We start from the raw sequence: 56,373 nt of genomic DNA, 5'->3' as shown, positions 1-56,373 counted from the left end.
CGGCTATGGTCTGGCCCCGGCCTACGTCCCCAGCCAGACCGCGCAGCGCTTCCGCTGATCCGCCCACGCCACTGACAGTCGCGCCGGCCCGGACGGGCGTGCGCTGAGGGGAGTACCGAATGATCAAGCGTTGGGCGGCACTGGCCGCGCTGGGGGCTGCCGCCGTGCTGGCCACCCCCTTGGCGCAGGCCGGCGGGATCGAAGTGCGGCGCGCGGGTTATGCCCTGCAGGCCGAGCAACAGGGCGATGGCGCCACCGTGGTGGTGTTCGAGTCCGGTTTCGGCCAGGGCGCGGGCGTGTGGAAGGACGTGATCGCCGACCTGGGCGCCGACTGCCGCTGCATCGCCTATGCCCGGGCGGGCCTGGGCCGGTCGGGCAGCGACGGCAAGCCCAAGACGATCGAAGCGCACCTGCAGGATTTGGGCGCGGTGATCGACACGCTGGCACCGGGCCGCAAGGTCGTGCTGGTGGGCCACTCCTACGGCGGCCTGCTGGCCACCGAGTTCGCACGCCGCCATCCTCAGCGCGTACAGGCCCTGGTCCTGGTGGACCCGGCCACCCTGCAGCAGCGACATGCCTTCATGGCGGCCGACCGCGAGCGGGTGAAGGCCGACGACCAGGCGATGCTGTCGATGCTGCCGCCGTCCCTGCGTGGCGACTACACGCTGCTGATCGAGCAACTGGACAGCGCGGACACCGCCACGCCGCGCACCATGCCCGACCTGCCGGTCGCCTTGCTGACCGCCACCCAGGTCGCCGACGAGCCGTTCGTGTTCGAGGAAACCGCGCAGGGCAAATCGTTGTGGAAGGCCCAGCACGCGGCGCTGTTCGCCGGCTTCTCTCACGGCACGCACCGCTACTTCGCCACCGGGCACAACCTCCACCGCGAAAACCCGAAGGCCGTGGCGGACGCGATCCGCGAGGTCTCCGGCGCGGCCGCAGCGGGCGGCCAGCCTTAGGCCCGCCGCCGGGGCGGGGCCGCCCAATCGAGGGCGGTCCCCCCTGCCGAAGGTCAGGCTTGGGCCCGCTGGGGCCGGCCCCATCTGGGTTCAGTCAGCCGGCGCTCAGCGCCCGGGGAGCGGCGGCCAGGCCGGCGCCGGATTCACCCTCGGCATACGCCGGCTGTGCTGTCATAAGCGATTGATCTGCAATGAATATTCTGAGTGCCCCCTCGGGGCGGCGCAGGCACCGCGCCGGCCCGGGGGACGTTCTACCGGTGCAACACTGCGGAACTTCCGGGGTCTTTAGCAGTCATAGACCCCGACTGCTAAGATGACCCCCATGAGCCAAATCTCCGCTTCCAACGCCCTCGTTTCCAACAGCCTGCCGGTTCCCAGCGCGCTGGGTTCGCTGGACGCCTACATCGGCGCGGTGCACCGCATTCCGGTGCTCACCGCCGAGGACGAACAGGCCCTGGCCCGCCGCTACCGCGATGGCGAGGACCTCGACGCCGCGCGCGAGCTGGTCCATTCCCATCTGCGCTTCGTGGTCCACGTGGCGCGCGGCTACAACGGCTATGGCCTGCAGATCGGCGACCTGATCCAGGAAGGCAATATCGGCCTGATGAAGGCGGTCAAGCGCTTCGACCCGGAACAGGGCGTGCGCCTGGTCTCCTTCGCGGTGCACTGGATCCGCGCCGAGATGCACGAGTTCATCCTCAAGAACTGGCGCATCGTGAAGGTCGCCACGACCAAGGCCCAGCGCAAGCTGTTCTTCAATCTGCGCAAGTCCAAGACCCGCCTGGGCTGGATGAACGCCGAGGAAGTGCGCCTGGTCGCCCAGGACCTCAACGTGTCCGAGCGCGAAGTGCTGGAGATGGAATCGCGCCTGTCCGGCCGCGACATCGGTTTCGATGCGCCGGCCGACGAGGACGACGACCACGCTCCGCCGTCGCCGGCCGCCTACCTGCGCGCGCACGACGAAGACCCCTCGCAGAGCTACGAGCGCGAGGACGAGGAAGACAATCAGCTCGCCCTGCTGCGCGAAGGCATGGCCGGCCTGGACCAGCGTTCGCGCGACATCGTCAAGCGCCGCTGGCTGGACGCCGACAGCAAGGTCACGCTGCAGGAACTGGCCGACGAGTACGGCGTCAGCGCCGAGCGCATCCGCCAGATCGAGGCCAACGCGCTGAAGAAGATGCGCGCGCTGTTCGCGGCCTGATCCGCGAGCGCGCAGCCTAAGCACGACGGCCCGGGAAACCGGGCCGTTTTGTTTGGCCGCTTGCTAGCATCGGCCGCAGGCGCGCCATCGGCGCGCGCGAGGACCTGCGATGCGGCGAGCGGCGAAATGGCTGACCTGTGCGCTGTTGCTGGCGCTGGCGACGGTGGCCGGGCTGGTGGTGTTCGGCGGCTGGAAGCTCAAGGACGGCAGCGGCAACGTGGCCCTGGGCTGGGATGCGGACGCGCAGCGCCTGCAGTGGATGCAGCGCCCGGCGCTCGATCAGGATGGTCCGCACGTGTTCGTCGACGGCAGCGGTTACCGCGTGGTCGCGACCCGGCGCGACGGCGCGCAATGGCGCGTGCACGAACGCCGGCTGCCGTTGCAGCCCGCGCCCACGCTGACGGTGGAGGTCGGCGATCCGGTGCGTACGCGCTTCGAAGTGACGCTGCGGCCCACGCCGGCGGCCGAGGACGGCGACACTCCCGCGCAGCCGGCCAGGCTGCTGGTGCTGTCGGACATGGAGGGCGAGTTCGACCGCTACACCGCGCTGCTGCGCGCGCAGGGCGTGGTCGACGAAAAGCTGCACTGGCGCTACGGCGACGGCCACATCGCCCTGGTCGGCGACTTCGTCGACCGCGGCCGCGACATGCTGCCGCTGTTGTGGCTGATCTACCGCCTGGACGACGAAGCGCGCCGCGCGGGCGGCCGCGTGCATTACGTGCTGGGCAACCACGAACAGCTCGGCCTGTCCGGGCGCATGAAGTACTGGCCGCGCCACCTGGTGGCCACGCAAGCCGCGCTGGGCGAGCAGGCGCTGTTCGGCGAACGTTCGGTGCTGGGCGCGTGGCTGCGCAGCAAGCCGGTGATCGCGCGCGTCGGCGACACCTTGCTGGTGCACGGCGGGATCAGTGCGGCGTTCCTGGATCGCGACCTGGACGTGGCCGCCGCCAACGCGGTCGCGCGCCCGCACTACGGCACCCCGCTGGACGAGATGCCCGAGGCGGCCGCGGCCGTGCTCGGCCGCAGCGGCGTCACCTGGTACCGCGGCATGGCTTTGCCCGACGATCCCAAATACGCGCGCGACGCCGATCCGTCCGCGCACCTGGACCGCGCGCTGCAGCGCTACGGCGTGCGCCGCATCGCCATCGGCCACACCATCGTGCCCAACGTGCGCCTGCAACAGAACGGGCGCGTGCTGGCCCTGGATCTGGACATGCACGCGCCCGATGCGGTGGCGCAGGCCGCCTTGTACGAAGACGGCCGCTGGTGGCGGGTGGACGCGAACGGCGCGCGCGCGCCGCTGCGTTGAAACGCTACGGCGGCGATTCGTCGTCGCCCAGGATGATGCGCGCGTGGCGCTGGTAGCTCCAGTACGCCCAGGCCCAGTTGACCAGCACGATCACCCGGTTGCGGAAGCCGATCAGGAAGAACACGTGCGCGGCCAGCCAGAACCACCAGGCCAGCACGCCCGATAGCTTGAAGCCGTGCACGTCCACCACCGCGGCCATGCGGCCGATGGTGGCCAGGTTGCCGTAGTCCTTGTAACGGAACGCGGGCGCGGACTGACCGGCCAGACGCGCGCGGATCGCGCGCGCCACGTGCGCGCCCATCTGCTTGGCCGCGGGTGCGACGCCGGGCACCGGCTTGCCGTCCTGCTGCACGCTGGCCAGGTCGCCGGCGACGAAGATGCGCGGATGGCCCGGCACGCTGAGGTCGGGCTGCACCTGGATGCGGCCGGCGCGGTCGCGCGGGGCGTCCAGCAACGCGCCGAGCTTGGACGCCGCCACGCCGGCGGCCCAGACCACGGTGCGCGCGGGCACGAAGGCCTCGCCCAAGGTGTAGCCGCGTTCGTCGATGGCGCTGACCGGGGTACCGGTGACCACTTCCACGCCCAGTTTCTGCAGCTGCGCGCGCGCCTTCTCCGACAACTCCTCGGGGAAGCTCGACAACACCCGCGGCCCGGCTTCGATCAGCCGCACCTTGGCCTGTGCCGGGTCGATGCGGCGGAACTCGCGGCGCAGGGTCTTGCGCGCGATCTCGGCCAGGGTGCCGGCCAGTTCGACGCCGGTGGGGCCGCCGCCGACCACGGCGAAGCTGAGCCAGGCCGCGCGTTCGGCCTCGTCGTCGGCCGCTTCGGCGCGTTCGAACGCCAGCAGCAGGCGCCGGCGGATGTGCAGCGCGTCGTCCAGGTTCTTCAGGCCGGGCGCGTCGTCGGCCCAGTCGTCGTGGCCGAAGTAGGCATGGCTGGCGCCGCTGGCCAGCAGCAGGTAGTCGTAGCCGATGCGTTCGCCGTCGCCGAGCCGGACTTCGCGCGCGGCCGGGTCCAGGCCGGTCACTTCGCCCAGCCGCACCTCGACGTTGCGCTGGCTGCGCAGGATGTGGCGCAGCGGCGCGGCGATGTCCGGCGCCGACAGGCCGGCGGTGGCCACCTGGTAGAGCAGCGGCTGGAACAGGTGGTGGTTGCGGCGGTCGATCAGGGTGATGCGCACGCCGGCCGAGGCCAGCGCGCGCGTGGCCCACAGGCCGCCGAAGCCGCCGCCGACGATGACGATGTGCGGGATGTGCGGGTTCGGTTCGCGGCTGCCGTCGCCCGCTCGTGGAGGTTCGTGATTCATGCGCGCGCCCTCAGCTTTCCAGGCGCTGGCGCAGCCGTTCTTCCAGCGTGTGCTGGTCGGCGGCGAAACGGCGGATGCCGTCGGCGAGCTTGTCGGTGGCCATCGCGTCCTGGTTGTGCAGCCAGCGGAACTCGGCCTCGCTCAGGCGCGGGCCGGGCTCCACGCGCAGGCCGTCGTCGACCAGCGCGCGCGGCACCTCGCCCTGGCGTGCGTCCAGCTCGCCCAGCAGTTCCGGCGAGATGGTCAGGCGGTCGCAGCCGGCCAGCGCCAGCACCTGGCCGACGTTGCGGAAGCTCGCGCCCATGACCACGGTCCGGTAGCCGCAGGTCTTGTAGTAGCGCCAGATGCTCTGCACCGACTGCACGCCGGGGTCGTCCTGCGGGTCGGCAGGCGCGCTCATGCCGTTGGCCAGGTGCCAGTCCAGGATGCGGCCGACGAAGGGCGAGATCAGGTACACGCCGGCCTCGGCGCAGGCCACGGCCTGGGCGAAGGAGAACAGCAGGGTCAGGTTGCAGTGGATGCCTTCGCGCTCGAGTTGCTCGGCCGCGCGGATGCCTTCCCAGGTCGAGGCGATCTTGATCAGCAGGCGCTCGCGGCCGATGCCGGCGTCGGCGTACAGCTGCACCAGGCGGCGCGCCTTGGCCAGGGTGGCTTCGGTGTCGAAGCTCAGGCGCGCGTCCACTTCGGTGGAGACGCGGCCGGGGATGAGCTTGAGGATCTCGCCGCCGATGGCCACGGCCAGGCGGTCGCCGGCGTCGGTCACGCGCTCCTGGACGCTCACGCCCTGGGCCTGGGCCACGGCCGCGTCCAGCAAGGGCGCGTAGGCCGGCAGGGCCGCGGCTTTCAGCAGCAGCGAGGGATTGGTGGTGGCGTCCTGCGGGCGGAAGCGCGCGATCGCCTCGATGTCGCCGGTGTCGGCGACCACGGCGGACAGCGCCCGCAGGTGTTCGAGTTGGCTGGTCATGGGGGTTTCATCTTCTGTCGTTGGTATCGGCGCCATTGTCTCGCATCGCGCCGGGCCGGTGGATGAAGCCGGCCTATCTTCTGCCACGCGCCACGCGCGCGGTTGCGCTAGGCTGGCCGCGACAGGGCCGGCCCGGCCCGGGAGCGCGCGCATGGCCGCCACCGCCACCGTAGAAGAAAAGCGCATCGCCCTGCTGATCGACGCCGACAACGCGCCGGCGGCGAAGATCGAGGTGATCCTGGCCGAGGTGGCACGCTACGGCGTGGCCAACGTGCGCCGCGCCTACGGCAACTGGAAGAGCCAGAGCCTGAAGGGCTGGGAGGCGGTGCTGCACGAGTACGCGATCCGGCCGATCCAGCAGTTCGCCTACAGCAAGGGCAAGAACGCCTCGGACATGGCCATGGTCATCGACGCGATGGACCTGCTGTACGCGCGCAACCTGGACGGCTTCGCGATCGTGTCCTCCGACGCGGATTTCACCCCGCTGGTGATGCGCCTGCTCACCGACGGGGTCAAGGTCTACGGTTTCGGCGAGCAGAAGACGCCCGAGCCCTTCGTCAACGCCTGCTCCAAGTTCACCTACATCGAGGCGCTGGGCCAGCCGGCCGGCGCCGACGTACCGGCCGAAGAGCGCGCGAGCACGCCGCCGCGCAGCGCCCAGGACCTGGGCGAGGACCAGCGCATGCTGCGCATGCTGCGGCGCGCGGTGGACGCGGTCAGCGGCGACGACGGCTGGTCGCACCTGGGCGCGGTGGGCCATCAGATCGGCAACCAGGCTTCGTTCGATTCGCGCAACTACGGCTACCGCAAGCTCAGCGATCTGATCGAGGCCACCGGCCTGTTCGACGTGCGCCGCGACAACCAGATCGTGTGGATTCGCGAGCGGCCGCAGCAAAGCGCCAAACCGAAGGTCAAAGCCAAGAGCAAGTGACGCGGCCGCGATGCGGGCGCGATCGGGGGAAGGGGACGCCAGGATGGGGACGGCATGAACAGCGTGGCGATGGCGACGGTGGCGACGGCCTTGCCCACGCGCCGCGAGGCCTGGGTGTTCGCGTGCAAGGCCTGGGGCCTGCGCGTGCTGCGCGCGCTGCGCGACGCGGCCGATGCGCAGCGTCCGCGTCGGCATGCGCGCGCGCAGTCGCTGGCGCATGCACCGGTGCTGGCCGAATTCGAAAGCCCGCTGTGGCCGCGCGACGAGGCCGACCCGCTGCTGGTCGCCGGCAAGCTGCAGAACCTGCGCCTGGCCTTGAAGCGGCTGGACGGCATCGAAGTGGCGGCGGGCGCCCGCTTCGGTTTCTGGAAACAGGTCGGCCGCGCGACCCGGCGCCGCGGCTACGCGGTGGGCCGCGAACTGCGCGAAGGCTGCCTGATTCCGGCCGTGGGCGGCGGCCTGTGCCAGCTCAGCAACGCGCTCTACGACGGCGCGGTGCGCGCCGGGTTGACGGTGCTGGAGCGGCACCGGCATTCGCGCGTGCTGCCCGGCTCGCTGGCCGAGCAGGACCGCGACGCGACCGTGTTCTGGAACTATCTGGACCTGCGCTTCAGCGCCCCGTTCGCGTGGCGGCTGGAAGCGGAGATGGACGCGCAGCGCCTGCGCCTGCGCATCCGCGGCCATCGCGATGCGGCCGCGCAGGCCTGGCCGATGGCGGTGGCGCCGCGGCGCCCGCCCACGCCCGGCAACGACTGCGGCAGCTGCGGCCAGCACGAATGCCATCGCCATACCGGTGCCAGCGGCGGCGGCCTGCGCCGCTTGTGGTGGATGGAAGAGGCTTGGCCCGAATTTCGCGCTGCATTAGCCGAGCAGCGCAGCGAGGACGACCGCGTGTTCGGCCCGGGCGGCCGGCGCTTCCCCGCGCAGGCGCCTTGGCGGCGCGTGACCCAGTCGCTGGCCTGGCGCTACGGGCGCTGGCGCGGGCAGGCGCTGCCGCAAGTGCGCCTGGCGCAGCAGCGCGCGCACGCACGCGACCTGGCCCGGCAGCTGCGTCCGCAGGACCTGGACCTGGTGCTGCCGCAAAGCCTGCTGCCGTTCCTGTGGCGCGAGGGCGAGCTGGCCGGCCGCCGCTACGCGGTGCTGATGACCGCGCTGCCGATGCGCGCGCTGCAGGACGAACTGGACGCAGCGGTGCGCCGGCATCCGCAGGTGCGTTCGCTGCGCGACTTCCGCGCCGACCCGGCGTTGATCGACGACGAGTGGCAGGCGCTGCAGGCGGCCGAGTCCTGGTGGAGCCCGCATGCGCAGTTGCTGGCCCTGGCCGGCGCGCGCGCTCGGGCCCTGCCGTGGGCGCTACCCGAGGCGGTGCCGGCGGCCGAACGCATCGCCGCAGGTGCGCGTGCGCGCGTGTTCTTCCCCGCTTCGCCCTTGGCGCGCAAAGGCATCCTGGAGTTGCTGCAGGCCTTGCACGGGGAAGATGTCGAGATCCTGCTGCCGCCGGGCGACAGCGAGCGCGCGCTGGATGCGGGCCGCGCCACGCTGCGGCGCGTGGTGTCGTATCGGCTAGGGCTGCTGGAAGCCGATGCGGTGGTGTTGCCGGCCTGGGTCGAACACCAGCCGCGCGCACTGCTGGGCGCGATCGCCGCGGGTATGCCGGTGGTGGCCACGCCGGCCTGCGGCTTGCCGGACTCGCTGCCCTGGACGCCGGTGGCGGCCGGCGACGTGGCGGGCTTGCGCGCCGCAGTGCTGGCTGCGCTGCAGCAGCGGTCCCAACCCGTCATTCCGGCGTAAGCCGGAACCCATTTTGCTGCTGGTTCTTGGCCCAGACGGGAAAGCGCTACAAGCAAGATCGAAATGGGTTCCGGCTTACGCCGGAATGACGGATCGGAAGGGCGCTGGAACAACGAAGGCCGCGAACAGCCCCTGGCCGAGCCGCAATACGGCGGCGCACGCGCGCAGGCCGTGCCCGTGCCGCAGGCCGGGCGTTACACTGCCGCCGTCGCCGCAGGTTCGCGGCGGCGGGGGAATGCATGCAGCCGCAGCCGATCGAGCTCAATCCGGTGCTGATCGTCGAAGACGACGCGAGCGCGCGTGCGCGCCTGATCCGGCTGATGCGCGAGCTGACCGGCGAGCACGCGCGCATCGATGCGGTCGCCGACCTGGCGGCCGCACGCGAACACCTGCAGCGCCACGACTGCGCCCTGGCCCTGGTCGACGTACAGCTGCCAGACGGCAGCGGTGTGGACCTGATCGCCTGGATCGCGCAACGCTGGCCCGACAAACCCGTAGTGATCGTCTCGGCCTATGCCGAGGAAGCGACCATCCTGGCCGCGGTGCACGCCGGCGCGATCGGCTACCTGCTCAAGGACCGCGACGACGAGGAACTGCGGCTGTCGCTGAAGAGCCTGCAGCGCGGCGGCGCGCCGATCGATCCGCTGATCGCGCGGCGCATCCTGGCGCTGCTGCCGGCCGCGCCGCCGCCGGCGCCTCAGGCCGAACCGGCGGCGCAGCTGTCCGAGCGCGAGCGCGAAATCCTGGCCCTGGTCGCGCAGGGCTTCAGCAATCGCGAGATCGCCGATCTGGTGGCGCTGTCCAAGCTCACCATCGAATGCCACACCAAGAACATCTACCGCAAGCTGGCGGTGGGCTCGCGCACCGCCGCGGTGTTCGAGGCACGCGCGCTGGGACTGCTGAGCTGAAGCCGAATCGTGCCGGCGCGGGATGGCTGCGCGCCGGCTTGCGGTGGTGGCTGCCCGCGTTGCTGGCCTGCGCCTTCGCCGGCGTCGCGTACGCCGCCGTTGAACCCGGCGTCACCGTGCTGGATCGCGGCGAAGCCGTTCGCTCGGACTGGAGCGCCGCCGCGCCGCCGGCCGCGGGCTGGGTGCCGGTGCAACTGCTGGATCTGTGGCACAAGCGCTGGCCCGAGCACGACGGCGTGGTCTGGTACCGCCTGCATTGGCAACAGCAGGACCCGCAGACACCGACCGCGTTGCTGGCCGACTACATGAGCCTGAGCGGCGCGATCTATGTCAACGGCGAAGCGGTCGCGCGCGACCCCAGCCTGGTCGAACCGCTGTCGCGCACCTGGAACTCGCCGCATTACGCCTTGCTGCCGGCTTCGCTGCTGCGCGCGGGCGAGAACACCGTGTGGCTGCGCGTGTCCGGTCTGACCGCCTACCAGCCCGGCGCCGGCCCGGTGCGCGTGGGCGATCCGCAGGCGCTGCAACAGCGCTACCGCAGCGAGCGCTTCCAGCGCTACGACATCAAGCTCATCAACCTGGCCATGGCGGTGGTGCTGGGCGGCGTGTTCCTGCTGATGTGGCTGCTGCGGCGCAAGGACAGCGTGTACGGCTGGTTCGCGCTGACCGAACTGGCCGGTTCGCTGTACGGCTACAACCACATCGCCACCGGCATCCGGCCCTTGCCCAGCACCGATGCCTGGCAGGCGTTCAACGCCGCCTTCTACGTCTGCGCGGGCGCCAGTTACGCGCTGTTCCTGCTGCGCTACTGCGAACGCAGCTACCCGCGTCTGGAACGCGTGCTGGCGGCGTTGTGCGTGCTGGCCCTGCTGTCGGCGGCGCTGCTGCCGGCATGGACCGGGCCGCACCGCAATCTGTGGTTCGCCGTCGGCGGGCTGTGCTACTACGTCGCCATCGGCTGGTTCCTGGTCCAGGCCTGGCGCAGCCGCCGCCCCGATGCGCTGGTGCTGGCCGCCTGTCTGCTGCTGCCGGTACTGGTGTCGTTCCGCGACTTCGCCCTGTTTTTCGGCTGGATCGGCGGCACCACGTACTGGTTGAGCCTGACGTCGTTGCTGACCCTGATCGGCATCGGCTTCGTACTGTCCTATCGCTTCGTCGCGGCGATGCGGCGGGTAGAGGGCTTCAACCTCGAGCTCAAGCGCGAGGTGGACGCCGCCACCACGGAACTGGCGCAGACGCTGGCGCGCCAGCACGCGCTGGAGCTCGCGCATAGCCGGGCCGGCGAGCGCCTGCAGCTGGTGCGCGACCTGCACGACGGTTTCGGCGGCACCCTGGTCGGCGCCATCGCCCAACTGGAGGCGACGCCGGCCGACGCGTCCAAGGCGCAGCTGATCGCCACGCTGAAAGAACTGCGCGACGACCTGCGCCTGGTCATCGACAGCACCGCGCGCGAACACGCCGACCTGTCTGCGCAGCTGGCGCCGCTGCGGCACCGGCTGGGGCGGCTGCTGGAAACGGCCGACATCGACAGCCGCTGGCAACTGCAGAACCTGGATGGCATCGAACTCGACAGCGCGCGCAGCTTGGACTTGCTGCGGCTGCTGCAGGAGGCGCTGACCAACGTCTACAAGCACAGCCGCGCGCGGCGCGTGGACGTGGCGCTGCGCCGCGCGGGCGGGCATCTGCAGCTGAGCATCGACGACGATGGCCACGGCATCGGCGCGGCCGCGAAGGCCGACGGCGGCGCGGGCCTGGCCAGCATGCGTTCGCGCGCGCAGCGCTTGGGCGGCGAACTGCGGATCGAGTCGGGCGAGTCGGGGACGGCGCTGCGCCTGGAGTTTCCTTTGGCGGGTTGAGCGGCGTGATGCGCCGCGCCAGCGGCAAAGAGCAAATCCCCCTCAATCCCCCTCAGCAAAGGGGGAGGTAAAAGCCGCCGCCGCGCCGTCGCCTCAATACAAATCCGCCGGATCCACATCCAACGACCAGCGCACCTTGCGTGCCTCGGGCAGCGCGTGGATCGCGGGCAGCGCACGGTCCAGCGCGGCGTGCAGCGCGCGCCGCTCCGGCGCCGACAGGATCAGCTGCGCGCGCTGGTAACCGGCGCGGCGCGGCATCGGCGCGGGCACCGGGCCGTTGAGTTCCAGGCTGGCGTCGCCGACCTCGGCCAGGGCCGCGCGCGCGGCGCGCAGGAAGGCTTCGGCGGCCTCGGTTTGCTTGGCCTCGGCGCGCAGCAGCGCCATGTGCGCGTAGGGCGGAAAGCCGGCCAGTTCGCGTTGCGCGAGTTCGGCCTCGGCGAAGGCCGCGTAACCGCCGGCGAGCAGGGTGCTCAGCAGCGGATGCTCGGGATGGTGGGTCTGCAGCAGCACTTCGCCGGCCTTGTCGGCGCGGCCGGCGCGGCCGGCGACCTGGATCAGCAACTGGGCGAGCTTTTCCGGCGCGCGGAAGTCGGCGCTGAACAAGCCTTCGTCGATGCCGACCACCGCGACCAAGGTCAGATTGGGCAGGTCGTGGCCCTTGGCCAGCATCTGCGTGCCGACCAGGATGCCGGGCGCCTGGCCGAACTGGGCCAGATGCTGTTCCAGCGCGTCGCGGCGCTGGGTGGTGCCGCGGTCGATGCGCAGCACCGGCCATTGGCCGAAGCGCGCGGCCAGCGCTTCCTCGATGCGCTCGGTGCCCGCGCCCTGCGATTGCAGCGCCAGGCCGCCGCAGTCGGGGCAGGCGTTGGGCGCGGGCCGGCGCGCGCCGCAGTGGTGGCACTGCAGGCGGCGGCCGCCGCCGTGCACGGTCATGGGCGTGGGCTGGGTGGGCGTGCTGCAGCGGTGGCAGTGCGCGCTCCAGCCGCAGTCGTGGCAGATCAGCACCGGCGCGTAGCCGCGGCGGTTCTTGAACACCAGCACCTGGCCGCCGGCGTCGAGCGCGCGGCCCACGCTGTCGATCAGTTCCGGCGACAGGCCGGCGTCGAGCGGGCGCTTGCGCACGTCGACCACGCGCACCCGCGGCGGCCGCGCGGCGCCCGCGCGCTGTTGCAGGCGCAGGTGCGCGTAGCGGCCGGCCTGGGCGTTGCGCAGCGACTCCAGCGACGGCGTGGCGCTGCCCAGCAGCACCGGCACGTCCAGCGCCTTGCCGCGCACCAGGGCGAAGTCGCGGGCGTGGTAGCGGATGCCGTCGAGCTGCTTGAAGCTGGCGTCGTGTTCTTCGTCGATCACGATCAGGCCGGCCTGCGGCATCGGCAGGAACACCGCCGAACGCGTGCCCACGATCACCCGGGCCTCGCCGCGCAGGCAGGCGGCCCAGGTGCGCGCGCGCTCGCCGTCGGCCAGGCCGGAGTGCAGCGCGTGCACCGGCACGCCCAGGCGCGCGCGGAAGCGTGCCAGGGTCTGCGGGGTCAGGCCGATCTCGGGCACCAGCACCAGCGCCTGGCGGCCGCGCGCCAGGCAGTCGGCGATCGCGGCCAGGTAGACCTCGGTCTTGCCGCTGCCGGTGACGCCGTCCAGCAGCATGGGCGCGAAGCCCTCGCGCGCGGCCAGGATCGCGTCCACCGCGGCCTGCTGTTCGGCGTTCAGCGCCGGACCGGGTTGCGGCGCCGCGGCGATGGCGGCGGCGGGCACCGCCACGCGCTCGGCCAGGCCGCGCTTGGCCAGCGCGCGCGCGGCGGCGCGCCAGTCCGGATCGTGCAGGTCCAGCGCGTCCTCGTCGGCGGCGCCGGCGTGCAGGCGCTCGGCCAGGCGCTGCGGGCGGCCCGCGCGCAGGCCCTCGCGCGCGGTCCGGCCGGCTTCGGTCAGGCGCCAGGCCCAGGCGTGGGTGTCGGCCAGGGGCTCGCCGTGGCGCAGCGGCGCGGGGAGGGCGGTGGCGAACACCTCGCCCAGCGGCGCGTGGGTGTAGCGGGCGAGCCAGCGCAGCGACTCCAGCAGCTCGCCGTGGAACAGCGGCTCAGGGTCCAGCCGCGCCAGCGCCGGCTTGGCCGCGGGCGCGTCGGGGTCGGCCGGGCCGGTGTCGGCGACCACGCCGACCAGTTCGCGCTGGCCGAACGGCACCCGCACCCGCGTGCCCACGTCGTCGGCGCCGGCGGCGGCATCGCCGGCGGGGCGGTAATCGAACAAACGCGGCAGCGGCAGCGGCAGGGCGACCCGCCACAGCGGCGCAGAGGACTGGGCGGTGCCGTCGGACATGGCGGCCAGTTTAACGAGCCACCCATCGCACCGGTTGCGATGCAGTTGCGGGCCATTGCTGCCGCCGCACCGACAAAACCGACGCAAGTCGCGGTCCTTAAAGAAAATTCACCCTTATCCACACGAGCTGTGGATAAATCTGTGCATGCCGGGTCGGCAGCACGGCGCGATGACGCAGGAATAAGCCCTGCAGCCAGGTTGGTGAAAAAATCGCCAACATCGATATTTTCAACGGAATCAAGCACTTGATCGTGAAACATCGCTGTAATGCGGGCATTCTGGGGGCTCTCCCCTATGCTCATGACGGTTCGGTTACTGCTGTGCACAACCCTTTTTTTCGTGGAAGCCGCGCCCCGCTTCGCGGAGCACGGTTTACGATCTTGTCAAGCGCTTTTGTGCGACGGGCGCCTCGTTATGATGCCGGCATGGTGACCCCCCTGCGATGAGCCCCGCGACGACGGGCTCGGCGCCCCTTTCCCCCGCTCCGCCGGCGCTGTCGGCCTTCCTGCGCGGCGTCGAACGCCGCGGCGCGGTGCTGGCCGAATTGCAGGCCGGCGACGCCGCCGCCGGCGATGCGGCACTGGCGGCGGCCATGCATGCGTTCCGCCAAGGCGTGGAGGCCACGCCCATGGCGCAGTGGCCGCAGCGCTTCTGGGCGCTACTGCTGGCCCAGCCCGGGCTGCAGCAGCGCGTGCGCGTGGCCCTGCCGCTGGACGCCACCGACCGCCTGGGCGAGCTCGGCCAGGGCCCGCGTGCGGCCCTGCTGCTGCGCCTGGCCGCGGGCCTGTCCGAAGCCGACGCGGCCGCCGCCCTGGGGGTGACGCCGCCGACCTACCAGTTGGCCCTGCAGCGCGCGCTGCCGCACCACGCCGACGGCCGCGCGGACCCGGCCGCCTGGCAGCAACTGCGCGAGCAGATCCATCGCCGGATCAAGACCCTGCCGCCCGAACGCCTGACCCGGCTGGGCGCGGCGCGCGAGGCGGCGCTGACCGGCACTGGCCCCGCCGACGCTGCGGGCGCCCAACGCGCCGACCCTGCGCCGCGCCGCCGCCCGCGCTGGCTGCTGCCGCTGCTGTGGGCGCTGCTGGCGCTGTGCGCGCTGGCCTTCGCCGCGACCTGGTGGTGGCCCTTGGGCGCCGTTGCCGACTGGCTGGGCGGCGCGCCCGTGCAGGTGGAGCCGCTGGCGCCGGCGGCCGCGCCGGCCGTGCGCTACGGCCACGAGGCCGGCTTGATCGGCGACCGCGACTTCGCGCTGATCGCCGACCCGGATGGCCTGGCGGCCGCACGCGAGCTGGACTTCCACAGCTGGCTGGCGGCGCACGACCGCGTCGGCGGCGCGCCGCTGCCGGGCGAGACGCCGGCCGAGACCGACACACCCGCGCCGCCCACGGGCGAGCCCGACAGCGCCTCCGAATCCGAAGCCGAGAGCGGCCATGCGCCGGGTTGAGCGCGCGCGCGTATGGTGGGCCGCCTGCGCCGCCGCGCTGATCGGCGTGGCGGGCGCGCAGGCGCTGCCGGAGGAATACCAGGACCTGGCCTCGCGGCTGCCGCCGGACGCGCTGGCTCAGTTGCGCGCCAACGCCCAGGTCTGGGCCGGCTGGAGCGCCGAACAGCGCAGCGCGCACGCGACCCAGGCCGCGCGCTGGCATGCGCTGGCCCCGGCCGAGCGCGCTGCGCAGCGCGAGCGCTACGCCGCCTGGCGCGCGCTGCCGCCGGTCGAGCGCGGCGAGATTCAGGCCGCGGTCGCGCGCTATGCCGCGCTGCCGGCCGAGCAGCAGCAGGCGCTGCGCGCGCGTTTCGATGCGCTCGACGGCAGCCTGCGCCGCGGCTGGCTGCTGGGCCCCACGCTGGGCGCGGACTACCCCGGCTTGCAGCCGTTGCTGGCGCAGCTGCCCGAGACCGAGCACGCGCCGATGCTGACGCTGTTGCGCGAGCTCAGCCCGCAGCAGCGCCGCGACCTGGCGGTGCTGGCGCAGCGCACGCCGCCGCAGGACCGCGCGGCGCTGCGGCGCGAGTTGCTGGCGACGAAGTGGGACGAGCGGCAGGCTTGGTTTTGGCACAAGCTGGGGCAGTAGCTGAAAGCAAATCCCCCTTCGACCCCCCTTTTCCAAAAGGGGGAAGACAAGCAAGGGCGGACAGTCCCCATCTTCGTTGCGGTCCCCCCCTTTGAAAAAGGGGGCCACGGGGATTTGCTTTTGCGGTCGCCGACGTCAGCGCGGCAGGATGTCCATCACCCGACGGCTAGCGCTGAAGCGCCCGCCGAAGCGTTCCATCCCTTGCGCGCGCAGACGCGGCGCATGATCGCGCAGATAGGCTTCCAGCGAAGCCGGCCCGTCCAGGCGGTAACTCACGCACAAGCGCACGCGATCGGACGCGGGCGCCGGATCGCGCACGGCCTGGATCTGCGCATCGACGAAGCCCGGCAGGGCCAGGATTTCGGCCACGTGTTCGCGCAGCCAGGCCAGGTAGTCCTCGGCGATCGCCGCGTCCAGGTCCAGGTCGACTTCGTAGACGGTGCTCATGCTCACATCCGCACGATGCTGGCCAGGGTGATGAAGATCACCGCGAAGCCCAGCAGCACGAAGTACAGATTGCCGATCACCAGGTAGCGCAGCGTGGTCAGCAGCCAACCGTCGCCGTAGACGCGTTTCTGCATCAGCCACAGGTATACCGGCATCCACAGCCACAGCAGCAGTTCCAGGGTGCCGGTGATCCAGCCGACGCCGCCCCAATACGGCTGGATCGCATTGTCCGCCGCGATCAGCAGGAAGATCGCCAGCATCGACAGGCACATGTAGGCGTGGCTGTACAAGGCCACCACCAGGTGCTCCAGATACACCCGGCCGGAGCCGATGTAGGCCAGTTTCAGCAGCAGGGCGAACACCGGCACCAGCAGGAACAGCGCCGAGGGCACCGCGCTGAGCATGGCCCGCACCAGCAGGCCGAAGTCGTGCTGCACGCGCGAAATGTTGTCGCGGCCGTGGGCGATCTGGCGGTTGAGCCACTTGTTGAAGAACGCCGGCGCCCACGACAGGGTCACCGGGTTGAGCTCCTCGTCCCAGGGCTCGTCGCTGCCGAACAGGCTCAGGTTGCCTTCGCAGTTCACGTCGCCGTAGATGCGCGCGTCGTCGCCGGCCTTGCGCGCGCGGCCGTTCTCGGTGGCGGTGGCCACGGCGATCTGCAGTTGCGCGGCGCGGCAGGCCGAGGCGTGGTTGGTGTCGCGGATCTCGCCCAGCTGGCGACGGCGCTCGGCGCGCTGCGCGGGCGTGAACTTGTTCAGCTGCGCCTGCAGCTGGGCCAGGCGCTCGTCGCGCAGGCGCTCCAGCTCGGTCAGGTTCTTGGCCTTCTCCAGGCTCGGGATCGCCTGTTCCTGCGCAGTCTTGGCCTTGATCCGGGCCTGGGCCTCGTTCTGCTGCTTGAGCGCTTCCTCGGCGCTGAGCTCGAGTTCGCCGCGCAGCTCCTGCACGCGCGCGTCGGCGGCGGCGTTGACGTCCTCCATGGCGATCTGGAACGGCCGGCGCACGTGCGGCAGCATGGTCGAGACCGCTTCCAGGCCCTCGTTCAACTCGTCCAGTTCGCGCGCGCGCTTGCGCTCGACCTCGTCGATGCTGTCGGCGGAGGCGAACTTCTTGGCTTCCTTGCTGACGTTGCGCACGCGGTTGTCGTTGTTCTTCACCCCCTCGTCGAGGAACCGCACCGGCTTGTCGGTATCGGAGGTGTCGACGTGGATCACCAACTGGGCGACGAAGAAGGTCAGCACGCTCAGCACCACGAACAGGCGCAGCGGCGCGACGTAGCGCGCGCGCTGACCGGCCAGGTAGTTGGCGGCCACGCGGCCCGGGCGGATCAGGTCGCGCAGGGTACGGAAGATGCGGCCGTCCAGGTGCCAGAAGGCCTCGAACACCTCTTCCAGCGCATGGCCAGCGTGGCGTATCGGATTGACCACGGACTGGCCGCAGTGGTGGCAGTAGTGGCCGCTCAGCGGTGCGCGGCAGTTTTCGCAGTGGCTGGGAACCGGATGTTCGTGGGCGCTCATGGTTGCGGTGGCGTGCGGCTCCCCAGCCGTTCATAGGCAAGCGGGTAAGATAGCGGGACGCCGTGACCCGGCGCCAGCGCCCTTTGCGGTTGCGCGGCCGCAGTCGCGGTTTCTCGGTTGCAACAATGTCGTCTCCTACCCCTTCCGTTCGCCGCGGTCTCGCCGGCGAAATCCGTACTACTGCCGTGCTCGCCGCGCCCCTGGTGGCCGGCCACGTGTCCACCGGCCTGATCGGCTTCATCGACAACGTGCTGGCCGGGCACCACAGCACCACCACCCTGGCCTCGGTCACCATCGGCACCGCGCTGTGGTGGCTGCCGATGATGGTGCCCATCGGCACCCTGCTGTCGGTGCCGCCGTCGGTGTCGCAGCTGGACGGCGCCGGCCGCCGCGGTGAGATCGGCGCGCTGTTCCGCCAGGCGCTGTGGCTGGCGCTGGGCCTGGGCATCGCCCTGTTCGCGTTCCTGACCTTCATCCCGCATGCGCTGGGGCCGATGGGCATCGCCCCGGAAATCGTCCCGGGCGCGCGCGACTTCCTGCACGGCATCCGCTGGGGCGTGTTCGCGCTGACCCTGTTCTTCTGCATGCGCTATCTCAGCGAAGGCCTGCACTGGACCTTGCCGACCATGGTGATCAGCGCGGCCAGCCTGCTGGTGCTGCTGCCGATCGGCTACGTGCTGACCTTCGGCAAGCTCGGCTTCCCCGAACTGGGCGCCGGCGGCCTGGGCATCGCCTCGGCGGTGATGCTGTGGATCGAGGCGGCCGCCTTCGCGGTGGTGCTGTGGCGGGCCAAGCGCTTCGCCGATCTCAAGCTGTTCGAGCGCTTCGACCTGCCGAACTGGCCGACCATCCGCGGCCTGCTCGCCACCGGCCTGCCGATCGGCGTGACCGTGCTCATGGAAGGCAGCTTGTTCATCGCCACCGCGCTGCTGATCGGCCGCCTGGGCGAAGTGCCGGCGGCCGCGCACCAGATCGCGATCAACCTGTCGGCGCTGTGCTTCATGGTGCCCATGGGCCTGGCCGAGGCGACCACGGTGCGCGTGGGCCACGCGCTGGGCCGCGCCGACCTGGGCGGCGTGCGCCGCGCCGCGGCGGCCGGCTTGGCGATCGTGCTGGCCACCCAGCTGGTGTCGGGCATCGTGCTGCTGAGCGCCAACGACCTGCTGGTGAGCGTCTACACCGACGACGTCGCGGTGGCCGGCCTGGCCGCCTCGCTGCTGCTGTATGCGGCGGCGTTCCAGTTCCCCGACGGCGTGCAGGTGCTGTCGGCCGGCGCGCTGCGCGGACTGCAGGACACCAAGGTGCCGATGCTGCTGGCCGCGGCCGCGTACTGGGGCGTGGGGATGTCGCTGGGCGCCGGCCTCGGGCTGGGCCTGGGCTGGGGCCCGAAGGGCATGTGGATCGGCCTGATCGCCGGCCTGACCGTGGCCGCGCTGCTGCTGAGCACCCGCTTCGTGCGTTCCAGCCGGCCGGACCGGCTGGCCGGACGGGCCGCGGCCCTGAACGGCAAGCGATCCGGCAGCACCGACCTGGCTTGAAAATTCCGCGTTACGAATGGCGGATGTGGAAAACGCCCCGGCCGGGGTACCCTGGCCGCGTCCAATGGAGTTTTGCGCAATGAACGATACCCCACGTCGCGGTCCGGTGGCCCGCTTCTTCGTCGGCCTCTGGGACACGATGAATTTCACCCGCCGGCTGATCTTCAACCTGGTGTTCTTCGGCCTGCTGTTCGTGCTGCTGATCGCGATGCTCGCGGCTGGGCAGACGCGTCCGCTGCTGGACGACACCACCCTGGTGATCGCGCCGGAGGCGACCCTGGTCGAGCAATACAGCAGCGACCCGGCATCGCGCGCGCTGAGCCGCACCCTGGGCGAGAAGAACGCCGAGGTGCAGCTGCGCGACGTGCTGCGCGCGCTGGATTCGGCCAAGGACGACAAGCGCATCAACCGCGTGGTGCTGCGCCTGGACCAGCTGCAAGGCAGCGGCCTGGCCTCGATGCGCGAGGTCGCCGCCGCGATCGCGCGCGTGCGCGCCGCCGGCAAGCAGGTCGTCGCCTTCAGCGAAAGCATGGACCAGAAGCAGTACCTGCTGGCCGCGCAGGCCAACGAGGTCTACCTGGACCCGATGGGCGGCCTGCTGCTGGAAGGCCTGGGCCGCTACCGCATGTACTACCGCGAAGCGCTGCAGGACAAGCTGGGCGTGGACGTGCACCTGTTCAAGGTCGGCGAGTACAAGTCCGCCGCCGAGCCCTACGTGCTCGACGCCGCGTCGCCGGAAGCCAAGGAAGCCGACCTGTTCTGGATGAGCGACGTGTGGCAGCGCTATCTGGCCGACATCGCCAAGGCGCGCAAGCTCGACGCGGCCAAGATCGCCACCGACATCGACCAGATGCCGGCGCAGGTGCAGGCCGCGCAGGGCGACCTGGCCAAGTACGCGCTGCAGCAGAAGCTGGTGGACGGGCTGAAGACGCGCGAGCAGGTCGACGACCTGCTGACCGAGCGCGGCGTGGCCGACGACGATGCCGAAGGCGGCTTCCGCCAGATCTCGCTGGACGGTTATCTGGCGCACCTGGACCGCGCCACGTTGCCGGCCGCGGCCGATCGCCGCCCGCAGGTGGCGGTGGTCGTCGCCGAGGGCGAGATCAGCGGCGGCGAGCAGCCGCCCGGCACCGTCGGCGGCGTGTCCACCGCGGCCCTGCTGCGCGAAGCGCGCGACGACGAGAACGTGAAGGCCCTGGTCCTGCGCGTGGACTCGCCCGGCGGCGAAGTGTTCGCCTCCGAGCAGATCCGCCGCGAGATCGTCGCCCTCAAGGCCGCCGGCAAGCCGGTGGTGGTGTCGATGGGCGACCTGGCCGCCTCGGGCGGTTACTGGATCTCGATGAACGCCGACCGGATCTACGCCGATCCCTCGACCATCACCGGTTCGATCGGCATCTTCGGCATGATTCCCACCGTGCCGCGCACGCTGGAGAAGATCGGCGTGCACACCGACGGCGTGGGCACCACCCGCTTCGCCGGCGCGTTCGACATCACCCGCCCGCTGGCGCCGGAAGTCGGCCAGGTGATCCAGTCGGTCATCGACAAGGGCTACCGCGACTTCACCGGCCGCGTGGCCACCGCGCGCAAGCGCAGCGTGGAGCAGATCGACGAGGTCGCACGCGGCCGCGTGTGGTCGGGCGCGCAAGCCAAGGAGCGCGGCCTGGTCGACGACTTCGGCGGCCTGCAGACGGCCGTGGACGACGCCGCCAAGCGTGCCAAGCTCGCCGATGGCGATTACGCGCTGCGCTACGTGGAAAAGAGCGCCAGCCCGTTCGAGCGCTGGTTCGCCAGCTTCGCCGAGAGCCGCATCGGCGCGGCCTGGCTGCGCAACGACTCCGACCTGGCCCGCAGCCTGCTGGCCAAGGCCATGCCCCAGGCCGTGGCCGACCTGCGCTTCCTGCAAAGCTCGGTGCGCCCGACCCAGGGCGTGCCGGTGAAGTCGCTGGCGTATTGCTTCTGCGGGTTCTGATCGCAGCCGATGCAGTAGCGAAAACCCCCGCCTAGGCGGGGGTTTTTGTTTGCGGGCGCTGCGGGCTTGCGTCGTGATTTGTGGCTGCGCGTGCCCTCACCCCAACCCCTCTCCCGTGAACGGGAGAGGGGCTAAAAGCAGAAGCGTCGGATCTGTCCCCTCTCCCGCTTGCGGGAGAGGGCTAGGGTGAGGGGATGAGCGCAAAGCGCGAATGCTCTTGATCGGGCCCCGAACTCGCCGCGCAAACAGAAGACCCGAAGAGCCTGCCCCCGCGAAGGCGGGGGGCGGCGCGCAGGACGTGCGCCGCTTTCCGCTCGGGCAGGATGCCCGAGCGGAAAATCCCCGCGCACGCACCGCTCTCGCACGGGAGCTCTGGGGCAGCGTTTTTCTTTGGTGACTTTCTTTTGACGCTTATCAAAAGAAAGTGACCCGGCCGCTTGCGGACGGAAGCTTTTGCTGTTGCTTGAAGGCAAGAGCAAATCCCCCTCAATCCCCCTTTTCCAAAGGGGGAAGACAAGCAAAGGCGGAAGCAGGGAAACGAGGGGTTGCGGCGTAGGTGAGGATTCGCGATCGCGGCTTACGCCGCTCCTACCCCAACGCGGGGGGGCTCAGTTGGCCTGGGCTTCGATCGCGTCGCGCTGCTTGTTCGCCGCCGCATCCACGTCCGCTTCCACCGCCTGCGCCTTCTGGATCGGCTCCTGGATGCTGTCGCGCAGCTGCGTGGCTTGCGGGTCCACCGGGCGTTCCTTTTCCGGCGGCTGCGGCTTGGAACAGCCGGCTGCCAGCGCCAACCCCAGCGCGATGGCGCCCAGGCAGGCGAAACGGCGTGCGGACGAAGGCGGCATTGGCGTCATGGCGGCATCCCCGGTGGCTACGCGGCTATGCTACCCCGGCGGATGCGCGCAGCAAGCGCGGCGGCGCGAAACGGTGACGGAGGAGCAGGCATGGACCCCAAGCGTTGGCGGCTGGACGGACAACTGGCGCTGGTGACCGGCGGCAGCGCCGGCATCGGCCGGGCGATCGCGCGCGAGCTGCTGGGGTTCGGCGCCGACGTGCTGCTGGCCGCGCGCGACATCGCCGCGCTGGAAGACGCGCGCGCCGAGCTGATCGAGGACTTCCCCGAGCGCGAGGTGCAGGCCTTCGTCGCCGACGTGGCCGACGAGGAGCAGCGGCGCGAGCTGCTGGACTGGGTCGAGGATTTCGGCGAGGGCCTGCACATCCTGGTCAACAACGCCGGCGGCAACCTGGGCAAGGCCGCCACCGACTACACCGAGGACGAGTGGCGGCAGATCTTCGAGATCAACCTGTTCTCGGCCTTCGAGCTCTCGCGCTACGCCCACCCGCTGCTGACCCGTCACGCGGCCTCCAGCATCGTCAACGTGGGCAGCGTGTCGGGCCTGACCCACGTGCGCACCGGCGCGCCTTACGGCATGAGCAAGGCGGCCATGCACCAGATGACCCGCAACCTGGCTGCCGAATGGGCCGAGGACGGCATCCGCGTCAACGCGGTGGCGCCCTGGTACATCCGCACCCGCCGCACCTCCGATAAGCTGGCCGATCCGGACTATCTGGACGAAGTGCTGCTGCGCACGCCGCTGGGCCGCATCGGCGAACCCGAAGAGGTGGCTGCAGCGGTCGCGTTCCTGTGCCTGCCGGCGGCGGGCTACGTCACCGGCGAATGCATCGCGGTGGACGGCGGGTTCCTGCGTTACGGGTTCTGAGACGCGGTTTACGGCGATTCGCCGGTTGAGGCTGCGTCTATCGGTAACGCACGATGGCCGCGAACCAGGAAGCCGAATCGAGAGGCGGTTCCGTGCAACTCGATCGGTGCGCCCGCACGCAAGGCTTCGTACTCCGACTCCGACAGCCGGCACAGGCGGCCGCTCAGAGTCGAGCCGTGTCTATCGAAGTATGCGATGCGTTTGCAACCACGTCCGCCGCCGAGCGCCACGCGCACCGGCTGCGCCAGGGTCCCGGGCTGCGGTCGCGCCAGCTCATGCAGCACTCTCGGCGCCAGCTTCTGCATGACGACGTAGCTCAGCAGGCCGTACACCACCAACAGTTGCAGCAGCGACAGCCATGAGAATTGCAGCCGCGATGCGACGGTTTCTTGCGGGGTCCCCAGCGTCTTGGCTCGTCGCCATTCGGCCGCGAACAACACGCCTATGGCCAGTACACCGCTAGCGAGCTTCAGCCAAGTGCGCACCTGTTGCTGCTCTTGCGCAAACAGGAATTCGTCCTGGAATGCGCCGACGAACATTAGCGCGACCAGGCCCAGAATGGCCAGAATATGAGGGCTGGTGGCGCCTGCGGTCTGTTCGATTCGCGATGCGAGCGGCATGAGCGAACTCCGGAAGTGAGCTATTGCCCGCACGTGCTCTCGCGCACGATCCGACCTACGCGCTCGACCTCGACTTGGGCGTTGCCGCGCTGATCGGCAGGGCCGAAACGCAGCTGCGACTCGGCTTCGCGCAGGCGCTGCTTCCAGCCCGCGCACAGGCCGCCCTCGGCGATGCGCTGGCACTGGTCGGTGACCATCTGGCAGGCAGCGCCGGCGCTGGCGCCGCCGTTGATGCCCACGGTCTGCAGCGGCGCGCAGCGCTCGGGCGGGTTGCCGTTTTCGCTGAGGTAGCGGTCGTTGTCGAAGGTGCGGCATTCGTACAGCACCGGCGGCGGCAGGCGGTCGCTATCGGCCGGTGTGGGCGCGGCAGGTGCCGGTGCGGCCGGCGGCGGCGCGGAGGGCGGCGTTGGCGCCGGTGCGGGCGGGAATCCCGGTGGCGGCGCGCTGGGCGCGGCTGCCGGAGTGACGAAGGCCGGCGGCGTGGACACGCTGGGCGCGGGATGGATCACCCGCTTTTCCTGCTTGCTGCCCTTGGGGCAGGGCACGTCGTTCTGCACGGTCAGCGCGCCGCTGGCGTCGGTACAGCGGTAGATGGTGACCTGGGCCTGCGCGGGCGCCGCGATCGCCGTCATCGCCCACACGCACGCCGCCATCCCTATCCACCGCATCGCTACGCTCCGCATCGTTACCTTTCGCAATCGTCGGCCAGGCGCGCATCGATGCCGCGCTGTTCGTTCTGGATGCTGGCGCGCTCGCTTTGCAACGCGCTGTAGTAGCGCCGGTCGAGCTCGTAGCGGCGGTCGCTCAGCCGCGCGCAGACCTCGCTTTGCGGCAGGGCGTGGCATTCGTCGCGCACCCAGGTGCCGGCAGGGTACGCGAAACCCGCGTCAGGCGGCAGCGGCCGCGGCGGTCCGGGGCGGAATTGCGCCGGCGGCGGCCGGCGCGCGCCGACGCGGTCGCCCAGCGGATTGCGCGTGGGCACCACCGGCATCAGCGTCCACAGCGGCACCCAGCGCGGATTGCCCTCGCCGGTTTCGCTGGTGTAGCGCTCGCCGTCGGGCGTCACGCACTCGTACATCGGCCGCGGCGGGCGAATCACGACCACGCGCGGCGGCGGCGCGGCCGCCGCGCTGGGCTTGGAGGCGGCGACGGCGTCGTGGGCGGACGCCGGGCGCGGCGGCGGATCGCGCGGCAGCGCCATGGCCCGGGTCTGCTGCTGTTCGCCGCGCGCGCAGGGCGTATCGCGCAGGCTCAGCCGGCCTTGCGCGTCGGTGCAGCGGTAGATGGTGACCTCGGCCGCCTGCGACGCGCCGGCCAGGGCCAGCAAGGCGAGCAACAGGCAGGGGCGCGGGGCGGGGATCATGCGCGCATCTTGCGCCCGCCGCGGCGGCGGCGGAAGCGCGCGGACGCGCGCCGGGGGAGGCCGTTGACCGGCGTTCAGGCGCGCAGCACGGCGTCGCTGAGCGCGTCGCGGATTGCGGTGGGCGCAGCCAGGCCGCCGGTCTCGCCGATGCTCAGGCCATCGGCGCGCGCGAGCACGGCCGGGTCCAGCGCGGCGCGCGCATGCGCGGGTGGCGCGCCGGCGAGGTTGGCGCTGGTGGAGACCAGCGCGCCGCCGAACGCGGCGCACAGCGCGACGACGGTGGGGTGGGCGCTCACGCGCACGGCCACACCGGCGTGTTCGCCGCGGATCCAGGCGGGCACGCGCGCGCTGGCGGGCACGATCCAGGTGTGGGGGCCGGGCCAGCTGGCGAGCACGGCCTGGCGGCGTTCGTCGGGCAGCGCGTTCCAGTCGAGCAGGCCGTCGAACTGCGCGAGTTCGCCGGCGATCAGGATCATGCCTTTCTCGACCGGCCGCTGCTTGATGTCCAGCAGGCGCAGCACGGCGGTTCGATCGAACGGATCGCAACCGATGCCCCAGACGGCTTCGGTGGGGTAGATCAATACGCCGCCGCGGCGGAGCAGGCTGGCGGCGTCGGCGATGGGCAGGGACGTGCAATCGCTGGTCATGGGGGCAGTGTCGCATTCCCAAGCGCGGCTGTGCGTTCTGTTCGAAAAGTGGCGCTCGGGCTTTGGGGTAGGAGCGGCGTGAGCCGCGACCGCCATGTGTAGGCGGCCGGCGCCATCGCGCTGTTGGAATTGGCGCGGTCGCGGCTTACGCCGCTCCTACCCCACGGCATAAGCCACCGCGGTGGCGCGGCAGGGCGTGGGCCCTGCCGCGCGGGCGGCTCAGTACGCGATCCAGGCGTCGCGCCAGGCCCAGCCGGTGCCGGGGCGGTAGGCGTCGGCGTTGATGTTGCACCAGGAGCCTTCGGGGAAGGGCTTGCAGGCATAGAGCTTGCCGTCGCTGGCCTTGACCACGGTTTCGCCGGGCACGTAGGAACCGATGCCGGCCGGGTAGACGTAGTCGTACTCGGGCGTGGGGCCCGGCGGTTCCGGCGGCTGCGGCGGGTCGGGCAGGCGCACGTCGATGCGGTGGCTGCGGCCGTTGCCGTTGAGGTAGACGCGGTTGCCGGTGGCCGACGGCACCGGCGTGATGACGCCGTTCTGCAGCACGCCGATGCGCACGGTGGACGCCTGCGCGTTGACGTTCTGGGCCACGCGCAGCGGCCAGGCCGCGGAGGTGGTCTGGCCGGCCATGAGCACGGTGTCGATGCGTTCGGCGTCGCTGCCGTCGGCGTTGAACACGCGCACGCTGACGGTGGTGCCGATGGGGTGGTCGTTCTGCGCGGTCAGCGGTCCGGCATCGCGCCACTGCGGCAGCGGCGGATTGCCGCCGCCGGCGAACTTCACGTCCATGCAGGTGTAGAAGGCCTCGGTGGAATCCGAGCGCTGCCAGGTGTTGTAGATCACGTGGCGGCCGCTGCGTTGCGGCACCGTGCACTGCAAGCGATAGATGCCGTTGACCACCGGCGTATTGCCGATGCTGCAGAAATGCTCCAGGTCGTTCCAGCGCAGCGGCGTGTTCGGGTCCCAGCCTTCGCGGGTGATGTAGAAGGCCCATTCGCGGGTGGCATGCGGGGCGGTGCCGCGGAACTGGAACTCATAGGCGCCCGGCGCGATGTCGGTGGCCTGCCAGTCGTCGCGCGCCAGGTCCAGGCCGCGGAAGGTGGCGTTGTTGCCGCTGCACAGCTTGCCGTCGGGCACCACCGCGCGGTGGTTGTCGTTGGCGTTGGCCTGGTTGATGCTCATCCAGTCGTAGAACGCCTGGGTGCCGCCGACCTGGGTGGCGGCGCGGCAGGCCGGATCGGTGGGGTTCTCGATGTTGCCCTGGGCGCAGTAATAGACGCGGCTGTAGGGGTGCACCATGGTGCCGTGCGCTTGCGCCTGGCCTTGCGGCAGCAGGACGGCGGCGAGCGCTAGCGCGGCCGCGCAGGCGGCGTGCGCGCGCTGATCGAACGTGGTCATGCGGATCTCCCGACTAAGGGTGGAAGGGTGGGTGTCGCCCCTCGGTCAGGAATAGCGGTCTTGCGCGCGCTGCGGGACTTGGCCGCAACCTGTTGTGCCGTCGATGGTAGGCACGCGGCGCGCGCGAATCTGTGGCGCAGTTCGCTGTGCGGCCATGCGCAGGCGCATGCGGCGCAACGAAAAACCCCGGCCGCAGCCGGGGTTTCGTCTTGCGTTCGCGGCGGCGGTGATCAGCCGGCCTTCTTCACCCCTTTCTTCGCGGCTTTCTTGGCCGGCGCCTTGCTCGCGGCCTTCTTCGCCGGCGCCTTCTTGGCGGTCTTCTTGGCGGTCTTCTTCGCCGCCTTCTTGGCCGGCTTCTTTTCGGCCGTGGCCTTGTCGGCGGTCTTCTTGGCCGCCTTTTTGGCCGGCGCGTCCTTCTTGGCGGCGGTCTTCTTGCCGAAGCGTCCGCGCATGGGCTTGCCGGTCTCTTCCATCAGCTTGACCACTTCCTCCAGGGTCAGCGAGGCGGGCTCGCGGTCCTTGGGAATGCGGCCGTTGAGCTTGCCGTCGCTGATGTAGGGGCCGAAGCGGCCGTTGAGCACCTGGATGTCGCTGCCGTCGAACTCCTTGATGATGCGGTTGCGCGCGATCTCTTCCTTCTCTTCGATCAGGAACACCGCGCGCGCCAGGTCGATGGTGTACGGATCGTCCTCCTTCTTCAGCGAGGCATAGGTGCTGCCGCGCTTGGCGAAGGGGCCGAAGCGGCCGATGCCGACGCTGACTTCCTCCTCGTTGCTCAGGCCGAGTTTGCGCGGCAGCTTGAACAGCTCCAGCGCGTCGTCCAGGGCGATGGTGTGCATGCTCTGGCCGGGGCGCAGCGAGGCGAAGGTGGGCTTTTCCTCGTCCTCGGCGGTGCCGATCTGCACGTAGGGCCCGTAGCGGCCCAGGCGCACGCTGACCGGCTTGCCGCTCTTGGGGTCGGTGCCCAGCTCGCGCGCGCCGGTGGCTTCGCTGCGGTCCACCGATTCCTTCTTTTCTTCGACCAGCTTCTTGAACGGTTCCCAGAACCGTTCCATCAGCGGCACCCATTCCTCTTCGCCGCGCGAGACCGCGTCCAGCTCGTCCTCGAGCTTGGCGGTGAAGTCGTAGTCCACGTACTGGGTGAAGTGGCCGGACAGGAACTTGGACACCGCGCGGCCCACGTCGGTGGGGCGGAAGCTGCGGCTTTCCATCTCCACGTACTTGCGGAACAGCAGGGTCTGGATGATCGAGGCGTAGGTGGACGGACGGCCGATGCCGTACTCCTCCAGCGCCTTGACCAGCGCCGCTTCGGTGAAGCGCGGCGGCGGCTGGGTGAAGTGCTGGTCGGCGTGGATGCGTTCCAGCGGCACGCGGTCGCCGGTCTTCATGGTCGGCAGCTTGCGGCCTTCGTCTTCGTCGTCCGCGCTCTTGTTGTCCTTGCCTTCCTCGTACACGGCCAGGAAGCCCGGATCGACCACGGTGGTGCCCGACGCGCGGAAGCTGTGGTCGCTGCCGGCGGCCAGGTCTACCGAAACGGTGTTGAGCGTGGCCGGCACCATCTGCGAGGCCACGGTGCGCTTCCACACCAGTTCGTACAGGCGGCGCTCGTCGTCGCTGAGGTAACGCGACACCTGCGAGGGCACGCGCAGCGCCGAGGTCGGGCGCACGGCTTCGTGCGCTTCCTGGGCGTTCTTGGACTTGGTGGCGTAGGCGTTGGGCTTGTCGGGCAGGGCGCGGGTGCCGTAATCGCGCGCGATCACGTCGCGGATCTCGCCCAGCGCGTCCACCGACAGGTTGACCGAGTCGGTACGCATATAGGTGATCAGGCCGACCGTGCCCTCGTCGCCGATGGCCACGCCCTCGTACAGCTTCTGCGCCACCTGCATGGTCTTGCGGGTGGTGAAGCCAAGCTTGCGCGCGGCTTCCTGCTGCAGGGTGGAGGTGGTGAACGGCGGCGCGGGACGGCGCTTGCGCTCCTTGCTGGCCACGTCGGTGACGTGCAGCGCGCCGCCGGCGGCGGCGACCAGGCGCTTGCGCGCGGCTTCGGCGTCTTCGCCGTTGGTCAGGGTGAACTGCTCGAACTTCTTGCCATCCAGCTTGGTCAGCTTGGCGGTGAAGCCCTGGCTGGGGTGCGCGCACTCGGCCTCGACGGTCCAGTACTCGCGGGCGATGAACGCTTCGATCTCCTCCTCGCGCTCGACGATCATGCGCAACGCCGGCGACTGCACGCGGCCGGCGGACAGGCCGCGCTGGACCTTGCGCCACAGCACCGGCGAGAGGTTGAAGCCGACCAGGTAGTCCAGCGCACGGCGCGCCTGCTGGGCATCGACCAGGGGCGCGGCGATGCTGCGCGGCTGGTTCATCGCTTCCTTGATCGCGCGCGGGGTGATCTCGGTGAACACCACGCGGTGCAGCGGCTTGTCCTGCAGCAGGCCGCGCTCGCGCAGGATCTCGGCGATGTGCCAGCTGATCGCCTCGCCTTCGCGGTCCGGGTCGGTCGCCAGGAACAGGTTGTCGGCGCTGCGCGCGGCCTTGGCGATGGCGTCGACGTGCTTTTCGTTCTTCTCGATGACCGCATAGTCCATCGCGAAGTGATTGTCGGGGTCGACCGCGCCCTCTTTGGGCACCAGGTCGCGGACATGGCCGTAGGAGGCCAGGACGGTGAAGTCCTTGCCCAGGTACTTGTTGATCGTCTTGGCCTTGGCAGGGGACTCGACGATGAGGAGGTTCTTGGCCATTGGAGCTCCGCAGGGCGCTCAACGGCGCGCTGCAACGACTGAAAACGCAAAGAAGGCTACGCCCGCGGCAACCAAGACGCGGGCGTTCGGGGGATTACCTTTTTTATTGGGACCACGCGGCGGGGCCGGCTGTCAAGCGCGACCCGCCGCGAGTGCGATCGGCGGCCGGTTAAAGCCGGCCTCCCATTCAGCTTCGCCCGTTCAGGTTCAGCTGGCGGCCGAGGCGAAGGCGCCCACCGCGACCATGAACAGGATCATCACCAGGTACAGGGCCACCAGTACGCCGCCGATGACCAGCAGCACCGTGGCCACCGTGCCCAGCTCGCGCCGCTGGCGCTCGGGGTAGGCGGTGAACGCCCATTGGTCCACGACCAGGGTGCCGGCCATCATGTCGTGCAGGGCGCGCTTGCGGTCGGTGAAGGCGGCCATGATCAGGCCGATGCACAGGATCAGGCTGCTGACGATGTAGGCGAAGTAGCGGCCGATGCCACGCGCCAGGCTGATCCGGCCGCCGTCGTCGTCGGTGACCTTGATGCCCACGGCCATCTTGCCCAGCGTGGCCTGCTTGCTGGAGGCGTGGAACATGGCGAAGTACAGCGCCTGCAGGCCCAGCGGGATCAGGTAGACCAGCACCAGCAAGGCGATCGCACCGCCGCTGGAGAACATGTCCTCGGGGCTGCCGGTCAGGCCGATGCCGATGCCGAAGAACACCATCATCAGCACCATCTGCACGATCGCGCCGGCGATGCCGGCGACCATGCTGTCGATGATGCTGGCGGCCACGCGCTTCCAGAAGCCGGCGTAGACGACCTCATGGCCCAGCACCACCTCGTGGGTTTCCTCCACCGAAGCGCGCGGCGGCGCGTACGGCGAGACCGGCTCGGCCACGGCGTAGGGGTTGGCGCTGGCCTCCGGCGCGGCGTCGGCCGCGGCGGTGGCGAAGCTGGCCGTGGCCAGGGCCGGGCGGCCCGCGCCGGGCACCACTTCGCCGACCATCTCGCGCCAGGGGCGCCAGCTGGCCATGCCTTCGCGCCAGACCAGGGTCTCGGGCGCGAGCTGGCCGTGGCTGTGCAGGGCGGCCAGGTCTTCGGCCTTCACCGGGCCGTGGCGGTTGCGGTCGCTGTCGCTGTAGTACCAGTCGGTCATGGTCGTTTGCCGGTTCGGTGTCGCGGAGTTCGGTGGCGCTCAGGGTGCGGCTTGGCCGCGGCATTCCTGCGGGCGGTAACGGCCGGGCAGATCGCCGCCGGTGCAGTCCCAGTTCACCGCGTTGCCCTGCTGCTGGGCTTCGAACCAGACCGTCTTGCCGTCGGCGCCGGGGCCCAGGCCGCGCAGTTCCAGTTCCATCGCGCAGTGGCCGTTCTGCATGGTGCCGATCTTGATCTGCGCGGTGGTGGCGGTGGCGTAGTCCTGGGCGTCGCCGAAACCGTCGTCGCCGTTGCTGGGGCAGCGGCCGTTGGCCGCCATGTGCTCGGCCACCGCGGCCTTGAGCGCATTGGCCTCGCTGAAGCTCTGCATGACCTTGGCGCGGACGGTGTAGTCCTGGTAGGCCGGCAGCGCGATCGCGGCCAGGATGCCCAGCACCGGCAAGCCCAGCACCGCCAGCACGATGACCGCGATCAGGCAGCCGGACATGCCGCGCTTGGGCGCCGGCGCGTGGCGCATGTCGGTGCGCACGCTGGCGCCGGCATAGCCGCTGGCGGCCGCAGACGGGGTCATGGCGATGGGGGCGGCGGCCGGCAGCGGCGGCGGCCGGCTGGCGTCGGGCTGGATCGCGTCCAGGCCCAGTTCCTCGGACAGGCGGTCGGCGGGCTGCCATTCGCGCAGGCCCTCGCGCCAGACCAGGGTGTCGCGCTGGAGGCGGCGGTCGCGGTAGCGCGCCTGCATGTCTTCCACGCTCAAAGGACCGACGCGGCCCTGCGCCGCATCGTGGTAGTACCAATCGGCCATCGTGTTTTCCCCTGAAGTCGTCCGTGAACGGCGCGCCCGCGTGGGCCTGCGCCGTTGCGGCGCCTCCCCAGGCGCCGCGCGCTAGATGTGTGCGCCCTTAATGTACCGGTTCGGGCTCGTCTTCGAACATCTGCGTTTCCATCCAGGCGTAGGCCGCCTCGGAGCCGGGCTGGTTGAACAGCACCATCAGCACGACCCATTTCAGGTCGTCCAGGTCCAGTTCGTCCTGGTCCAGGGCCATGGCGCGGTCCAGCACCAGCTCGCGCTGGTCGGCGTCGAGGATGCCGTGCTGTTCCAGGAACAGCAGGAAGCCGCGGCATTCGACGTCGAGCTTGTCGAGTTCCGGGCCGAAGTAGATGCGGGTGGGGCCGTTGGCGCGCGGACGGCTGACGCTGGGCCGTTGCTGGGCCAGCGCATCCAGCCATTCGAAGGCTTTGTTGATTTCGGCGGGGCTGAAACCGGCTTGGCCGAGTTCGTCGAACAGGGGGCCGCTGCGGAGCGAATCGCGGTCGCGGACCAGGTCCGCATCGTCGGTGAAATAGTGCTCGAACAGGTACAGCAGGACGTCCAGGATGCTCTCTTTCATTTCCCTCGGCCTGCGCCGCATGCGGCGCGGTGGGTCCGGAGTGGCTGACGACCGCGGGGCCTCAAACCCTGGAAACAGGGAGCGGCTCAGCGGTTGCGGAAGTAACGGCCGTGTTGCGCCGCTACGCGACCCTCAAGCTCCATGAGCAGCAGCATGGAGGACAGTACGGCAGGCGTCAATCCGGTGCGCTGGGCCAGCCGATCCATATCGGTGGGGTCGTGGCCCAGGGCGTTCCACAAGGACTGGTAGTCGCCATCGCCGCAGGGTTCATCCTGAACGGGTGTCGTGACGGGCGTGAGTCCCCCAGCAATGGGGGCGTGCAGACGCTGGCGCAAGTCGGCCGCCAGCCGCTGCGCCAGCGGCTCCAGGGCGGCGATGGCCTCGGCCGGGGCCTCGACCAGGGCCGCGCCGTCGCGGATCAGGCGATGGCAGCCGCGCGCCAGCGGGTTGTGGATGGAGCCGGGCAGGGCCATGACCTCGCGCCCGGCCTCGGCGGCCAGGCGCGCGGTGATCAGCGCGCCGGAGCGCTGCGCCGCCTCGATCACCAGGGTGCCCAGGCTGAGCCCGGCGATGATGCGGTTGCGCGCGGGGAAGTGGCCGGGCCGCGCCTGGGTGCCGGGGCGGTGCTCGCTGACCACGGCGCCGGATGCGGCGATGCGCGCGAGCAGGCCGCGGTTGGCGTAGGGGTAGGCGACGTCCGGGCCGGTGCCCAGCACGGCCACGGTGACGCCGCCGGCATCCAGCGCGGCTTGGTGCGCGGCGGTGTCCACACCGGCGGCCAGGCCGCTGGTCACCGCCAGCCCGGCGGCGACTGCGGCGCGGGCGAACTCGGCGGCATTGTCGCGCCCGCCCGGTGTGGGCCCGCGGGTGCCGACCACGGCCAGCGCCGGCCGCCACAGCAGCGCCGGGTCGCCGGCCACGAACAGCGCCAGCGGCGGGCTGGGTGCCTGCCGCAGCAGGGCCGGGTAGTCGCGGCTGTGCCAGCCGATCAGGTGGCGGCCGGGCCCGCCGTCCAGCCAGGCCGCGCAGCGCGCCAGTGCGCCCGCGTCCGGCGCGCGCAGCGCGGCGATCTGGGCCGCGTCCAGGCCGGCCTCGCGCCAGGCGCCGGGTCCGGCGGCCAGCGCGCGTGCAGGCGAGCCCAGTGCGTCCAGCAGCGCGCGCCGCGGCTCGCTGGCGCCGTCGGCGGCGACCAGCAGGGTCAGGGCAAGGCGATCGTCGCGGCAGGGGTCCATGGCCGCAGTCTGGGCCGCAAACGACGACGGCGCCCTAGGGCGCCGTCGCATGCTGCGGTAGGAAAATCCCTAACCGTGGCGTATCAGTACGGCGCATCCGGATGCTTGAGCTCGTAGCCCACGCGGGTCGGGCGCACGCCTTCCATGACCAGGCCGTAGCTGACCTTGTCGAAGGTGCGGAAGATCATCACGTGGCCGGCATACTCGTCCGGCACGCGCACCTTGTCGGCGCGGCCCACGGTGTCGTCGCTGCGCTCGGCGCCGATCTTGACCCGATCGACCACGTTGCGGCCCACGCGCCAGGTCGACAGCACGGTGCCGTTGTCGATGCCGTCCAGGCGGCCCACCGACAGGGCGACCACGTCGCGCGCGCCGCCGCTGGTGAGCTGGTCGGCCACGGCCAGCACGCGGGCCTGGCCGTACTGCAGCTCCTGCTTGGGCGCATGCGGGAAGAACTGCAGATCGTAGGGCTGGGCTTCGACCGGGATCAGGCGGTCGCCCACGCGCACTTCGCGGCCGGCATCGTCGATCACCAGGGTGCTGGCGCCAACGCCGCCGACTTCGCCGCGGCTGATGGTGCCGGTGGTCAGCTGCATCAGCTCGTAGCCCAGCAGTTCGCCACGGCCCTGCGGCAGGGTCGAGTCGCTCCACAGGGCCTGGAAGCCGGCCGGGATGCGGCCGTTGAAATCCAGGTCGTGGCTGCGGAAATGGCTGTTGCGATGGGTGACATCGCAGCACTTTTCCTTGTCCAGACGGGTATAGCGCTGGGTCGGGCGAACCACGGCGTAGCGCTGGCCGGCCTGGGCGTCGCTCAGGCCCTTGATGTAGGCGACCTGGCCCTGGGCGCCGCGCAGGCGGTCCTCTTCCAGGCTGACCACGTAGGGCAGGTGCTCGAAGCTGTCGACCACGCGCAGGTTCTTCAGGAACGGCTCGACCTGCGACAGCGGGATGCCGGTGACCGGCGCTTCCTCACGCGGACCGGGCTTGACGGCCAAGCGGTCCAGGTAGGCCAGCGAGATCACGTCGCCCGGGTAGATCAGGTGCGGATTCTTGATCTGCGGGTTGGCCTGCCAGATTTCCGGCCACAGCCACGGGCGCTTGAGGAAACGGCCGGCGATGTCCCACAAGGTGTCGCCCCGCTTGACCACGTAGGTGTCGGGGTGACCGGCCTGCATCTCCGCCGCGAGGGCGTAGGTGGCGATCGTCAGCAACGCGGCGGTTGCAACCGCGCGGAATGGTTTAAACATGGCGGCCATCTACCTGATTCCCCTTGCAGGTTTGCCCCAGCGGGCTCCGAGACTATAGCCCAGAAGAACCCCGTGGTTGCAAGCTTTCAGGGCTCAAAACGGGGTTACAATCCCGTCCTTAGCTTGTGTCTGTGACCAACGCCCCCATTTTTTCCGACGCCATGTCTCTGTTGCCCATACTCGAATTCCCCGACCCGCGGCTGCGCACCAAAGCCGTGCCCGTCGACCCTGCGCAGGTCACCCAGCCGGCGTTCCAGACCCTGCTCGACGACATGTTCGAGACCATGTACCAGGCCCCCGGCATCGGCCTGGCGGCCAGCCAGGTCGACGTGCATCAGCGTTTCATGGTGATAGACGTGTCCGACGAGCACGACCGGCCGTTGGTCTTCATCAACCCGGAAATCCTGGCCAAGGCCGGCGAGCAGGTCTACCAGGAAGGCTGCCTGTCGGTGCCGGGGATCTTCGCCGACGTGACCCGCGCCAACGAGATCACCGTGCGCGCCATCGGCCGCGACGGCCAGCCGTTCGAAATGCAGATCGACGGCCTGCTGGCGGTGTGCATCCAGCACGAGATGGACCACCTGGACGGCAAGCTGTTCGTCGACTACCTCAGCCCGCTCAAGCGCGAAATGGTGCGCAAGAAGCTGGCCAAGGCCCGGCGCGCGGCCTGAGCGCCGCGCTCCCGGCGCCGGTGGACGTCGCTGCGCTGGCGCCGGTGCAGGCCTGGTTCGGCGCCGCCTTCAGCGCGCCGGTGCTGGCCGCCCTGGTCGCGCAGGGCGACCGCTTCCTCGACGACCGCATCCGCTTGTATGCGCCCGACGAGCTGATCGAGCGCAACGCCACGTACGAATCCCGCGATTACTGCCCCGGCTATCTCGCCATCGGCGACGACAGCGGCGGGCGCGCGATAATGATCGACCCCCGCCTGCCCGATCCGCCGGTGTACGTGGTGGACCACGGCGCGATGACGGCCGACGCGTTCGAGGCCTTGGCGCCGGCGCTGTCGGCCTGGCTGCACGGCCGCTGACGGCGAGCCTTCGACGGCGAAGGAACCCGGACGCGCGGGCCCAGGTCGGAACCCACACCTTCAGGAGTTCGCAACGTGAGAATCGTTTTCGCCGGCACCCCCGACTTCGCCGTGCCCTGCCTGCGCATCGCCGCGCAGCGCAACGAAGTGGTGGCCGTGTACACCCAGCCCGACCGCCCGGCCGGGCGCGGGCGCGAACTCACGCCTTCCCCGGTCAAGCGCGAAGCGCTGCTGCGCGGCATACCGGTGCTGCAGCCGGAGAACTTCAAGGCCGCGATCTCGCGCGAGGCGCTGCGCGCGCTGCAGCCGGACCTGATGATCGTGGTGGCCTACGGCCTGATCCTGCCGCAGTCGGTGCTCGACATTCCCACCTACGGCTGCTGGAACGTGCATGCCTCGCTGCTGCCGCGCTGGCGCGGCGCCGCGCCGATCCAGCGCGCGATCGAAGCCGGCGACCGCCACAGCGGCGTGTGCCTGATGCAGATGGAAAAGGGCCTGGACACCGGCCCGGTGCTGTTGTCGCAGAGCCTGGACATCGGCGAGCAGGAAACCGGCGGCCAGCTGCACGACCGTCTGTCCGCGCTGGGCGCGCAGGTGCTGGGCGACGGCCTGGGTCTGCTGCGCGTGGGCCTGCGCCCGGTCGCGCGGCCGCAGCCGGCCGAAGGCGTGACCTACGCGCACAAGCTGGACAAGGCCGAGGCGCGCCTGGACTGGTCGCAGCCCGCCGTCGCCCTGGCCGACAAGGTGCGCGCGTTCAATCCCTGGCCTATGGCCGAAGCGCTGCTGGCCGGCGAGCGCCTGTGCCTGCACGGCGCGGTCGCGCTGCCGCTGCAGCACGATGCGGCGCCGGGCACGGTGCTGCAGGCCGGCCGCGACGGCATCGACGTGGCCTGCGGCGAAGGCGCGCTGCGCATCCGCGTGCTGCAGCGCGAAGGCGGCAAGGCCATCACCGCGGCCGACTACCTCAACGGCCGCCGCGACCTGGGTATCGGCGCGTGAGCGGCGCCGGCGCCGACAGCCGCGTCGCCGCCGCGCGCGTGCTCGACGCGGTGCTGCACCGCGGCCGCTCGCTGAAGCAGGAACTGGCCACGGCGCTGCCGGCGCTGGGCGATCCGCGCGACCGCGCCCTGGTCGAAGCGATCTGCTACGCCGTGTTGCGCGGTCCCGGCCGCTACCAGGCCGCGCTGGCCGCGTGGCTGCCGCGGCCGCTGGCCAAGCGCGACAACGAACTGCGCGCGCTGCTCTACGCCGGCTTCGCCCAGTTGGACATGGCGCTGCCCGCGCACGCAGCCGTGGCCGCCACGGTCGACGCGGCGCGCGCGCTGGGCCGCACCCACCAGGCCGGCCTGGTCAACGCCCTGCTGCGCCGCGCGCAGCGCGAAGGCCTGCCCGCCGCCGACGCGCATGCGCATTGGCCGCAGTGGCTGCGCACGCAGTTGCGCAAGGATTGGCCCGAAGACGAACTCGCGATCCTGGACGCCAGCGCCGCCACGCCGCCGCTATGGCTGCGCGTGAACCGGCGCCGCCACGATCGCGCCGCCTACCGCGCGTTGCTGGAGCAGGCCGGCTTGGTCGCGAGCGAGGATCCGGCGTTGGCCGAAGGCCTGCGCCTGGACGAATCGGTGGCCATGGCCGCGCTGCCCGGCTTCGCGCAGGGCGCGGTGTCGGTGCAGGACGGCGCGGCGCAACTGGTCGCCGACGCGCTGGCGCCGGCCGCCGGCGCGCGCGTGCTCGACGCCTGCGCCGCGCCCGGCGGCAAGAGCGCGCATTTGCTCGAACGCGACCCCGGCCTGCGCCTGACCGCACTGGACGTGGACGCCGCGCGTCTGGACACGGTGCGCAGCGGCCTGGCCCGCCTGGGCCTGGGCGAACAGGCGCGGCTGCGCGCGGCCGACGCCGCCGACCTGGCCGCATGGTGGGACGGCACGCCCTTCGACGCAGTGCTGCTGGACGCGCCGTGCTCAGCCACCGGCATCGTGCGGCGCCAGCCGGACGTGCTGCTGCACCGGCGCGAGTCGGACCTGGGCGCCTTGGTGGCGTTGCAGGCGCGCCTGCTCGATGCGCTGTGGCGCACGGTCGCGCCGGGCGGCGTGCTGGTGTACGCGACCTGCTCGATCCTCAAGGTCGAGAACGAGGCGCAGGTGCGCGCGTTCCTGGAGCGCACGCCGGATGCGCGCGCGGAAGCCCTGGACGCGCGTTTCGGCCGCGACTGCGGCGTGGGCCGCCAGCGCCTGCCGGGCGAGTCGGGCTACGACGGCTTCTTCTATTCGCGCCTGCGCCGCGCGGCTTGAGCCCGGACACCGCGCTTTGGGGTAGGAGCGGCGTAAGCCGCGACCGCGCCCCCACCGCGACGACGAACGCCGCGCCTACCCCTGTAGGAGCTGCGCAAGCTGCGACCGCGAATCCTCAACTACGACGAACGCTTCGGTCTCTGCGGGATGTGTTTTCTGTAGGAGCGGCGTGAGCCGCGATCAGCTCCGAACTCGCGAAGGTGTGTGGGTGTGTTTGTGGAAGCAACAACAACAGCTTCCGTCCGCAAGCGGCCGGGTAACTTTCTTTTGATAAGCGTCAAAAGAAAGTAACCAAAGAAAAACGCTACGCCAGAGCTCCCATGCGAGAGCGGAGTTGGCGCGGGGATTTTTCGATGGCACATCCCTGTGCCAGCGAAAAACGGCGCACCTCCTGTGCGCCGCCCTCCGGGTCTTCTGTTGGGGCTGCGAGTTCGGTGCCCGAGCGAAGATCAGGAGCATTCGCTGCGCTCACCCCCTCACCCTAGCCCTCTCCCGTGAACGGGAGAGGGGACTGATCCGACGCTGTTGTTTTAGCCCCTCTCCCGTTTACGGGAGAGGGGTTGGGGTGAGGGCGCGCGGGGGCGCAACCTCGCGCCGTCTCCTACAGCCGCCCACCTCCTAACACCATTCCGACAATCCCCCTACGCATCGCCGCTATCATCCGCGCATGCTCAATTCGACCCGCTCCCGCGACGCCTGGCTGTTCTGGATCATCGCCCTGCTGGTGCTGGGTGCCGGCCTGGGGCTGCGCGACCCCTGGCCCGCCGACGAGCCGCGTTTCGCGCTGGTGGCGCGGCAGATGGTGGAGAGCGGCGACTGGCTGTTCCCGCACCGCGGTATCGAGCTGTACTCGGACAAGCCGCCGTTGTTCATGTGGCTGCAGGCCGCGGCCTACACCGTGCTGCGCGACTGGCGCGTGGCCTTCCTGCTGCCTTCGCTGCTGGCCGCGCTGGGCACGCTGTGGTGCGTGGTCGACCTGGGTCGCCGGCTGTGGACGCGCAAGGTCGGCTACTACGCCGGCTGGGCGCTGCTGTTCGCGTTTCAGTTCACCTGGCAATCGAAGAAGGCGCAGATCGATCCGGTGGTGGTGTTCTGGATCACCCTGGCCAACTACGGCCTGCTGCGCCACCTGCTGCAATGGCGGCGCGACGGGCGCGGCGACTGGCGCCTGTGGACGCTGGGCTGGGCTGCGGCCGGCCTGGGCACGATCACCAAGGGCGTGGGCGCGATCGCGCTGCTGATGCTGATTCCCGCCGGCATCGCCTCGCTGCGCGGCTGGTCGGTGCGGGTGCAGGCGCGCGATGCGCGTTTCTGGCTGGGCCCGCTGGCCTTCGTCGCCGCGGCCTGCGTGTGGCTGGTGCCGATGGTGATCGCGGCCACCGGCCACGGATCGCCGGAATACCGCGGTTACATGGACGACATCCTGCTGCGCCAGACCGCCAAGCGTTACGGCAATTCCTGGGACCACGGCCAGCCACCGTGGTACTTCGCCCAGGTGGTGCTGACCATGTGGCTGCCGACCATGCTGGCGCTGCCCTGGGCGCTGCCGGCCTGGCGCCGGCGCCTGCGCCGCCGCGATCCGCGCTACCTGCTGCCCTTGGCCTGGTGGGCGCTGGTGCTGCTGTTCTTCAGCATCCCCAACGGCAAGCGCGACATGTACATCCTGCCGGCGCTGCCGATGGTGTGCCTGGCGCTGGCGCCGCTGTTGCCCGGCATCCTGCGCAAGCGGTGGCCGCGGCGGCTGACCGGCGGTTTCGCCTGGGTGATGGCGCTGGCCCTGGCCGGCCTGGGCGCGGCGATGTGGTTCGGCGAACCGGGTTTCGAGCGCAAGCTGGTCGCCGAACGCGGCCTGGCCGAAGGCGCGCGCGCCATGGCGGCCAGCCTGATGGCGGTGGGCGTGTGGGGCATCGCCAGCCTGTGCTGGTTCGGCCCGCGCCGGCCGGTCGCCGGCCTGCTGTCGCTGCTGACCGGGTTGTGGGTGGGCTTCGGCCTGCTGATGGCGCCGCTGCTCAACGACTCCTCGTCCGCGCGCGGGCTGATGACCGAAGTCGGCCGCCGCATCGGCCCCGACGCGGAGCTGGCGCTGGTGGCCTGGCGCGAACAGAACCTGCTCATGGCCGACCGCCCCGCCACCACCTTCGGCTTCAAGCTGGATTTCGACGAGCAGATGCGCCGCGGCCTGGCCTGGCAGGCGCAGAGCCCGCGCACGCGCTGGCTGCTGGTGCAGGACGTGGCCCTGGCCGATTGCGTGGACGCGCAGCACAGCCTCCACATGGGCAACGCCAATCGGCGCGGCTGGACGCTGGTGCCGGGCGCGGCGGCGGCGGCCTGCGGGTCGGGGCCGGTGCATAGCGAGGCTACGGGGAAAAAACTGCAGCCGGACGAGTAGGGCGGCGAAGAGCGAATCCCCCTCAATCCTCCGGCCCAGCAAGCACAGCTTGCTGTGCGTCCGTGCGCGAACCTGCGGTTCGCAAGCACACGCTTTCACCCTTTTCCAAAGGGGGGTACAAAAGCAGGGCAACTAACCGCGCAGATCCGGCAATGGATGCTCGGCGAATTCGGCCAGATGCCGATCCAGGCCCAAGGGCGCGCGCACCCGTCCGCTGCTGCGCGCCTCGGCCAGCAGCGCATCGTTGGGGCTCTCGCCGTCGTCGTGGCGTTCGCGGTGGTACAGATGCGTGGCCAGACCGGCGAAGCGCAGCGAGCGGCGCTGCAACCCGGCGTGGAACGCGCGCACGGCCAGGTCCTTGTCCTCGCGGCCCCAGCCTTCGTAACGTTCGTCGAAACCGTTGAGCGCGACCAGGTCCTCGCGCCACCAGCCCTGGTTGCAGGTCTTGATCGCCGCGGTGCTCTGGCCCCGCGAGCCGCGCAGGCCCAGCGCCGCCAGCGCGGGCACGCGCAGGGTATGCCGGCGCCGGGTCAGGCCGCGGTCGAAGAACCCCAACTGCGGCGTTTCGCCCGACAGCAGCCGGTCGCGGCCGGTCTCGTCGGTGAGCACGCGCTGGCCCTGGACGAAACTGCCGCGCTGCGCCGCGCGCAGGTGGTCGGCGACGAACATCGGGTGCGCGACCATGTCGCCGTCCAGCAGCAGCACGTAGTCGCCGCCGGTGGCGGCGATGGCGCGGTTGCGCGCCAGGGCCACGCGGAAACCGCGGTCCTCCTGCCAGCTGTGGCGCAGCGGCACCGGGTAGTCGCGCGCGCAGCGTTCGATCAGCTCGCGGGTCTCGTCGCGCGAGCCGTCGTCGGCCACCACCACTTCGAAGGGCAAGCTGCGCTGGCGCGCGAGCGCGGCCAGGGCCACGCCCAGGGCCTGGGGCCAGTTGTAGGTGGTGATGACCACGCTGGCGCGCGGGGCGGTATCGGTATTCATGAGTCGGAAGTGGTCACGCGTTGGCCGTTCTGCAACATCCACAGCATCACGGTCTTCTGCCGCACGTAGTTGGCGCGCACGTAGGCGTAGACCAGGCCGTGCCAGCCGTCGAGGAAGCCGCCGCGCAGCAGGTAGCCGCGCCAGAAGCGCCAGGCCGGTGCCAGCACCAGCTTGGCCAGGGTGGCGCGCTTGCCGCGCGCGTAGTCGTGCTCTGCCATCATCCGCGCATAGCGCTCAGTCTTGGCCAGCTGCTGTTCCAGCGAGCGATAGGGGTAGTGGATCAGATCGCCCGGCAGCGTGCGCACCGCGCCGTCGACGCTGGCCGCCTCGTGCACCTCGCGCTGGCCGCGCCAGCCGCCGCGGCGCCGGTCGAACAAACGCAGCACGCGGTCGGGATAGGCGTTGCCATGACGCAGGAAACGGCCGAAATACTCCGACAACCGGGCGAAGCGGTAGCCGGCCGCGCCGTCGAAGGCGCGCTCGCGCTCGGCCTCGATCGCCGTGCGCAGGCGCTCGTCCACGCGCTCGTCGGCGTCCAGGCACAGCACCCAGTCGTGCGCGGCCTGTTCGATCGCGTACTGCTTCTGGCTGCGGAAGCCGTCGAACGGCCGCTGCAGCACGCGCGCGCCGGCGGCGCGCGCGATCTCGACCGTGGCGTCGGTGGAGTACGAATCCACCACCACGATCTCGTCGCAGAACGCCAGCGAAGCCAGGCAGTCGCCGATGCGGTCGGCCTCGTTGAAGGCGATGATGCAGGCCGACAAGGGCGGGACAGGATTCGCGGCGGCGCGGGGCGTGTCGATGGGCGGGTTCCGGTGGGCGGTACGGCGCTCAGGATACTCCCGTAACCCATTCCGGGCTCGCGGTCCGCGCCCGCTGCTCTACACTCTGCGCTCGCTCCGATCCGCTTCCCGCCATGGCCGATTACCTGCTGTTCGCCACCGAACGCTACGCGTTGCCGATCCTGCAGCCGCTGGCCGAGGCCCTGCTGGCGCGCGGACACGGCGTGCACGCCTGGTTCGTCGATGGCGCCGCCGGCGCGGCGCTGCCGGCGCCGGTGCGCGCGGTGGGTTTGCAGGAAGCGGTGGCGCTGAAGCCGCGCGCGGTGTTCAGCGCCGCCAACTGGGTACCGCCGTTCGTCGCCGGGGCCAAGGTGCAGCTGTTCCACGGCTTCAACGTGGAAAAGCGCGAGGACGCGCGCGGTCACTTCCGCGTGCGCGGCCTGTTCGATCTGTACTGCACCCAGGGGCCGGCCACCACCGCGCCGTTCCGCGCGCTGGCGCAGGAGGCCGGGCACTTCGCCGTGGTCGAAACCGGCTGGCCCAAGCTGGACCCGTTGTTCCGCGACGACGACGGCAGCGCCGCGCGCCTGCGCCGGCCGGCCGGCAAGCGCCGCGTGGTGCTGTTCGCGTCGACCTTCACCGAGCGCCTGAGCGCGGCGCCGCATCTGTTCGATGCCATCGCCCGCGAGGTGCGCCGCGGCGACCGCTACTGGCTGCTGACCCTGCACCCCAAATGCCCGCCGGAGCTGTTCGCGCGCTACCGCAAGCTGGCCGGGCCCAATGCCGATTTCGTCGAAACCGAGCAACTGGTCGCGGCGCAGCGTGCGGCCGACGTGCTGGTGGCGGATACGACCTCGGTGGTGTCGGAGTTTGTGGTCCAGCGCAAGCCGGTGGTGACCTTCCGCAACCGTGCGCCCAAGGCGCACATGATCGATTTCGACGATCCGGAGCAGTTGCCGGCGATGCTGGAACAGGCCTTCGCGCCCTCGCCGGAATTGCAGGCGACGCTGGACGCTTACGCCGATGCGATCCATCCGTATCGCGACGGGCGCTCGTCGGAGCGGGTGATCGTGGCGACGGAGGATTTCGCCGCCGGGCGACTGGGCACGCTCAAGCCCAAGCCGTTCTCGGCCTGGCTGCGCGGGCTGCAGATCCGTCGCGACCTGGGCTATTGGGGCCGCGGCTGAGCGTGTTCGCTCCGGGGTAGGAGCTGCGACCGCGAACCGGCAACTACTGCGACGTCCCCACCAGCCTTGAGGTAGGAGCTGCGTAAGCTGCGACCGCGACCCCGCGATTACGACGAACGCTCCGGTCTCTGTGGGGTCTGCGCCTTCTGTAGGAGCGGCGTAAGCCGCGATCCGCTCCGAACTCGCGAAGGTGTTTGGGTGTGCTGGTCGAAGCAACAGCAACAGCTTCCGTCCGCAAGCGGCCGGGTTACTTTCTTTTGATAAGCGTCAAAAGAAAGTAACCAAAGAAAAACGCTGCCCCAGAGCTCCCGTGCGAGAGCGATGCGCGCGCCGGGATTTTCCGATCGGGCCTCCTGCCCGAGCGGAAAACGGCGCACGTCCTGTGCGCCGCCCCCCGCCTTCGCGGGGGCAGGCTCTACGGGTCTTCTGTTTGCGTGGCGAGTTCGGTGCCCGATCAAGAGCATTCGCGCTTTGCGCTCATCCCCTCACCCTAGCCCTCTCCCGCAAGCGGGAGAGGGGACGGATCCGACGTTGCTGCTTTTAGCCCCTCTCCCGCTCGCGGGAGAGGGGTTGGGGTGAGGGCACGCGAATCATCGAACTCGCGGCGCCGGCACCGCTAGCTCAACCGCTCCTCACCACCGCAACTTCCGCGCCGCCAACATCGCCGACAATCGCCGATACAGCGCCTCGGCCTCCGTCACCGGCAAGAACCTGATCCGCAGCGGCGGCGCCAGCGCGCCCGCGCCCGCCGTATCCAGCCACAGCGTGGCCGTGCCGCAGCGCCGGTCGACGGGGCTGCGGCTGAGCTGCAGCGCCTGCAGTTTGTCGATCTCGGCAAAACGCCAGTGGCGGCTCCACCAGCCCTCGCGCACCGCCACCAGCTCCTCGTTGACCGCATAACCGATGCGGCGCGCGCGCTGGCGCGCCTTGAATGCGGCCCAGGGCAGCCAGGCCAGGGCGAGCAAGCCCCAGGCGCCGAAGCGCCAGCACAGCGCGGCGGTGATGATCGCCAGCCAGGGCAGGCCGGGCACGAACAAGCGCCACCAGCTGGCCAGCGGCAGCGCGCGCCAGTCCAGGCCGCGCCAGCCGGCGCGCGGCAGCAGGTGTTCGATCAGCGCCTCGCAGGCCGCGGGCGTGGCGATCGGCGCCAGTTCGCGCAGCGCGCGTTCCTGGTCCTGGGTTTCGCCCACCGCGGTTTCGATCTCCAGGCTGCGCCGGCGCAGCAGGCGGTGCAGCACGCCTTCGCGCAGGGTCCAGGCCTGGATCCGGCGGCGCGAGGCGCTGGTGCGCCAGCGCGCGAGCAGGCCGCGCTCCACGGTCAGGCGGCGGCCGTGTTCGCTGAGGCGGAAGCCGTAGTACTGCAGCAGCGCCAGCAGCACCGACAGCAAGCGCACCGCGGCCAGCACCGCGCCGATCAGCAGCAGCGCGCCCAGCACGTACTGCAGCGGGCCGAAGTGGTGGTTGTGGGTCCAGCCGAACAAGGACATCACGAACTGGCCGACTTCGCGCGGCATGATGTCGTTGGGGAACACCTCGCGGCTGTAGGGCATGAACGCCGCCACGCCGGCGCCGACCACGAACATGCCGCGGTTGTTGACCACGCCCAGTCGCACCACGTCGCCCACCGACATGGTCAGCAGCGTGGTTTCCGCCGGCTCGGCGCTGGCCGCCGCTTCCACGCTGCCGCGCCGGCGCACCAATGCCTCCAGGGCCAGCGCGTCGGCCATCTTGAGCACGCGCATCTCGGCTTCGGGCTTGGCCCCGCCGGCCGATTCCAACCGCACTTCGGCCACGCCGAACAGGCGGTGCAGCGCCGACTGGCGCAGCGCCACGTTATGGATGCGCGCGAACGGTATCACCCGCAGGCTGCGTTCGAGCAGGCCGCTGCGTACCACCAGGCTATCGCCGGTGGTGCCGTAGCGATACGTGAAGTACTGCCACAGCGACAGCACCACCAGCACGCCCACCGCCAGCAGCGACCACAGTTCGTTGCGGTCGCCGCGGCCGAACACCAGCAGCGCGATCAGCGGCACGATGAACTGGCGCAGCTGCTGCAGCAGCACGAACAGCCACGACATCGGGTGCAGGCGGCGTTCGGCGCTGGCCGCTTCGGCCGCGGTCGGCGCACCCGCGCCGTCGGCGCCGGCTTCAGGCGTCGTCATCGTGGTCGATCTGCCGGCCCAGGCGGTCGCGCAGGCGCTGCGCGTCGTCCGCGTCCAGGTGCGGCACCTGCACCTCGCTGTGGCGGGTGCCGGCGGTGTGCACCACCAGGGTGGCCAGGCGGCGCCGGCGCTGCCAGGGGCCGTGCTTGAGGTCCAGGTGCTGCACGCGCGAGACCGGCACGCGCGTTTCGCGCTGCCACAGCCGGCCGCGGCGCACCGCCAGGCCGTCCGCGTCCAGGCGCCAATGGGTGTGGTGGAACTGCTTGGTGCCGATCCAGATGCCGATCGCGCCGCCCAGCAGTGCGCCCACGCCGCCGCCGGCGATGCCCGCGGCCACGCCCAGGCCCAGGGTGCCGACGATCACGCCGACCATCCCCAGCAGCACCGCCATCGAGATCGACACGCCCAGCAGGAACAAGGGCCAGGCGCGCGCCGGCAGCGACTGCCAGCCTTCGGCCTCGGCGCCTGTGGGCGTCGCCTTCGGTTCTTCGGGCAGCGTCGCGCTCATTCGACCGGCAACTCCGCGGCCTTGTAGCTCTGCACCCAGTCCTTGCCGCTGCGGTAGTCGGCCAGGCGGCCCTTCATCCGGCGCAGGGTGTCGCCGTTGCGGTCGCCGTCGAACTTGTCGATCGCGCGCTGCTGGTAGGTGCCGGCTTCGCTATAACGCGCGTTGGCGGCCAGCGCCGCGGCGATGGTGTCGAGCTCGCTGAACTCCAGGGTGTCGGCGCGGGCGATCATGTAGGCGGCCAGTTCCAGCGCGCGCTTGGGATCGCGCTGAGCCGGGATCGGACAGACGGCCAGGTACCAGACGCGCTCGTTGCGCGCGTTCTTGGCGCCCGCATCCTCGCCGCGCGCGGCCCATTCCTCGGCCAGCTTGCAATCGCGCGGACCGCCCACGCCGTCGAAGGTGAAGCTGGCGGTGCTGATCATGGCCTCGGCCACGCCGCCCTCGGCGGCGCGGCGCGCATGGCGCGCCATGCGTTCCAGCAGTTCGGGCTTGGCCACCTGGCCCTTGGCCGGCTGTTCGGTTTCGCCCAGCGCCAGGTACGCCATCCAGGCGCCCTGCGCATTGCCCGCGTCGCTGGACTGCTCCAGCAGCTTGATCCCGCGTGCCTTGTCCTGCGGCATCAGCGCCGGCAGCTGGCCGGTGTACAGCAGCGCGCCCAGGCCCATCGCCGCCAGCGGATCGCCGTCCTCGGCCTTGCGCTGGGTGGCCAGCAGGCGCACCCGGATCGGGTCCTCATAGTCGGGCCATTCTTCGTTGAGGCGCGTGCGCGCCGCGGCGTCGTCGCGCAGCGGGCGCTCCAGCGTGGCCAGCGGCAGTTCCGGCGCGTTTTCGCCCAGCAGCAGGCGGACCATGGACGGCAGCACCACGTCCTCGCCCATGCCGCTGCTGCGCATCTGCTGCTCGATCGCGCTGGATTCGTCGGCGGCGATGCTCTCGGGGCTGACCTTCCACCGTCCGCCCTCGCGCTTGAACTCCGGGCCGTACTGGAACTGCTGGCCGTTGGGCGGCGCCATCTCGCCGATCGCACGTTCGGCGTCGATCAGGGTCACGTGGCTCAGCCGCGGCAGCGGTTCGCCGTCTTCCGGCTCGGACAATCCGTACAAACCCTGCGCGAACAGGTGCCGGGCCATGCCGGCGCCGTCCATCGCCAGCAGCTTGTCGTCGCTCAGCGACGCGCGCAGCGCCATCACCAGCGAGCGCTCGGACATCGGAATGCGCCGCACCTGCTCGGGCGAGGCGTACAGCGCGGCGTCGCGCAGGAAGGCCATGCGCCGCAGCGCGGCGGCGGACAGCAGGTCGGCGGTGGCCGGATCGTCGCGGCTGCTGAGTCGGGTGTAACGGTCCCAGGTCTGGCTGACGGCATTCATTTCGGTCAGCTCGTCGGCGGCCGCCGGAGCGGCCAGCAACGCCAAACACAACATCCAACCACGCATTCCCGGTCCCCTTAGCGGTTCGTCAGCGGTTCCAATACGGATTCTCTTCGCCCGAACCCGGCGGACGCAGCGTATAGCGTTTGTAGGTCCACTGGTATTGCGCCGGATCACGCCGCGCGATGCGCTCGACCGCGGCGTTGAGCGCGGCGGTGGCAGTGGCCAGGTTGTCGTCGCCGATCTCGGGCGGCGCCGGCTCGATGCGCAGGGCGAAGCCCGGCGCGCCGTCGCGGGTGTCGATGCGCTCGCAATAGGCGAACAGCACCGTCGCGCCGGTGCGGCCGGCCAGGCGGCTGAGCAGGGTCATGGTCAGCGCGGGCACGCCGAAGAACGGCGCGAACTCGCCGTCGCCGGCCTTGGGCTGCTGGTCGGGCAGGATGCCGACCACGCCGCCGGCGTTGAGCAGCTTCCACAGCTGCCGCACCGCCGAACCCTCGGCGCGGACCTGGGTGACGCGGTCGCCGATGTCGGCGCGGACGATGTTCAGGAAGGCCTCGCCGATGCGCGACTCCGGCGGCCGGTACAGGATCGCCAGCGGCGTGCGCGAGGCCAGCCATTGGTTCAGCAGCTCCCAGTTGCCGTAGTGCGGCGCGGCCACGATCAGCCCGCGCCCCGAGGCCAGGGCCGCGTCGAACAGCTGCGTGCCGTGGGTCTCGCGCAGCAGGCGCAAATTGTGTGCATGCGGCCGCGTCCACAGGCGCAGGGTTTCCAGGATCTGGCGGCCGGTGGTGCGCAGCACCGCGCGCTGCCATTGCTGGCGCTGGGCCGGCAGCAGCTCCGGGTAGGCCAGTTCCAGGTTGATCGCCGCCACCCGGGCCTCGCGCGCGCCGCGCCAGCGCCAGGCCGCGGCCACGGCGTCGCCCAGGCGCAGCAGCCAGGACCAGGGCAGGCGGGCGAAGGCGCTGGCGAGCAGGTACAGCAGGCGGGCGACGAATCGGGTCATCGCGTCAGTCTAGCCGGCACCGGTGCGCGTCCCGGTGCGCGGCTTGGCCGCAGCGCGGCCGCGGGCGACACTGTGCGGCCCGCCGTCGCGAGCCTTCGCCCCGTGCTCAGCCTGATCCAGCGCGTGACCCAAGCCGCCGTGACCGTGGACGGCCAGACCGTCGGCGCCATCGGCCCCGGCCTGCTGGCCCTGGTCGGGGTGGAGCCCGGCGACGGCGAGGCCCAGGTGGCGCGCATGGCCGAGCGCCTGCTCGGCTACCGGGTGTTCGCCGACGAGGCCGGGCGCATGAACCGTGGTCTAGCCGACACCGGCGGCGGCCTGCTCCTGGTCAGCCAGTTCACCCTGGCGGCCGACACCCGCAGCGGCATGCGCCCGGGCTTCAGCACCGCCGCGGCCCCGGAGCTGGCTGAACCGGTATTCAACCAACTGCTCCAGGCCTGCCGGGCCCGTCACGCCGGGGGGGTGGAAACCGGCCGCTTCGGTGCCCATATGGTGATCAGCCTGGTCAACGACGGCCCGGTCACCTTCCTCCTGCGGTCCTGATCCAGCTGTTTCCAATCCGGCCCCGGCCGGTGCAAGCTGCTATACTGGAACGTTCCCTACCCTTAAGCGCGGTGGCGCAGCCCATGGCCAACGAACGTCAGCCCCCTCCGTCCGATATCAAGCTCCTGATCTCCAAGGGCTTGGAGCAGGGCTACCTGACCTATGCCGAGGTCAACGATCACCTGCCCGACGATCTGGTCGACGCCGAACAGATCGAAGACATCATCGGCATGATCAACGGCATGGGCATCGAGGTGCACGAAGTCGCGCCCGATGCCGAAACCCTGCTGCTTGCCGACGGCAACACCGGTAACCGCGAAGTCGACGACACCGCCGCCGAAGAAGCCGCCGCGGCGCTGACCGCGCTGGACGGCGAGGGCGGCCGCACCACCGACCCCGTGCGCATGTACATGCGCGAGATGGGCACGGTGGAACTGCTGACCCGCGAAGGCGAAATCGCCATCGCCAAGCGCATCGAGGAGGGCCTGAACCAGGTCCAGGCCTCGCTGGCGTCGTTCCCGGCCACCATCCAGACCATCCTGGAAGACTACGAGCAGCACAAGGCCGGCAAGAAGCGCCTGGCCGAGATCGTGGTCGGCTTCAACGACCACCTCGACGAAGAACCCGAGCCGCCGGCGCCGCCGGTGGTCGCGGCCGAAGTCGAGGAGGGCGACGAGGACGAGGAAGAAGAGAGCGGCGGCGACGACGCCGAAGAGACCGTGAGCGGTCCGGACCCGGTGGAAGTGGCCAGCCGCATGGAGGCCATGGCCGCCGACTTCGGCAAGTTCCAGAAGGCGCACGCCAAGCACGGTCCGACCCACAAGACCACGATCAAGGCCCGCGAGGACATGGCCGCGGTCTTCGTCACCCTGAAGCTGCCGCTGGCCCTGACCGACACCCTGTCGCGCAACCTGCGCGAAGTGGTGGGTTCGATCAAGGACCACGAGCGCAAGATCCTGGACCTGTCCACGCGTGTGGCCAAGATGCCGCGCAAGGACTTCATCCGCGCCTGGGAAGGCAACCAGACCAATCTGGAATGGGTGGACGAGCTGCTCAAGCGCAAGCAGAAGTGGTCTTCGGGCCTGCGCGACGTCAAGGACCAGATCATCGCCGAGCAGGAAGCCACGATCGCCATCGAGCAGGCCTCCAGCCTGACCCTGGCCGACATCAAGGAAATCAGCCGCGCGATGGCCTATGGCGAAGCCAAGGCGCGCAAGGCCAAGAAGGAGATGGTCGAGGCCAACCTGCGCCTGGTGATCTCCATCGCCAAGAAGTACACCAACCGCGGCCTGCAGTTCCTGGACCTGATCCAGGAAGGCAACATCGGCCTGATGAAGGCCGTGGACAAGTTCGAGTTCCGCCGCGGCTTCAAGTTCTCGACCTACGCCACGTGGTGGATCCGTCAGGCCATCACCCGTTCGATCGCCGATCAGGCCCGCACCATCCGTATTCCGGTGCACATGATCGAAACGATCAACAAGCTCAACCGCATCAGCCGCCAGATGCTGCAGCAGTACGGCCGCGAAGCGACTCCGGAAGAGCTGGCGAAAGAAATGGACATGCCGGAGGACAAGATCCGGAAGGTCATGAAGATCGCCAAGGAGCCCATTTCGATGGAGACCCCGATCGGCGACGACGAGGACTCGCATCTGGGCGACTTCATCGAGGACACCAACGTGGAGTCCCCGGTGGAAGCGACCACCAACATCAACCTCTCCGAGACGGTCCGCGACGTGCTCGCCGGCCTGACCCCGAGGGAGGCCAAGGTGCTGCGCATGCGCTTCGGCATCGACATGAACACCGACCACACCCTGGAAGAGGTCGGCAAGCAGTTCGACGTGACCCGCGAGCGCATCCGCCAGATCGAAGCCAAGGCGCTGCGCAAGCTGCGCCACCCGAGCCGCTCGGAACAGCTGCGCAGCTTCCTCGATATCGATTGAGGTCTGCCCCTCCAGCAGCGTCGTGAAAAAGCCCCGCGAATGCGGGGCTTTTTCTTTAGGGGTCGCGCGCTCCGCTTCGGGGTAGGAGCGGCGTAAGCCGCGACCACGCCACCCCAGCCGCCAACGCGGATCGCGGCTTACGCCCGCTCCTACCCCAGGACTGCGAAGCCCGCGATCGCGCTCAACCCGCGTCGTAGAAGAACTGCTCGTGCACGATCTTGCCGTCCTTGACCCGGTACACGCAGATCTCGTTCATGTCGATGCGGCCCATGCCCTTCATGGTCACGTCCATGCCCATGGTCACGCTGAACCAGTTCTCGGCGATCAGCGGCTCGCTGACGCTGAAGCCGTGGTAGGCCTCGATGCTCTCGGCGAACTTGCGGCCCTTCTCGCGGATCGCGTCCATGCCGTAGGCATCGCCCATGCCTTCGGCCGCGCCCTTGGGCTCGATGCTGGCGGCATCGTCGGCGTACAACTCGTTCTGGGCCTGGTCGAACTCGCCCTTGCGGCACAGCTCGACCAGGCGTTGCGCGACTTGTTCGGTATTCATGGCGTAGCTCCTGGTTGGGAACGCCAGGGTAGGACAGGGCTGCTGCCAACGTGTTGTCAGGGGTGAAAGTGTCGGCTTGCGGCCGACGAACGGACGCGGCAAGGTAGAACGGGGTCGGGGGAGCGGGTGCGGATGCAAGAGACCAATCCATACCAGCCGCCGGAGACGGCGGTGGGCGAGGAGGCGGCGCCGGTGCCCGGCGCGCGCCTGTACGCCCTGGGCGGCATCGGCCTGGCCACCTTCGTCGGCAGCCCGATCGCGGGCGGCCTGCTGATCGCTGCGAACTACCGCGCGCTGGGTCAGCCCGGCAAGGCGCCGCCCACGTTGGTGCTGTTCTTGCTCGCGTCGGTCGCGGTGCTGGCTTTGGCGCTGGTCGTGCCGGAGTCGGTGCCCAACGCGGCGTTCATCGTGCCTCAGCTGCTGGTTACGCTGGCGGTCGCTCGTTGGCTGCAAGGCGATGCGATCCGCGCGCACCAGGCGCGAGGCGGCCAGATGCATTCCAGCTGGCGCGCATTCGGCTGGTCCGTTCTGGTGGCCGTGGGCGTGCTTGCGGCGCTGGTGGCGGTGATGTTCGTGCTGCCCGCGTCCTGGCTGCCCGCGGAGTGAAGGGTGCGCGCGCTCAACGCGCGCGCAACAGTTCCAGCGCGTCGTAGCACGCGCCCATGGTGTGGTAGTCGGTCTTGCCGGCCGGGCTCTTCTCGTCGCTGTACTTGCCGTTGCGGCGGTCCAGTATGCGGTACCAGGCGCCGTGCTCGTGATCGACGAAGTGGCGCCAACTGTAGGCCCACAGGCGCTGGTACCAATCCCAATAGCGCTGTTCGCCGGTGCGCTGCGCCAGGCGCGCGGCGGCGGCCAGGGATTCGGCCTGCACCCAGAAATATTTGTCGTCGTCGCAGATGGAGCCGTCGGGCGCGAAGCCGTAGTACAGGCCGCCGTGCTCCTCGTCCCAGGCGCGCGCGAGGGCGGTATCGAACAGATGGCGCGCGGTCGGCAGCATCCAGTCGGCCGGCGCGCCGCGGCGGCGGGCGTGGCCGTCCAGGATCAGCAGCAGCTTGGTCCATTCGGTCTGGTGGCCGGGCTGGAAGCCCCAGGGGCGGAACAGGTGCTTGGGATCGTCGCGGTGGTAGTCCCAGTCCGGGTTCCAGTCGCGGTCGTAGTGTTCCCAGACCAGGCCGCCGGCGCGAGCGGCCTGGCGGCGGGTGATCTGGCTGGCGACGGTGCGCGCGCGGTAGTAGTAGCGCGGCGCGCCGCTGGCTTCGTAGGCGGCGATCAGTGCCTCGCACAGGTGCATGTTCGCGTTCTGGCCACGGTAATCGCTGAAGGTCCAGCGCGCGTCGGCTTCGTCGCGGTACAGCCCGGCGTCTTCGTCCCAGTAGCGGGTTTCCAGCAGCTGCCAGATCTCGTCCAGCCACGGCCCGGCCTCGTCGATGCCGGCCTTGAGCGCGGTGGCGTAGGCCAGCATCACGAAGGCGGCGCCGTAGGCGTGCTGGGTGCGGTCTTCGGGCAGCCCGTCGCGTACGGTCCAGGCGTAGCCGCCGCCGACCGGGTCGCGGTGGGTCTGGCGCAGGTAGCGCAGGCCGTGGCGCGCGGCGTCGCGGTAGTCGTCGCGCTCGAACTCGCGCGCGGCCATGGCGTAGTTGAAGACGAAGCGGGTGCTGCTGACCAGGTGGCGGTGGGCGGCGTCGTAGACCTGGCCGTCGTCCTTGAAGTAGTGGAAGTAGCCGCCGGCCGGGTCGATGCAGCGCGGGTGGTAGAAGGCCATCGTGTCGGCGATGTGCGCGCGCAGGAAGGCCGGGTCGCGGAAATCGGGGAGTGCGTCGCCGGCGGAGTCGGGCGGGGTCATGCGGCTTCCTTCATCGGGTGCAACTCCTGGTGCTGCCTGGGCGGCGTGGCACATCTTCTGCGCCACCTTAGCGGCCCGGGAAGGCCGGAAAGTCAGGGTCGCGCGCATCGGCGGGGCAAAACTGCGGCGGCGGTCGCGGCCTCGCGCATTCCGCGTTGCAGCGTGCCGGCAGCTGCGGCAGCGTGTTAGCGTAGATGGTTTAGAACGATCTAAATCGACCGCCATCCTAACGGATCCCGCCCATGATCCGCCGACCCTGGAGCCGCCCATGCCTGGTCCCGCCGTCCTCCCGCCCGCCGCGCCGAGGCGGCGCCTGCGCTGGTCGCTGCTGCTGGCCTGGGCCATGAGCGGGCTCGCCGCCGCGGCCTCTCCGGCCGGCGAACGCGCCTACGCCTCGGTCGACCCCTTCATCGGCACCGGCGGTGAGGGTCATACTTTCCCCGGCGCGGTCGTGCCTTTCGGCATGATCCAGCTCAGCCCCGACACCCAGATCAAGCCGCGCAAGGAGGCCTACGGCTGGGCCGCAGGCTACCGCTACGACGACACCAGCATCGTCGGTTTCTCCCACACCCACTTTTCCGGCACCGGCCATTCCGACCTGGGCGACGTGCTGCTGATGCCCATCGCCGGCCAGGTGCGCCTGGAGCGCGGCGACGACGGCAAGCCCGGCAGCGGCTACCGCTCGCGCTTCCGCCACGACGACGAAATCGCCCAGCCCGGTTACTACGCCGTGACCCTGGACGACTACGGCGTGCGCGCCGAGCTCACCGCCAGCGCGCGCGTGGGCGTGCACCGCTACCGCTTCCCCAAGGGCAAGCCCGCGCACGTGCTGATCGATTTGCGCACCAGCATGTACGACTACCCGGGCAAGGTGCTGTGGTCGCGGCTGCGGTTGCGGCCCGACGGTACCGTCACCGGTTTCCGCGAAACCCGCGGCTGGGCGCCGGGCCGGCAGCTGTATTTCGCCATGCGCTTCTCGCGCAACGTCAGCGGCCACCAGTTCCACGACACCGAACAGGACGTGATCTACAAGGGCTTCCCGCCGCCGGCGGAGAAGGCGCCGCAGCTGCGCGCGCAGATCGAGGGCCGGCAGCTGGTGGGCGCGTTCGATTTCGCCGAGGCCGAAGGCGCGCAGCTGGTGGTCAAGGTCGCGATCTCGCCGGTCAGCGAAGACAACGCCATCGCCAACCTCGATGCCGAAGTGCCCGGCTGGGATTTCGACGGCGTGCGCGCGCAGGCGCGCGAAAGCTGGAGCCAGGCGCTGTCGGCGATCGACGTGGACGCGCCCGAAGCGCAGCGCAAGAGCTTCTACACCGCGCTCTATCACACGCTGATGGGCCCCAGCCTGTTCATGGACAGCGACGGCCGTTACCGCGGCCCCGACAATGCGGTGCACGAAGCCAAGGGCTTCCGCTACCACTCCACTTTCTCGTTGTGGGACACCTACCGCGCGCTGCACCCTCTGCTGACTTTGGTCCAACCCGAGCAGCGCAACAGCGACTTCGTCAATTCGCTGCTGGCCTCGCGCCGGCACAGCCCCTACGGCGTGCTGCCGGTGTGGTCGTTCCACGGCCAGGAAACCTGGTGCATGATCGGCTACCACTCGGTGCCGGTGATCGCCGACGCCTACCTCAAGGGCATCCGCGGCTTCGACGCCGACGAAGCCCTGGACGCCATGGTCGCCAGCGCCAGCTACGGCCCCTACGACGGCATCGCCCAGTACATGGAGCTGGGCTACGTGCCCATCGACGAGGAAGGCGAGGCCGCGTCCAAGACCCTGGAGTACGCCTTTGATGACTGGACCATCGCGCGCATGGCCCAGGCCATGGGCCGCAAGGACGTGGCCGCGCGGTTCGAAAAGCGCGCCGGCAACTGGAAGCACGCCTTCGACCCTTCCACCGGCTTCATGCGCGCGCGCAAGCGCGACGGCGCCTTCCGCGAACCCTTCGATCCCACCGCCAGCGGCTACGGCACCGACTACACCGAAGGCAACGCCTGGCAGTACTCCTGGTACGTGCCGCAGGACGTGGCCGGCCTGGCCCGCGCCCACGGCGGCGAGGACAAGCTCATCGCCAAGCTCGACCAGGTCTTCGACGCCAAGGTCGATCCCAAGATCTTCGAGCACATGGAAGACATCACCGGCCTGATCGGCTGGTACGCCCACGGCAACGAACCCAGCCACCACGTGGCCTACCTCTACGCCTACGCCGGCCAGCCCTGGCGCACCCAGGCGCGCCTGGGCGGCATCATGTCCAGCCAGTACGCCCCGCGCCCCGACGGCCTGTCCGGCAACGACGACCTGGGCCAGATGTCGGCCTGGTACGTGTTCACCGCGCTGGGCTTCTACCCCGTCGCCCCCGGCAGCAACCAGTACGTGATCGGCCGGCCGTTCCTGCCGCGCGCCGCGCTCAACCTGCCCAACGGCAAGCGCTTCACCGTGATCGCCGAAGGCCTGGACGACGCCCACCTCTACATCGGCCGCGCGAGCCTCAACGGCCAGCCGCTGCAGCGGGCCTACCTCACCCACGAGGAAATCCTCGCCGGCGGCGAACTGCGCTTCGTCATGCAGGCCCAGCCGGACAAGACCTGGGCGACGGATCCGAAGCAGCGGCCGTACTCGATGTCCAGCCCCTGAGCCGGCTTATGCGCCAGCGCCCGCTCCCGTAGAATTCACGGGCGCGGGCCTATAGCTCAACGGTTAGAGCAGGGGACTCATAATCCCTTGGTTCCAGGTTCGAATCCTGGTGGGCCCACCACATAGGCGTCCAGTATTGTCCAGATTGGTCCAGGTATCGGCACAGAACCCCGCAAATAGCGGGGTTTTTTTGTGTGAATGTCCGTCGTTGTCCAGTTGAATCCGGCAAAAAAGTGAGTCAGGCTGTGAGTCAGAGGGTCTGCGCTGGGGTCGCTGACTCACAAATGGCTGACTCACATGCTCACTGACACCAAGATCCGGACGCTCAAGCCGCGCGCAACTGCTTATCGCGTCGCCGACACCAATGGCTTGTGCATCGAGGTGCGCCCCAGTGGCGCCAAGGCCTGGCGGTACCGATACCGCTACGCCGGCAAGCCGAGCATCATCACGATGGCGGAGTACCCCGCTATGGGGCTGGCGGAGGCGCGCGCCGAGCGCGACCGCCTGCGTGCCTTGGTAAAGGGTGGCGGAAATCCCGCGAACGCCGCCAGGATCGAGCGGGCGGCGAGGATCGAACAGGCA

General features: G+C 70.4%; 49 protein-coding genes and 1 tRNA gene (2 of these 50 running past the window's edge). 25 read left to right on the top strand and 25 right to left on the bottom strand.

Annotation, left to right across the window (positions count from 1 at the left end):
• The 4 genes from DX914_RS15035 to DX914_RS15020 form a co-directional block, all read left to right on the top strand.
• On the top strand, positions 1-58 hold the 3' end of the coding sequence (locus DX914_RS15035) for a hypothetical protein (protein WP_147300693.1). 128 nt of this gene lie to the left of the window's left edge; 58 of the gene's 186 nt are visible here — the last part of the coding sequence; its start codon lies beyond the left edge, outside the window; the stop codon is at positions 56-58.
• Between the two features lie 61 nt (positions 59-119).
• A complete protein-coding gene (locus DX914_RS15030; RefSeq protein ID WP_115860090.1) occupies positions 120-959 on the top strand; it encodes an alpha/beta fold hydrolase in 840 nt (279 codons plus the stop codon).
• 322 nt (positions 960-1,281) lie between these two features.
• Complete coding sequence (gene rpoH / locus DX914_RS15025) at positions 1,282-2,160, top strand: RNA polymerase sigma factor RpoH (RefSeq protein WP_115860088.1); 879 nt, start codon at positions 1,282-1,284, stop codon at positions 2,158-2,160.
• Positions 2,161-2,269: 109 nt separating this feature from the next.
• Positions 2,270-3,469, top strand: coding sequence for a metallophosphoesterase (locus DX914_RS15020; protein ID WP_115860086.1), 1,200 nt, complete (start codon positions 2,270-2,272; stop codon positions 3,467-3,469).
• 4 nt (positions 3,470-3,473) lie between these two features.
• Here the strand turns inward: DX914_RS15020 and DX914_RS15015 are convergent, their stop codons facing one another.
• The gene (locus tag DX914_RS15015) at positions 3,474-4,775 is read right to left on the bottom strand and encodes an NAD(P)/FAD-dependent oxidoreductase (protein WP_115860084.1); all 1,302 of its coding nucleotides are present in this window, start codon (positions 4,773-4,775) and stop codon (positions 3,474-3,476) included.
• Between the two features lie 10 nt (positions 4,776-4,785).
• Positions 4,786-5,739, bottom strand: coding sequence for a transaldolase (tal, locus tag DX914_RS15010; protein WP_115860082.1), 954 nt, complete (start codon positions 5,737-5,739; stop codon positions 4,786-4,788).
• A gap of 151 nt (positions 5,740-5,890) precedes the next feature.
• Here tal and DX914_RS15005 point away from each other — a divergent pair, with 151 nt between their 5' ends.
• From DX914_RS15005 to DX914_RS14990, 4 genes are all read left to right on the top strand, one after another.
• Positions 5,891-6,670, top strand: a complete 780-nt coding sequence (locus DX914_RS15005; RefSeq protein ID WP_115860080.1) for an NYN domain-containing protein — start codon at positions 5,891-5,893, stop codon at positions 6,668-6,670.
• A gap of 54 nt (positions 6,671-6,724) precedes the next feature.
• On the top strand, positions 6,725-8,461 hold the full coding sequence (locus DX914_RS15000; protein ID WP_115860078.1) for a VanW family protein: 1,737 nt from the start codon (positions 6,725-6,727) through the stop codon (positions 8,459-8,461).
• Between the two features lie 239 nt (positions 8,462-8,700).
• The gene (locus tag DX914_RS14995) at positions 8,701-9,369 is read left to right on the top strand and encodes a response regulator transcription factor (RefSeq protein WP_115860076.1); all 669 of its coding nucleotides are present in this window, start codon (positions 8,701-8,703) and stop codon (positions 9,367-9,369) included.
• Between the two features lie 38 nt (positions 9,370-9,407).
• Positions 9,408-11,225, top strand: a complete 1,818-nt coding sequence (locus tag DX914_RS14990; RefSeq protein WP_158549338.1) for a sensor histidine kinase — start codon at positions 9,408-9,410, stop codon at positions 11,223-11,225.
• A gap of 93 nt (positions 11,226-11,318) precedes the next feature.
• On the opposite strand, the gene DX914_RS14985 is transcribed toward DX914_RS14990, so the two are convergent.
• Positions 11,319-13,538, bottom strand: coding sequence for a primosomal protein N' (locus tag DX914_RS14985; protein WP_115860072.1), 2,220 nt, complete (start codon positions 13,536-13,538; stop codon positions 11,319-11,321).
• Positions 13,539-13,980: 442 nt separating this feature from the next.
• On the opposite strand from DX914_RS14985, the gene DX914_RS14980 reads away from it, so the two are divergent.
• Positions 13,981-14,985: a sigma factor-like helix-turn-helix DNA-binding protein gene (locus DX914_RS14980; protein ID WP_115860070.1), complete on the top strand. Its 1,005-nt coding sequence runs from the start codon at positions 13,981-13,983 to the stop codon at positions 14,983-14,985.
• Positions 14,972-15,613, top strand: a complete 642-nt coding sequence (locus DX914_RS14975; protein WP_115860068.1) for a DUF3106 domain-containing protein — start codon at positions 14,972-14,974, stop codon at positions 15,611-15,613. Before DX914_RS14980 ends, DX914_RS14975 begins: the two co-directional genes overlap by 14 nt.
• A 135-nt stretch (positions 15,614-15,748) precedes the next feature.
• Here DX914_RS14975 and DX914_RS14970 read toward each other — a convergent pair whose 3' ends face one another.
• Entirely contained in the window at positions 15,749-16,060 is a 312-nt protein-coding gene (locus DX914_RS14970) for a DUF4286 family protein (RefSeq protein WP_115860066.1), read from the bottom strand.
• Positions 16,061-16,062: 2 nt separating this feature from the next.
• Positions 16,063-17,574 (bottom strand): DUF3667 domain-containing protein, encoded by a 1,512-nt coding sequence (locus tag DX914_RS14965; protein WP_115860064.1) that lies wholly within the window; start codon positions 17,572-17,574, stop codon positions 16,063-16,065.
• Positions 17,575-17,699: 125 nt separating this feature from the next.
• Between DX914_RS14965 and DX914_RS14960 the strand changes: the two genes are divergently transcribed.
• Both DX914_RS14960 and sppA read left to right on the top strand, forming a co-directional pair.
• Positions 17,700-19,112, top strand: coding sequence for an MATE family efflux transporter (locus DX914_RS14960; protein ID WP_115860062.1), 1,413 nt, complete (start codon positions 17,700-17,702; stop codon positions 19,110-19,112).
• Positions 19,113-19,191: 79 nt separating this feature from the next.
• Positions 19,192-21,081 (top strand): signal peptide peptidase SppA, encoded by a 1,890-nt coding sequence (gene sppA, locus DX914_RS14955; RefSeq protein ID WP_115860060.1) that lies wholly within the window; start codon positions 19,192-19,194, stop codon positions 21,079-21,081.
• Between the two features lie 608 nt (positions 21,082-21,689).
• Here sppA and DX914_RS14945 read toward each other — a convergent pair.
• A complete protein-coding gene (locus DX914_RS14945; RefSeq protein WP_425480690.1) occupies positions 21,690-21,935 on the bottom strand; it encodes a hypothetical protein in 246 nt (81 codons plus the stop codon).
• 90 nt (positions 21,936-22,025) lie between these two features.
• Here DX914_RS14945 and DX914_RS14940 point away from each other — a divergent pair, with 90 nt between their 5' ends.
• Complete coding sequence (locus tag DX914_RS14940) at positions 22,026-22,802, top strand: SDR family oxidoreductase (RefSeq protein WP_115860056.1); 777 nt, start codon at positions 22,026-22,028, stop codon at positions 22,800-22,802.
• Between the two features lie 8 nt (positions 22,803-22,810).
• Here the strand turns inward: DX914_RS14940 and DX914_RS14935 are convergent, their stop codons facing one another.
• The 11 genes from DX914_RS14935 to DX914_RS14880 all read right to left on the bottom strand — a co-directional run bounded on the left by DX914_RS14935 (position 22,811) and on the right by DX914_RS14880 (position 34,580).
• A complete protein-coding gene (locus DX914_RS14935) occupies positions 22,811-23,422 on the bottom strand; it encodes a hypothetical protein (protein ID WP_115860054.1) in 612 nt (203 codons plus the stop codon).
• A gap of 20 nt (positions 23,423-23,442) precedes the next feature.
• Positions 23,443-24,054, bottom strand: a complete 612-nt coding sequence (locus DX914_RS20275) for a DUF4124 domain-containing protein (protein WP_158549336.1) — start codon at positions 24,052-24,054, stop codon at positions 23,443-23,445.
• Positions 24,055-24,107: 53 nt separating this feature from the next.
• On the bottom strand, positions 24,108-24,785 hold the full coding sequence (locus DX914_RS14920) for a DUF4124 domain-containing protein (RefSeq protein WP_115860049.1): 678 nt from the start codon (positions 24,783-24,785) through the stop codon (positions 24,108-24,110).
• A gap of 74 nt (positions 24,786-24,859) precedes the next feature.
• Positions 24,860-25,432: an L-threonylcarbamoyladenylate synthase type 1 TsaC gene (tsaC, locus tag DX914_RS14915; protein WP_115860047.1), complete on the bottom strand. Its 573-nt coding sequence runs from the start codon at positions 25,430-25,432 to the stop codon at positions 24,860-24,862.
• A gap of 219 nt (positions 25,433-25,651) precedes the next feature.
• Positions 25,652-26,830 (bottom strand): lytic polysaccharide monooxygenase, encoded by a 1,179-nt coding sequence (locus tag DX914_RS14910; RefSeq protein WP_115860045.1) that lies wholly within the window; start codon positions 26,828-26,830, stop codon positions 25,652-25,654.
• Positions 26,831-27,060: 230 nt separating this feature from the next.
• Entirely contained in the window at positions 27,061-29,568 is a 2,508-nt protein-coding gene (locus DX914_RS14905) for a DNA topoisomerase I (RefSeq protein ID WP_115860043.1), read from the bottom strand.
• A gap of 207 nt (positions 29,569-29,775) precedes the next feature.
• Complete coding sequence (locus tag DX914_RS14900; protein WP_115860041.1) at positions 29,776-30,714, bottom strand: RDD family protein; 939 nt, start codon at positions 30,712-30,714, stop codon at positions 29,776-29,778.
• A 39-nt stretch (positions 30,715-30,753) separates the two neighbouring features.
• Positions 30,754-31,515 carry a pilin gene (locus DX914_RS14895; RefSeq protein ID WP_115860039.1) on the bottom strand — a complete coding sequence of 254 codons (762 nt, stop codon included), beginning with the start codon at positions 31,513-31,515 and terminating at the stop codon, positions 30,754-30,756.
• Between the two features lie 97 nt (positions 31,516-31,612).
• On the bottom strand, positions 31,613-32,101 hold the full coding sequence (locus DX914_RS14890) for a DUF494 family protein (protein WP_115860037.1): 489 nt from the start codon (positions 32,099-32,101) through the stop codon (positions 31,613-31,615).
• A gap of 86 nt (positions 32,102-32,187) precedes the next feature.
• Entirely contained in the window at positions 32,188-33,333 is a 1,146-nt protein-coding gene (gene dprA / locus DX914_RS14885; RefSeq protein ID WP_115860035.1) for a DNA-processing protein DprA, read from the bottom strand.
• Between the two features lie 83 nt (positions 33,334-33,416).
• Positions 33,417-34,580, bottom strand: coding sequence for a LysM peptidoglycan-binding domain-containing protein (locus DX914_RS14880; protein WP_115860244.1), 1,164 nt, complete (start codon positions 34,578-34,580; stop codon positions 33,417-33,419).
• Between the two features lie 161 nt (positions 34,581-34,741).
• Between DX914_RS14880 and def the strand changes: the two genes are divergently transcribed.
• The 5 genes from def (at position 34,742) to DX914_RS14855 (ending at position 40,287) form a co-directional block, all read left to right on the top strand.
• Positions 34,742-35,251, top strand: a complete 510-nt coding sequence (gene def / locus DX914_RS14875) for a peptide deformylase (RefSeq protein ID WP_115860242.1) — start codon at positions 34,742-34,744, stop codon at positions 35,249-35,251.
• 20 nt (positions 35,252-35,271) lie between these two features.
• The gene (locus tag DX914_RS14870) at positions 35,272-35,607 is read left to right on the top strand and encodes a hypothetical protein (RefSeq protein WP_196778920.1); all 336 of its coding nucleotides are present in this window, start codon (positions 35,272-35,274) and stop codon (positions 35,605-35,607) included.
• A 75-nt stretch (positions 35,608-35,682) separates the two neighbouring features.
• Complete coding sequence (gene fmt, locus DX914_RS14865) at positions 35,683-36,606, top strand: methionyl-tRNA formyltransferase (RefSeq protein WP_115860033.1); 924 nt, start codon at positions 35,683-35,685, stop codon at positions 36,604-36,606.
• Positions 36,603-37,898 (top strand): 16S rRNA (cytosine(967)-C(5))-methyltransferase RsmB, encoded by a 1,296-nt coding sequence (gene rsmB / locus DX914_RS14860; protein WP_115860031.1) that lies wholly within the window; start codon positions 36,603-36,605, stop codon positions 37,896-37,898. Before fmt ends, rsmB begins: the two co-directional genes overlap by 4 nt.
• Positions 37,899-38,565: 667 nt before the next feature.
• Complete coding sequence (locus DX914_RS14855) at positions 38,566-40,287, top strand: ArnT family glycosyltransferase (protein WP_115860029.1); 1,722 nt, start codon at positions 38,566-38,568, stop codon at positions 40,285-40,287.
• Positions 40,288-40,419: 132 nt separating this feature from the next.
• Here DX914_RS14855 and DX914_RS14850 read toward each other — a convergent pair whose 3' ends face one another.
• Both DX914_RS14850 and DX914_RS14845 read right to left on the bottom strand, forming a co-directional pair.
• The gene (locus DX914_RS14850; protein ID WP_115860027.1) at positions 40,420-41,268 is read right to left on the bottom strand and encodes a glycosyltransferase family 2 protein; all 849 of its coding nucleotides are present in this window, start codon (positions 41,266-41,268) and stop codon (positions 40,420-40,422) included.
• Positions 41,265-42,032 (bottom strand): glycosyltransferase family 2 protein, encoded by a 768-nt coding sequence (locus tag DX914_RS14845; protein ID WP_231118284.1) that lies wholly within the window; start codon positions 42,030-42,032, stop codon positions 41,265-41,267. Before DX914_RS14845 ends, DX914_RS14850 begins: the two co-directional genes overlap by 4 nt.
• A 152-nt stretch (positions 42,033-42,184) precedes the next feature.
• Here DX914_RS14845 and DX914_RS14840 point away from each other — a divergent pair, with 152 nt between their 5' ends.
• A complete protein-coding gene (locus tag DX914_RS14840; protein WP_115860023.1) occupies positions 42,185-43,237 on the top strand; it encodes a CDP-glycerol glycerophosphotransferase family protein in 1,053 nt (350 codons plus the stop codon).
• 632 nt (positions 43,238-43,869) lie between these two features.
• Here the strand turns inward: DX914_RS14840 and DX914_RS14835 are convergent.
• The 4 genes from DX914_RS14835 to DX914_RS14820 are packed head-to-tail and all read right to left on the bottom strand — an operon-like array spanning position 43,870 to position 48,280.
• Positions 43,870-45,399, bottom strand: a complete 1,530-nt coding sequence (locus DX914_RS14835) for a PH domain-containing protein (RefSeq protein ID WP_115860021.1) — start codon at positions 45,397-45,399, stop codon at positions 43,870-43,872.
• A complete protein-coding gene (locus tag DX914_RS14830) occupies positions 45,386-45,907 on the bottom strand; it encodes a PH domain-containing protein (RefSeq protein WP_115860019.1) in 522 nt (173 codons plus the stop codon). The genes DX914_RS14835 and DX914_RS14830 overlap by 14 nt, the downstream gene beginning before the upstream one ends.
• Positions 45,904-47,340, bottom strand: a complete 1,437-nt coding sequence (locus DX914_RS14825) for an SEL1-like repeat protein (protein WP_147300691.1) — start codon at positions 47,338-47,340, stop codon at positions 45,904-45,906. Before DX914_RS14825 ends, DX914_RS14830 begins: the two co-directional genes overlap by 4 nt.
• Positions 47,341-47,362: 22 nt before the next feature.
• Positions 47,363-48,280 (bottom strand): lauroyl acyltransferase, encoded by a 918-nt coding sequence (locus DX914_RS14820; protein WP_115860015.1) that lies wholly within the window; start codon positions 48,278-48,280, stop codon positions 47,363-47,365.
• 102 nt (positions 48,281-48,382) lie between these two features.
• On the opposite strand from DX914_RS14820, the gene dtd reads away from it, so the two are divergent.
• Positions 48,383-48,823: a D-aminoacyl-tRNA deacylase gene (gene dtd / locus DX914_RS14815; RefSeq protein ID WP_115860013.1), complete on the top strand. Its 441-nt coding sequence runs from the start codon at positions 48,383-48,385 to the stop codon at positions 48,821-48,823.
• Between the two features lie 83 nt (positions 48,824-48,906).
• Complete coding sequence (gene rpoD / locus DX914_RS14810; RefSeq protein ID WP_115860011.1) at positions 48,907-50,763, top strand: RNA polymerase sigma factor RpoD; 1,857 nt, start codon at positions 48,907-48,909, stop codon at positions 50,761-50,763.
• 181 nt (positions 50,764-50,944) lie between these two features.
• Here the strand turns inward: rpoD and DX914_RS14805 are convergent, their stop codons facing one another.
• Positions 50,945-51,313 (bottom strand): nuclear transport factor 2 family protein, encoded by a 369-nt coding sequence (locus DX914_RS14805; RefSeq protein WP_115860009.1) that lies wholly within the window; start codon positions 51,311-51,313, stop codon positions 50,945-50,947.
• A gap of 132 nt (positions 51,314-51,445) precedes the next feature.
• On the opposite strand from DX914_RS14805, the gene DX914_RS14800 reads away from it, so the two are divergent.
• A complete protein-coding gene (locus DX914_RS14800) occupies positions 51,446-51,919 on the top strand; it encodes a hypothetical protein (RefSeq protein WP_115860007.1) in 474 nt (157 codons plus the stop codon).
• Between the two features lie 13 nt (positions 51,920-51,932).
• On the opposite strand, the gene DX914_RS14795 is transcribed toward DX914_RS14800, so the two are convergent.
• On the bottom strand, positions 51,933-53,156 hold the full coding sequence (locus tag DX914_RS14795; protein ID WP_115860005.1) for an AGE family epimerase/isomerase: 1,224 nt from the start codon (positions 53,154-53,156) through the stop codon (positions 51,933-51,935).
• A 268-nt stretch (positions 53,157-53,424) separates the two neighbouring features.
• On the opposite strand from DX914_RS14795, the gene DX914_RS14790 reads away from it, so the two are divergent.
• The 3 genes from DX914_RS14790 to DX914_RS14780 form a co-directional block, all read left to right on the top strand.
• Positions 53,425-55,791: a GH92 family glycosyl hydrolase gene (locus DX914_RS14790; protein ID WP_115860003.1), complete on the top strand. Its 2,367-nt coding sequence runs from the start codon at positions 53,425-53,427 to the stop codon at positions 55,789-55,791.
• Between the two features lie 45 nt (positions 55,792-55,836).
• Positions 55,837-55,912 (top strand) — tRNA-Ile (locus DX914_RS14785).
• Positions 55,913-56,088: 176 nt separating this feature from the next.
• Positions 56,089-56,373, top strand: the 5' portion of a protein-coding gene (locus tag DX914_RS14780; RefSeq protein WP_115860001.1) for a tyrosine-type recombinase/integrase. It continues 942 nt past the right edge of the window; the window shows 285 of its 1,227 coding nt (coding positions 1-285); its start codon is at positions 56,089-56,091; its stop codon lies off the right edge, out of view.

This window comes from Lysobacter silvisoli (assembly GCF_003382365.1).
In the GTDB taxonomy this organism is placed as follows: Bacteria; Pseudomonadota; Gammaproteobacteria; order Xanthomonadales; family Xanthomonadaceae; genus Lysobacter; species Lysobacter silvisoli.
Note: the sequence above shows the minus strand (reverse complement) of the source record. Positions and strands in the feature narration are given on the sequence as shown.

Coding starts and splice junctions, on each gene's coding strand:
- DX914_RS15030 (WP_115860090.1), top strand. CDS start 120: ATGATCAAGCGTTGGGCGGCACTGGCCGCGCTGGGGGCTGCCGCCGTG.
- rpoH (WP_115860088.1), top strand. CDS start 1,282: ATGAGCCAAATCTCCGCTTCCAACGCCCTCGTTTCCAACAGCCTGCCG.
- DX914_RS15020 (WP_115860086.1), top strand. CDS start 2,270: ATGCGGCGAGCGGCGAAATGGCTGACCTGTGCGCTGTTGCTGGCGCTG.
- DX914_RS15015 (WP_115860084.1), bottom strand. CDS start 4,775: ATGAATCACGAACCTCCACGAGCGGGCGACGGCAGCCGCGAACCGAAC.
- tal (WP_115860082.1), bottom strand. CDS start 5,739: ATGACCAGCCAACTCGAACACCTGCGGGCGCTGTCCGCCGTGGTCGCC.
- DX914_RS15005 (WP_115860080.1), top strand. CDS start 5,891: ATGGCCGCCACCGCCACCGTAGAAGAAAAGCGCATCGCCCTGCTGATC.
- DX914_RS15000 (WP_115860078.1), top strand. CDS start 6,725: ATGAACAGCGTGGCGATGGCGACGGTGGCGACGGCCTTGCCCACGCGC.
- DX914_RS14995 (WP_115860076.1), top strand. CDS start 8,701: ATGCAGCCGCAGCCGATCGAGCTCAATCCGGTGCTGATCGTCGAAGAC.
- DX914_RS14985 (WP_115860072.1), bottom strand. CDS start 13,538: ATGTCCGACGGCACCGCCCAGTCCTCTGCGCCGCTGTGGCGGGTCGCC.
- DX914_RS14980 (WP_115860070.1), top strand. CDS start 13,981: ATGAGCCCCGCGACGACGGGCTCGGCGCCCCTTTCCCCCGCTCCGCCG.
- DX914_RS14975 (WP_115860068.1), top strand. CDS start 14,972: ATGCGCCGGGTTGAGCGCGCGCGCGTATGGTGGGCCGCCTGCGCCGCC.
- DX914_RS14970 (WP_115860066.1), bottom strand. CDS start 16,060: ATGAGCACCGTCTACGAAGTCGACCTGGACCTGGACGCGGCGATCGCC.
- DX914_RS14965 (WP_115860064.1), bottom strand. CDS start 17,574: ATGAGCGCCCACGAACATCCGGTTCCCAGCCACTGCGAAAACTGCCGC.
- DX914_RS14960 (WP_115860062.1), top strand. CDS start 17,700: ATGTCGTCTCCTACCCCTTCCGTTCGCCGCGGTCTCGCCGGCGAAATC.
- sppA (WP_115860060.1), top strand. CDS start 19,192: ATGAACGATACCCCACGTCGCGGTCCGGTGGCCCGCTTCTTCGTCGGC.
- DX914_RS14945 (WP_425480690.1), bottom strand. CDS start 21,935: ATGACGCCAATGCCGCCTTCGTCCGCACGCCGTTTCGCCTGCCTGGGC.
- DX914_RS14940 (WP_115860056.1), top strand. CDS start 22,026: ATGGACCCCAAGCGTTGGCGGCTGGACGGACAACTGGCGCTGGTGACC.
- DX914_RS14935 (WP_115860054.1), bottom strand. CDS start 23,422: ATGCCGCTCGCATCGCGAATCGAACAGACCGCAGGCGCCACCAGCCCT.
- DX914_RS20275 (WP_158549336.1), bottom strand. CDS start 24,054: ATGACGGCGATCGCGGCGCCCGCGCAGGCCCAGGTCACCATCTACCGC.
- DX914_RS14920 (WP_115860049.1), bottom strand. CDS start 24,785: ATGATCCCCGCCCCGCGCCCCTGCCTGTTGCTCGCCTTGCTGGCCCTG.
- tsaC (WP_115860047.1), bottom strand. CDS start 25,432: ATGACCAGCGATTGCACGTCCCTGCCCATCGCCGACGCCGCCAGCCTG.
- DX914_RS14910 (WP_115860045.1), bottom strand. CDS start 26,830: ATGACCACGTTCGATCAGCGCGCGCACGCCGCCTGCGCGGCCGCGCTA.
- DX914_RS14905 (WP_115860043.1), bottom strand. CDS start 29,568: ATGGCCAAGAACCTCCTCATCGTCGAGTCCCCTGCCAAGGCCAAGACG.
- DX914_RS14900 (WP_115860041.1), bottom strand. CDS start 30,714: ATGACCGACTGGTACTACAGCGACAGCGACCGCAACCGCCACGGCCCG.
- DX914_RS14895 (WP_115860039.1), bottom strand. CDS start 31,515: ATGGCCGATTGGTACTACCACGATGCGGCGCAGGGCCGCGTCGGTCCT.
- DX914_RS14890 (WP_115860037.1), bottom strand. CDS start 32,101: ATGAAAGAGAGCATCCTGGACGTCCTGCTGTACCTGTTCGAGCACTAT.
- dprA (WP_115860035.1), bottom strand. CDS start 33,333: ATGGACCCCTGCCGCGACGATCGCCTTGCCCTGACCCTGCTGGTCGCC.
- DX914_RS14880 (WP_115860244.1), bottom strand. CDS start 34,580: ATGTTTAAACCATTCCGCGCGGTTGCAACCGCCGCGTTGCTGACGATC.
- def (WP_115860242.1), top strand. CDS start 34,742: ATGTCTCTGTTGCCCATACTCGAATTCCCCGACCCGCGGCTGCGCACC.
- DX914_RS14855 (WP_115860029.1), top strand. CDS start 38,566: ATGCTCAATTCGACCCGCTCCCGCGACGCCTGGCTGTTCTGGATCATC.
- DX914_RS14850 (WP_115860027.1), bottom strand. CDS start 41,268: ATGAATACCGATACCGCCCCGCGCGCCAGCGTGGTCATCACCACCTAC.
- DX914_RS14840 (WP_115860023.1), top strand. CDS start 42,185: ATGGCCGATTACCTGCTGTTCGCCACCGAACGCTACGCGTTGCCGATC.
- DX914_RS14835 (WP_115860021.1), bottom strand. CDS start 45,399: ATGACGACGCCTGAAGCCGGCGCCGACGGCGCGGGTGCGCCGACCGCG.
- DX914_RS14830 (WP_115860019.1), bottom strand. CDS start 45,907: ATGAGCGCGACGCTGCCCGAAGAACCGAAGGCGACGCCCACAGGCGCC.
- DX914_RS14825 (WP_147300691.1), bottom strand. CDS start 47,340: ATGCGTGGTTGGATGTTGTGTTTGGCGTTGCTGGCCGCTCCGGCGGCC.
- DX914_RS14820 (WP_115860015.1), bottom strand. CDS start 48,280: ATGACCCGATTCGTCGCCCGCCTGCTGTACCTGCTCGCCAGCGCCTTC.
- rpoD (WP_115860011.1), top strand. CDS start 48,907: ATGGCCAACGAACGTCAGCCCCCTCCGTCCGATATCAAGCTCCTGATC.
- DX914_RS14805 (WP_115860009.1), bottom strand. CDS start 51,313: ATGAATACCGAACAAGTCGCGCAACGCCTGGTCGAGCTGTGCCGCAAG.
- DX914_RS14800 (WP_115860007.1), top strand. CDS start 51,446: ATGCAAGAGACCAATCCATACCAGCCGCCGGAGACGGCGGTGGGCGAG.
- DX914_RS14795 (WP_115860005.1), bottom strand. CDS start 53,156: ATGACCCCGCCCGACTCCGCCGGCGACGCACTCCCCGATTTCCGCGAC.
- DX914_RS14790 (WP_115860003.1), top strand. CDS start 53,425: ATGCCTGGTCCCGCCGTCCTCCCGCCCGCCGCGCCGAGGCGGCGCCTG.